The 49,454-nt window shown below is 62.0% G+C and carries 37 protein-coding genes and 1 tRNA gene; 15 read left to right on the forward strand and 23 right to left on the reverse strand.

The genetic code is table 11. The annotated features are described in order from the left end of the window. Positions 1–424: 424 nt before the first annotated feature. The 5 genes from SFU85_06725 to SFU85_06745 all read right to left on the reverse strand — a co-directional run bounded on the left by SFU85_06725 (position 425) and on the right by SFU85_06745 (position 2,572). A complete protein-coding gene (locus SFU85_06725) occupies positions 425–550 on the reverse strand; it encodes a GIY-YIG nuclease family protein (protein ID MDX6766468.1) in 126 nt (41 codons plus the stop codon). Between the two features lie 123 nt (positions 551–673). Continuing rightward, positions 674–913, reverse strand: a complete 240-nt coding sequence (locus tag SFU85_06730) for a GIY-YIG nuclease family protein (GenBank protein MDX6766469.1) — start codon at positions 911–913, stop codon at positions 674–676. Positions 914–1,035: 122 nt separating this feature from the next. Next, positions 1,036–1,111: transfer RNA gene (locus SFU85_06735), tRNA-Gly, on the reverse strand. A gap of 61 nt (positions 1,112–1,172) precedes the next feature. After that, complete coding sequence (locus SFU85_06740) at positions 1,173–1,574, reverse strand: VOC family protein (GenBank protein ID MDX6766470.1); 402 nt, start codon at positions 1,572–1,574, stop codon at positions 1,173–1,175. Positions 1,575–1,621: 47 nt separating this feature from the next. Further along, complete coding sequence (locus tag SFU85_06745) at positions 1,622–2,572, reverse strand: hypothetical protein (GenBank protein MDX6766471.1); 951 nt, start codon at positions 2,570–2,572, stop codon at positions 1,622–1,624. Between the two features lie 368 nt (positions 2,573–2,940). Between SFU85_06745 and SFU85_06750 the strand changes: the two genes are divergently transcribed. Next, positions 2,941–3,654: a methyltransferase domain-containing protein gene (locus tag SFU85_06750; GenBank protein MDX6766472.1), complete on the forward strand. Its 714-nt coding sequence runs from the start codon at positions 2,941–2,943 to the stop codon at positions 3,652–3,654. A gap of 149 nt (positions 3,655–3,803) precedes the next feature. Here the strand turns inward: SFU85_06750 and kdpC are convergent, their stop codons facing one another. Genes kdpC through kdpA form a run of 3 tightly spaced genes read right to left on the reverse strand, consistent with a single transcriptional unit; the run spans position 3,804 to position 8,285 of the window. Next, a complete protein-coding gene (kdpC, locus tag SFU85_06755; protein ID MDX6766473.1) occupies positions 3,804–4,388 on the reverse strand; it encodes a K(+)-transporting ATPase subunit C in 585 nt (194 codons plus the stop codon). Between the two features lie 29 nt (positions 4,389–4,417). Further along, on the reverse strand, positions 4,418–6,463 hold the full coding sequence (gene kdpB / locus SFU85_06760; protein ID MDX6766474.1) for a potassium-transporting ATPase subunit KdpB: 2,046 nt from the start codon (positions 6,461–6,463) through the stop codon (positions 4,418–4,420). A 46-nt stretch (positions 6,464–6,509) separates the two neighbouring features. Next, a complete protein-coding gene (gene kdpA / locus SFU85_06765) occupies positions 6,510–8,285 on the reverse strand; it encodes a potassium-transporting ATPase subunit KdpA (protein ID MDX6766475.1) in 1,776 nt (591 codons plus the stop codon). Between the two features lie 317 nt (positions 8,286–8,602). On the opposite strand from kdpA, the gene SFU85_06770 reads away from it, so the two are divergent. Beyond that, complete coding sequence (locus tag SFU85_06770) at positions 8,603–11,293, forward strand: sensor histidine kinase KdpD (protein ID MDX6766476.1); 2,691 nt, start codon at positions 8,603–8,605, stop codon at positions 11,291–11,293. Beyond that, the gene (locus SFU85_06775) at positions 11,271–11,945 is read left to right on the forward strand and encodes a response regulator (protein ID MDX6766477.1); all 675 of its coding nucleotides are present in this window, start codon (positions 11,271–11,273) and stop codon (positions 11,943–11,945) included. Before SFU85_06770 ends, SFU85_06775 begins: the two co-directional genes overlap by 23 nt. Here SFU85_06775 and SFU85_06780 read toward each other — a convergent pair. The 4 genes from SFU85_06780 to SFU85_06795 form a co-directional block, all read right to left on the reverse strand. Further along, on the reverse strand, positions 11,942–13,849 hold the full coding sequence (locus SFU85_06780) for a cytochrome c biogenesis protein ResB (protein MDX6766478.1): 1,908 nt from the start codon (positions 13,847–13,849) through the stop codon (positions 11,942–11,944). The genes SFU85_06775 and SFU85_06780 overlap by 4 nt on opposite strands. Positions 13,850–13,938: 89 nt before the next feature. Continuing rightward, positions 13,939–15,519: a heme-binding protein gene (locus tag SFU85_06785; protein ID MDX6766479.1), complete on the reverse strand. Its 1,581-nt coding sequence runs from the start codon at positions 15,517–15,519 to the stop codon at positions 13,939–13,941. Next, the gene (locus SFU85_06790) at positions 15,516–19,424 is read right to left on the reverse strand and encodes a hypothetical protein (protein ID MDX6766480.1); all 3,909 of its coding nucleotides are present in this window, start codon (positions 19,422–19,424) and stop codon (positions 15,516–15,518) included. Before SFU85_06790 ends, SFU85_06785 begins: the two co-directional genes overlap by 4 nt. A gap of 1 nt (position 19,425) precedes the next feature. Then, positions 19,426–21,522 (reverse strand): hypothetical protein, encoded by a 2,097-nt coding sequence (locus tag SFU85_06795; GenBank protein ID MDX6766481.1) that lies wholly within the window; start codon positions 21,520–21,522, stop codon positions 19,426–19,428. A 407-nt stretch (positions 21,523–21,929) separates the two neighbouring features. Here SFU85_06795 and SFU85_06800 point away from each other — a divergent pair, with 407 nt between their 5' ends. Genes SFU85_06800 through SFU85_06815 form a run of 4 tightly spaced genes read left to right on the forward strand, consistent with a single transcriptional unit; the run spans position 21,930 to position 27,669 of the window. After that, positions 21,930–22,616 carry a TetR/AcrR family transcriptional regulator gene (locus SFU85_06800; protein MDX6766482.1) on the forward strand — a complete coding sequence of 229 codons (687 nt, stop codon included), beginning with the start codon at positions 21,930–21,932 and terminating at the stop codon, positions 22,614–22,616. A gap of 5 nt (positions 22,617–22,621) precedes the next feature. Next, positions 22,622–24,034, forward strand: coding sequence for a TolC family protein (locus SFU85_06805; GenBank protein ID MDX6766483.1), 1,413 nt, complete (start codon positions 22,622–22,624; stop codon positions 24,032–24,034). 5 nt (positions 24,035–24,039) lie between these two features. Beyond that, positions 24,040–27,138 carry an efflux RND transporter permease subunit gene (locus SFU85_06810; protein MDX6766484.1) on the forward strand — a complete coding sequence of 1,033 codons (3,099 nt, stop codon included), beginning with the start codon at positions 24,040–24,042 and terminating at the stop codon, positions 27,136–27,138. A gap of 54 nt (positions 27,139–27,192) precedes the next feature. Next, complete coding sequence (locus SFU85_06815; protein ID MDX6766485.1) at positions 27,193–27,669, forward strand: hypothetical protein; 477 nt, start codon at positions 27,193–27,195, stop codon at positions 27,667–27,669. 152 nt (positions 27,670–27,821) lie between these two features. Here SFU85_06815 and SFU85_06820 read toward each other — a convergent pair whose 3' ends face one another. Together SFU85_06820 and SFU85_06825 are read right to left on the reverse strand one after the other, a co-directional pair. Next, on the reverse strand, positions 27,822–29,009 hold the full coding sequence (locus SFU85_06820; GenBank protein MDX6766486.1) for an outer membrane protein transport protein: 1,188 nt from the start codon (positions 29,007–29,009) through the stop codon (positions 27,822–27,824). After that, complete coding sequence (locus tag SFU85_06825) at positions 29,006–29,779, reverse strand: glucose 1-dehydrogenase (GenBank protein ID MDX6766487.1); 774 nt, start codon at positions 29,777–29,779, stop codon at positions 29,006–29,008. The genes SFU85_06820 and SFU85_06825 overlap by 4 nt, the downstream gene beginning before the upstream one ends. A 103-nt stretch (positions 29,780–29,882) precedes the next feature. Here SFU85_06825 and SFU85_06830 point away from each other — a divergent pair, with 103 nt between their 5' ends. Then, complete coding sequence (locus SFU85_06830) at positions 29,883–30,356, forward strand: Crp/Fnr family transcriptional regulator (protein MDX6766488.1); 474 nt, start codon at positions 29,883–29,885, stop codon at positions 30,354–30,356. Between the two features lie 7 nt (positions 30,357–30,363). Here SFU85_06830 and SFU85_06835 read toward each other — a convergent pair whose 3' ends face one another. Further along, positions 30,364–31,677 carry a hypothetical protein gene (locus SFU85_06835; protein ID MDX6766489.1) on the reverse strand — a complete coding sequence of 438 codons (1,314 nt, stop codon included), beginning with the start codon at positions 31,675–31,677 and terminating at the stop codon, positions 30,364–30,366. A gap of 47 nt (positions 31,678–31,724) precedes the next feature. After that, the gene (locus SFU85_06840) at positions 31,725–32,786 is read right to left on the reverse strand and encodes a DUF4114 domain-containing protein (protein ID MDX6766490.1); all 1,062 of its coding nucleotides are present in this window, start codon (positions 32,784–32,786) and stop codon (positions 31,725–31,727) included. A gap of 174 nt (positions 32,787–32,960) precedes the next feature. Here SFU85_06840 and creB point away from each other — a divergent pair, with 174 nt between their 5' ends. The 4 genes from creB to SFU85_06860 all read left to right on the forward strand — a co-directional run bounded on the left by creB (position 32,961) and on the right by SFU85_06860 (position 38,814). Next, positions 32,961–33,680, forward strand: coding sequence for a two-component system response regulator CreB (gene creB, locus SFU85_06845; protein ID MDX6766491.1), 720 nt, complete (start codon positions 32,961–32,963; stop codon positions 33,678–33,680). Continuing rightward, a complete protein-coding gene (creC, locus tag SFU85_06850; protein MDX6766492.1) occupies positions 33,677–35,107 on the forward strand; it encodes a two-component system sensor histidine kinase CreC in 1,431 nt (476 codons plus the stop codon). Before creB ends, creC begins: the two co-directional genes overlap by 4 nt. A gap of 276 nt (positions 35,108–35,383) precedes the next feature. Continuing rightward, complete coding sequence (locus tag SFU85_06855; protein ID MDX6766493.1) at positions 35,384–37,402, forward strand: VIT domain-containing protein; 2,019 nt, start codon at positions 35,384–35,386, stop codon at positions 37,400–37,402. Continuing rightward, positions 37,399–38,814: an archaeosortase/exosortase family protein gene (locus SFU85_06860; GenBank protein ID MDX6766494.1), complete on the forward strand. Its 1,416-nt coding sequence runs from the start codon at positions 37,399–37,401 to the stop codon at positions 38,812–38,814. The genes SFU85_06855 and SFU85_06860 overlap by 4 nt, the downstream gene beginning before the upstream one ends. Positions 38,815–39,083: 269 nt before the next feature. Here SFU85_06860 and SFU85_06865 read toward each other — a convergent pair whose 3' ends face one another. Together SFU85_06865 and SFU85_06870 are read right to left on the reverse strand one after the other, a co-directional pair. Continuing rightward, positions 39,084–41,297 carry a carboxy terminal-processing peptidase gene (locus SFU85_06865; GenBank protein MDX6766495.1) on the reverse strand — a complete coding sequence of 738 codons (2,214 nt, stop codon included), beginning with the start codon at positions 41,295–41,297 and terminating at the stop codon, positions 39,084–39,086. 73 nt (positions 41,298–41,370) lie between these two features. Next, positions 41,371–41,796: a YlbF family regulator gene (locus SFU85_06870; GenBank protein MDX6766496.1), complete on the reverse strand. Its 426-nt coding sequence runs from the start codon at positions 41,794–41,796 to the stop codon at positions 41,371–41,373. Positions 41,797–41,931: 135 nt separating this feature from the next. On the opposite strand from SFU85_06870, the gene SFU85_06875 reads away from it, so the two are divergent. Together SFU85_06875 and SFU85_06880 are read left to right on the forward strand one after the other, a co-directional pair. Next, on the forward strand, positions 41,932–42,864 hold the full coding sequence (locus SFU85_06875) for an ABC transporter ATP-binding protein (protein ID MDX6766497.1): 933 nt from the start codon (positions 41,932–41,934) through the stop codon (positions 42,862–42,864). Further along, positions 42,857–43,633: an ABC transporter permease gene (locus tag SFU85_06880; protein ID MDX6766498.1), complete on the forward strand. Its 777-nt coding sequence runs from the start codon at positions 42,857–42,859 to the stop codon at positions 43,631–43,633. The genes SFU85_06875 and SFU85_06880 overlap by 8 nt, the downstream gene beginning before the upstream one ends. Positions 43,634–43,688: 55 nt before the next feature. Here the strand turns inward: SFU85_06880 and SFU85_06885 are convergent, their stop codons facing one another. From SFU85_06885 to SFU85_06905, 5 genes are read right to left on the reverse strand one after another with little or no spacing between them, the layout of a single operon-like run. Beyond that, positions 43,689–44,393, reverse strand: a complete 705-nt coding sequence (locus SFU85_06885) for an ABC transporter ATP-binding protein (protein ID MDX6766499.1) — start codon at positions 44,391–44,393, stop codon at positions 43,689–43,691. After that, positions 44,393–45,166 (reverse strand): ABC transporter ATP-binding protein, encoded by a 774-nt coding sequence (locus SFU85_06890; protein ID MDX6766500.1) that lies wholly within the window; start codon positions 45,164–45,166, stop codon positions 44,393–44,395. Before SFU85_06890 ends, SFU85_06885 begins: the two co-directional genes overlap by 1 nt. Then, a complete protein-coding gene (locus SFU85_06895; GenBank protein MDX6766501.1) occupies positions 45,163–46,368 on the reverse strand; it encodes a branched-chain amino acid ABC transporter permease in 1,206 nt (401 codons plus the stop codon). The genes SFU85_06890 and SFU85_06895 overlap by 4 nt, the downstream gene beginning before the upstream one ends. A 3-nt stretch (positions 46,369–46,371) precedes the next feature. Further along, positions 46,372–47,283 carry a branched-chain amino acid ABC transporter permease gene (locus SFU85_06900; protein MDX6766502.1) on the reverse strand — a complete coding sequence of 304 codons (912 nt, stop codon included), beginning with the start codon at positions 47,281–47,283 and terminating at the stop codon, positions 46,372–46,374. A gap of 3 nt (positions 47,284–47,286) precedes the next feature. Further along, the gene (locus SFU85_06905) at positions 47,287–48,405 is read right to left on the reverse strand and encodes a branched-chain amino acid ABC transporter substrate-binding protein (GenBank protein MDX6766503.1); all 1,119 of its coding nucleotides are present in this window, start codon (positions 48,403–48,405) and stop codon (positions 47,287–47,289) included. A gap of 301 nt (positions 48,406–48,706) precedes the next feature. Between SFU85_06905 and SFU85_06910 the strand changes: the two genes are divergently transcribed. Continuing rightward, a partial coding sequence (locus SFU85_06910) for a hypothetical protein (protein ID MDX6766504.1) occupies positions 48,707–49,454 on the forward strand: 748 nt, incomplete at its 3' end.

Raw genomic sequence — 49,454 nt, forward strand, 5'->3', positions numbered from 1 at the left:
CGCCGCACTCGCCCCCTTGGAACGACGCTTGATAATCTTGGCCCGCAAATCAGCACTGTAGGATTTCATCCCAATCTTCTACGGGATACCACCAACACTGTACAGCTTTTACGAAGCTAATTAAATGCAAAATGCTCTAGATGAATAAATACCGTTCACCGCAAAGGGCGCGAAGCACACGAAGCGGAAACACATGACCCGAACTACTTTCAGGTATTTCTTGAAGGCCCTGGCGTTGGCTTTGGAGGGGGGTAGTCCGCATATCAAGCTAGGAGCCAAGGGCGGTAGGGTGGGGTAGCACCAAATTAAAATGACTGAGCGACAGAATAAACGGGAGGGCGAGGCTCCTGCCGAGCCGGTTTGATATCTCTATTCCAGGGCGGCTCGGCAGTAGCCTCGCCCTCCCGCTGATCTTGTCACTCAGTCAATAGGGTTGGGTGAAGCGTTGTTTGCCTTCGTTGTGGTCCTTCAGACGCAGTCGCAGATCGGAAGTCGCGCCCACGTAATGGTTCGGAGTCTTCTCCGACTTCAGGATAGAGACGTAGTGCATGGGGCCCCTCCTGCGCTGAAGCTTCGGAGGAACACCTTCGCACCGGGGGTGATTAACCAGCCACAGGTTCAGCTTCGTTTTTGCGTGGACCGTGTCCACCGTAGCTCCGTCTGGAGCGAAGCTTCAAATCAAATGCCGGTTTCTGAAAGCATGGCCGGAACCGCTTTTCAAATATTTCTCAAAGGTCATGGCTTTTGCTTTCGATGGGAAACCCGCATACCAGGCCAGCGTCCAGGGACGGTGGGGTTGGGTGAAGCGTTGTTTGCCTTCGTTGTGGTCCTTCAGACGCAGTCGCAGATCGGAAGTCGCGCCCACGTAATGGTTCGGCGTCTTCTCCGACTTCAGGATATAGACGTAGTGCATGGGGCCCCTCCTACGCTGAAGCTTCGGAGGACCACCTTCGCACTGGGGGTATTTAACCAGCCACAGGTTCAGCTTCGTTTTTGCGTGGACCGTGTCCACCGTAGCTCCGTCTGGAGCGAAGGTGGAGCGGGCGAAGGGATTCGAACCCTCGACATCAACCTTGGCAAGGTTGCACTCTACCAACTGAGTTACGCCCGCAATGTAGACTGAAGAATGTATCGGACCGGGACCATGGGCTCAAGTGGAAAATTCAGGCCGGTCAGAGCACCTGGTTTTCAAACAATTCGACGATCTCGCCATCCGGCCCCTTGAAAAAAGCGATCTTCACCAGCACGGGCCCGATGTTGGAGGCAATGGTCACTTCCTTCGGCTCCATCGTGATCTCGGCCCCGACCGCGCGGACTTTCTCCAACATGGCCGAACAATTGTCGGTTCTCAGGGCGAAATGGAGGATTGTCCCCTCCACCTGCGGGAAGGCGGCGTCGCGGGCGAAGACTTCAATGTAATTGCCGTCGCCGGCATCGATCATGGCGGCCCGGCCCGCTCCTTCGCCCCAGGTGATCCGGACCTTGAGGCCAAGGACCTTGGTGTAGAATTTCACACTGGCATCGAAGTCGGCCGAACGCAGTGCGGTGTGGTGGAATCCCTGGATGGTGGCCATGGCGCAGTATGATCCAGGCCCGGCGGGGTTCAACAGGGAAAGCAGACTCAGCCGTAGATGGGCACGAGGTAGCTGTGTTGGAAATCGACGCCGGGCTGGCGGATCTTGACCTCCAATTCCCAGTAAAGGGGCTCGGTTGCCGTGATGGTGGTGGGCGGAGCATCCCTGGGCAGGGTGAAGGAAAGGTCGACCGCCCCTCCATTGGCCAGAGGGGTGTCGCCCCCGAAGGTCCGGGTTTCTTCCCAAAGGCAATCGTAGACCCGTGAGGTTTCGGTCTCGCTCCCACTTTTGACCGTCTCGGATTTCTCGCGGATGCATCGCAGGGTGAAGGTGCCGGATTGCCAGCCGCGCAGGCCGCGACCCGGCTCCCAGCGGAGGAATACGGCCTCACGGCGCAGGGGAAAGGTGCCCCAGGTCAGGCGGGCCGGGCCGTATTTGATTGCCCAGACCAAGGTGTAAAGGGCTCCGTAGAGAACGGCGATGAGGATCAGGTCAAAGATCCCGACGATGATGCGGACCATGAGGTGGCCTTCATTGGAGAAATAAGCCCACCAGTTGAACGGGGCCAGGAATGCGCCCAAGACCAGGAGGGATAAAAAGCTCTGCAGGACACGCAGGAAGCGGTTCTGAACGGAACCGGCAGGATTCCAAAAGTGGTCCCAGAGGGCCGGCTGGTTGGGATGGAGTCGCCGGTTGCGCATCAAGGCACGCAGGCGGAACGGCCGGTGCAGGCCCATGCCAATGACGGCCAGGCCGGCGACAAAGAACACAAACCCGATACAGCCCACCATCCAGCGTGGGCCGTGGAAGGAGGATTCTTCCGATGGAATCCAACCCGCAGCGAGGGCGCTGACCGCGCCACCTACCCCGGCAAAAATCAGGCCGAACACGACAAGGGCCGTGGTCGGCACGGGGTTGGGTTGGACGAATCCAAAGGGGGAGCTGCGGGGAGGCAGCCGCTTGGGGGAAGGCATGGAAGATGCGGTTTCGCCGTTCACGGGGAAACCCTATCGAGTGCACAATCATCTGCCAAGCCAGTGGTTGCACACCGTGGCATTCCGGAATCGCGCATTGACATCCGTAGCAGGCAGAATTAAATTCAAACTTCAATGTTCGGGATCGCCAAAGCCGTAGTATCCGTAGCCGTCGTCGCCGTTATCGGCGCTGCCGTGGCGGATGCTCGTGCCTGATCCTGACAAAAAAACACGAACATCCACCCACGGCAGCAGCCGTGGGTTTTTTATTGCCCGCGGCTCTCCACCACTCAAGGAACCGCATGAACACCCCCAGTCAAAATCAACATCCCACCCGATGTCGCCCAACTGAATCGTACACACCGGGACACAACTCCCTCAGCGCCGCCTTCATGGCGGCACGAACACTCGGCAGTCACGGGTCATTCGTGCTGCCCTGGCTCCAACCCGGTCAGGAAGTTCTGGATCTGGGTTGTGGTCCGGGAACGATCACCCTCGGTCTGGCCCAGGCGCTCCTGCCCGGTCGGGTGACCGGGATCGATTCCTCCCCCGCAGCCATCGAAACCGCCCAGCGCCTGGCCGGTGGGATGGAGCTGGTCAATGTCACCTTCCGCACGGGGAACGCCTACGAACTGCCGTTTGAAGATGCCTCGTTTGATCTGGTCTTCTCCCACGCGCTCCTGGAACACCTCTCCCGTCCGGATGAAGTGCTGGCGGAAATCCACCGGGTCCTCCGTCCCGGTGGCATCGCGGCCCTGTGCTCGCCCAACTGGAACCAGTTCCTCCTCGCACCGGAATCCCCCGCATTGGGATTCGCCCTGGAGGCCTACCGTTCCCTTCAGGAAGGAAATGGCGGCTGCACCGAGGCGGGCGCCCGGCTCGGCCCCTGGGCTGCGGATGCCGGATTCGAAGTGCTGGACAGCAACACACGCTACGAAGTCTACGACGACCCCCGCAGGATCGGGGATTATCTGGCCCGGCAACTCGAAGAAGCGGGAGCGCTGCGTCAGGCGGAATCCTGGCGGCGCTGGAGCCGGAGCGAACGGGCCACTTTTGCCCAGGCCTGGGGACACGTCATCGCCCGCAAGGCCGGAGGGGAGGAATGAAGTCGGGCAAAAGTCTTACGCCATTCTCGCCCGCCGCGTTGATGGTCCAACATCCATTTCTTGATGGTGACGTCCGGTTCCATGGCGTCATGACTAGCCCACAAGCCGCCCCAACGTCTGTTTACCTGTTATAGAATCGGATAATTGGGTTAGAGCCCATCCAATGACCGGTTCAGGAGGAGAACGTTGATAGTGGACTCGCCTAGGATGCCCAGGGTGGGGCCTTCGGTGTGTTTCTCCACCAAGGTGCGGACGGCTTCGACACCCAGGCCACGGGCGCGGGCGACGCGGTTGATCTGGAGCTCGGCGTTGCGGGGGCTGATGTGGGGGTCCAGACCGCTGGCTGAAGCGGTCACGGCATCGGCGGGGACGGGGGCATCCGCAGCCAGGCCGTTCACGGTCCGATACGCCGCCACGCGCTCTTTGATGGCGTCGTGCAGTTTCTGCGAAGTCGGCCCGAGGTTGGAGCCACTGGAAGAGGCGGCATCGTAGCCCACCGCTCCGGCGGCCGAGGGTCGCGAATGGAAGTAGCACTCCCCGCTGAACGGTTGGCCGAGCAAGCGTGATCCGTGAACGTTGCCCTCTTTATCGGTGATGAGGCTGCCGTTGGCCTGATCGGGGAACACGCCTTGGGCGATCAATGTGACAATCAGGGGATAGGCCCCGCAACAAACGAGGGCCAGGACCAGGGTGGCGCCGAGGGCGGCGCGGAATTCACTGAAAAGTTTTTTCATGGGATTTATTTCAAAACTATGGGGTCGGATTAAATGAGGGCGTTCAAGATAAGGTCGATGACTTTGATTCCGGCGAAGGGGGCGAGGAGGCCTCCGACTCCGTAGATGAGCAGGTTGCGTTGCAACACTTGCAGGGCGTGGGAGGGTTTGTATTCCACCCCGCGCAACGCCAGGGGGATGAGGGCGACAATGATGAGGGCGTTGAAGATGACCGCACTGAGGATGGCGCTCTGCGGGCTGCCCAAGTGCATGACGTTGAGCGGGGCAATGGCGGGGAAGGTCACCATGAGCATGGCCGGTATGATGGCGAAGTATTTGGCCACGTCGTTGGCAATGCTGAAGGTGGTGAGGGCTCCGCGGGTCATGAGCAGTTGTTTCCCGATTTCCACGATCTCGATGAGCTTGGTCGGGTTGGAATCGAGGTCCACCATGTTGCCGGCTTCGCGGGCGGCCTGGGTGCCGGTGTTCATGGCCACGCCGACATCGGCCTGGGCCAGGGCGGGGGCGTCGTTGGTGCCGTCGCCGGTCATGGCGACCAGATGACCCTTGGCCTGTTCCTCGCGGATGCGTTTGAGTTTGTCCTCGGGGGTGGCCTGGGCCATGAAGTCGTCCACTCCGGCCTCGGCGGCGATCGCGGCAGCGGTGAGTGGGTTGTCCCCGGTGATCATGATGGTGCGAATGCCCATGAGGCGGAGGTGGGCGAAACGTTCCTTGATGCCGCCCTTGACCACATCTTTCAAATGGATGACGCCAAGAACTTCGACGTTTTCCACCACGACCAGGGGGGTGCCCCCTGCGCGTGAAATGGTGTCGACGGCGTGCTGGACCCCTTCGGGGTAGTGTCCGTTCTCGGATTCAACCCACGCACGGATGCTTTCCGCGGCCCCCTTGCGGATGCGGCGGGCGGGTTTCCTCTCGCCGGCGGGGAAATCAACCCCACTCATACGGGTCTGGGCGGTGAAGGGGACGAACATGGCATGGGGCTCGGCCACATCGCGTCCGCGCAGGTTGAACTTCTCCTTGGCCAGGACAATGACGGAACGACCCTCGGGGGTTTCATCGGCGAGTGAAGCGAGCTGGGCGGCATCGGCGAGGCGGTCGGCGGAAATACCGGGAGCAGGCACGAAGTCCGTGGCCATGCGGTTGCCCAGGGTGATGGTGCCGGTCTTGTCAAGCAGGAGGACGTCCACATCCCCCGCCGCTTCCACGGCACGGCCGCTGGTGGCAAGAACGTTGCGGCGGATGAGGCGGTCGATCCCGCTGATGCCGATGGCGCTGAGCAATCCCCCGATGGTGGTGGGTATGAGACAGACAAGCAGGGCGATGAGCACGGGCAGGGGGAAGACGGCGGCTGTATAGGTGCCGAAAGGACGCAGGGTCACGACGACAGCAAGAAAAATCAGCGTAAGTGCACTCAAGAGGATGGTGAGGGCGATTTCGTTGGGGGTCTTCTGCCGCGCGGCCCCTTCGACCATGGCGATCATGCGGTCGAGGAAGCTGTGGCCCTTCTCCGCGGTGATGCGGACGACGATGCGGTCGCTGAGGACGCGCGTTCCTCCGGTCACGGCGGAACGGTCGCCGCCGCTTTCGCGGATGACGGGGGCGGATTCGCCGGTGATGGCGGCTTCGTCCACGCTGGCGATTCCTTCGATGACTTCGCCATCGGCGGGGATGATGTCGCCAGGGAGGCAGACCACGCGGTCGCCGGGGTGGAGATCGGCGGCGGAGACGGATTCGTAGATATCGCCCTGGCCTGGGAGTGAGGTGAGGCGCTTGGCCTGGACGTCGGTGCGGAGCTTGCGCAGGGCATCGGCCTGGGCTTTGCCGCGGCCTTCGGCCACGGCTTCGGCGAAGTTGGCAAAGAGGACGGTGAACCAGAGCCAGAGGGCGAGGTGCGCTGTGAAGGCGTGTTCGCTCGGGGAGGTAAAAATCGCCGCTGTGGTCAGCACTGCACCGACGAGGGTGACAAACATGACGGGGTTCTTGATCATCAAGCACGGATCGAGCTTGCGGAAGGCATCGGCGACGGCAGGCAGGAGGATGCTGCTGTTGATGAGGGGGGAGGAAGGAGTCATGAAATCTGATGGGTTGAAGGGAGGAGAGGTTGAAAGGATGAGTGAGTTAGAAGAGTTGACCGGCATTCATGAGGAAATGTTCGACCACGGGGCCGAGGGCGAGGGCGGGAAGGAAGTTGAGGGCGCCGACGAGCAGGACGGTGCCGATCAAGAGGATCGTGAAGGTGGTCCCGGAAACCGGGAAGGTGCCGGAACTGGGGGGAGCGGATTTTTTGCGCCCGAGGGAACCGGCCAGGGCCATGATGGGCACGATCATGAGGAAGCGCCCGAAGAGCATGGCCACTCCCAGGGTGGTGTTATACCATGGAGTGTTGGCGGTCAGGCCGGCGAAGGCGCTGCCGTTGTTGCCCACAGCCGAACTGAAGGCGTAGAGGATTTCCGAGAGACCATGGGGTCCCTGGTTGTTCAATCCCGCCAATCCCCACTCGCTCACCACAGCCCATGCGCTGAAGCCGAGAATGGTAACGGAGAGGATGAGCAATGAGAGCATGGCCATCTTGACTTCGTGGGCCTGAATTTTTTTCCCGAGGTATTCCGGGGTGCGACCGACCATCAGGCCGGCAATGAAGACGGCGAGGACCACGAAGACCAACATGCCGTAGAGACCCGCGCCGACGCCGCCGATGACGACTTCGCCGAGTTCGATGTTGAACAGGGGCACGAGGCCACCAAGGGGGGTGAAGGAGTCGTGCATGGCATTGACCGCACCGCAGGAAGCCGCGGTGGTGATGGTGGCAAAGAGGGCGGAGTTGAACGTGCCGAAGCGGACTTCCTTGCCCTCCATGTTGCCATCGGCGACGGCAACCCCGAGACTCTGGTGGATGGGGTTGCCCTTGGCCTCGGCCCAGGCACAGACGAGCACGCCGGCAAGGAAGAGCGTGATCATGGCCGACCATACGGCCCAGCCGTGGCCCTGGTTTCCGGTCATACGGCCGAGGTAATAGGTCAGGCCACTGCCGATGGCAAAGATCGAGAGCATCTGGATGAAGTTGGAGAACGGGTTGGGGTTTTCGAAGGGTTGGGCGGCGTTGGCGTTGGTGAACCCTCCCCCGTTGGTGCCCAACATTTTGATGGCGACCTGCGAAGCCATCGGTCCCTGGGCGATGGTTTGCGTGTCCACCGTTTGCGTTTCCGTGGTCTTTCCGCCCGCCCCGTCGTCCTTCTCAACCTGATGCACTACAGGCTCCAAAAGTTTGGCGGAGGTGGTGGGCTTGAAATTCTGAATCATGCCCTGGGAGACCAGAAAGACGGCAAAGACCACGCAGATGGGGAGCAGGAGGTAGTAAGTGGTGCGGACCAGATCGACCCAGAAGTTGCCCAGGGTGGTGGTGGACTGGCGGGAGATCCCGCGCACCAGGGCGGCGGCAATGCCAATGCCCGTTGCGGCGGAGGTGAAGTTGTGCAGGGTCAGTCCCACCATCTGGGAGAAAGTGGACATCGTCCCCTCGCCGCCATAACTCTGCCAGTTGGTGTTGGTGGTGAAACTGACGGCGGTGTTGAAGGCCAGGTGCGGGCTGAGGGGCCCGAGTCCCTGGGGGTTGAGCGGCAGAATGTGCTGCAGGCGCAGGATGGCGTAGGTGAAGAGGAGGCTGACGAGGCTGAAAAGCAAAACGGCCAGGGTGTAGTTCTTCCACTCCTGCTCGCGCTGCGGATCGACGCCGAGTACACGGTAGGTCAGGCGTTCGAGGGGACGGACCACCGGATCGAGCCAGGTCCGGCCGTTGGCATCGAGCACTTGGACCAGGTAGAGGCCGAGGGGCTTGGTGAGTAGGGCGAGCAGCCCCAAGTACAACGCGAGTTGGACCCAGTCGGTGGCGTGCATGGTGCTTGAGTGATTTAGAATTTTTCGGGCCAGATCATGGCCACGAAGAGGTAGATGAAGAGGGCGAGGCCAATCAGGCCGGTGATGAGGGTTTCCATGGGATGCGTTCTCAGAGTTTTTCGCAGAAGCGGGCATAGAGCGCGGCGGCGATGAAGAATGCGGCGCTGACCGAGAGGTATAGGATGTCGTCCATGACACCAACATGCCCGAATCGTGGCGGCGGTGGTAGTTAAGGAGCGATGTCAAAGCGCTAAGATTCCGCTAAGAAGTTGTTTTGGTGGTGCTCGATGGCACGATGAAGAGGTAGATTAACCCCAGTGAACGACGACCTTCGTCCCGATCCTGACGCCCTTCTGGCCCGGTTGGATTTGAAAACTCCAAAGACCAAAAAAGGACGGTTGAAGATCTTCCTAGGCATGTGTCCTGGGGTGGGCAAGACCTATGCCATGCTCGAGGCTGCCAGGGCGGCCAAGCGCGGAGGATTGGACGTCGTGGCGGGCGTGGTCGAAACCCACGGTCGGATCGAGACGGTCGCCCTCTTGGAGGGGTTGGAGGTCATGCCCCGTCAGTCATTCGATTACAAGGGGGCCATCCTTCAGGAAATGGATCTGGACGGCCTCCTGCGCCGTCGCCCAGAGGTGGCGCTGGTCGATGAACTGGCCCACAGCAATGCCCCCGGCAGTCGACATCCCAAGCGCTACCTGGATGTCCGGGAACTGCTCGATGCCGGGATCGATGTATGGACTACGGTCAACATCCAGCACATCGAAAGCCGGACCGATGTGGTCCGGCAGATCACCGGGGTGGCCGTGCGGGAGACGGTGCCCGATTCCCTGGTGGATGATGCGGACGAAATCGAACTGGTCGACCTGGCCCCCGAAGCCCTGCGTCGCCGCCTGGCCGAGGGAAAAGTCTATCTGGGCGAACGCGCCCATGCGGCGGCAGAACATTTTTTCAAATCGGAACAGCTCACCGCCCTGCGGGAAATGGCCCTGCGCTACACCGCAGAGAAAGTGGACCAGGAGTTGCGAGAACTTCTGGCCACGCGCCGGATCAAAGGGCCGTGGAAGAGCCATGAACGCCTGCTGGTGGCCGTGGGGGCCAGTCCCTACGCGGAAAGCCTGATCCGCTGGACGCGGCGTCAGGCGGGGATGCTCGATTGTCCGTGGACCGCGCTCTGCATCGACACCGGTGAAGAGTTGGATGCGGCGACCCAGTCCCGTCTGGGGCGCAATCTGGCCCTGGCCCGCCAATTGGGGGCGGACGTCGTCACCCAACCGGGGACCGAGGTGGCGGGCGCGGTGCTGGAGTATGCCCGGGAGCACCACATCACCCAGATCGTCCTGGGCAAAACCGAAGCCCCGCCCTGGTGGCGTCACTGGCAGCCCTCGTTTTCCGACCGGATCATCCGGGAGAGCGGGAAGATCGATGTGTTGGTGGTTCGTCCGGAGAAGGACTGGCGGGTGGAGGAAAGCCTACCGGTGCCCCGCCTGCCCACCCCCTGGACACTGCGGCCCTGGCTGGAGGCGGCGGGTTGGACCGCAGCCCTGACCGGGGCAGGCTGGATCATCCAGGCGCAAACCGGTTATTGGACGGTTTCCCTGATCTACCTGCTGGGCATTGTGCTCGCCGCCCTCCGCCTGCCGCGCGGACCGGTGCTGGCTCTGGCGGTGACGTGCGCACTGGTCTGGGACTACCTCTTCATCCCCCCATTCCACACCTTCTCCATCCGGGAGACACACGATGTCTTCATGTTCCTGATGTTCCTGGTGGTGGCACTGGTCATCGGCCACCTCACCAGCCGCTTGCGTGAAAGGGAGAAAGTCGAGCGGGTGCGGGAACGCCGGACGGCCGCGCTGCTGGCTTTCACCCAGACCCTGGCCCTGGAACCGGAGACCGGTCAGGCCCTGCGGCAGGCCTGCGTGATGCTGTCCCGTTTGTTCCAGTGTGATGTTGGGATTTTGAGGCGGAAGGACCCGGCTTCGCTGGTCGAAACCCCTGCGGAAGGATCCACGTTTTATCCCGGCGAGAAGGAATTCGCCGTGGCCCGGTGGGTTTACCAGCACCGCCAGCCGGCCGGCCGGGGCACCGACACGCTGGCCACGGCCGAGGCCCTGCATCTGCCCTTGTTCACGCCGGTCCTTTCCTGTGGCGTACTCCTGGTCAAGCCCCGCCAGGACCGGGCCTGGGAACCGGCTGAACGGGCCATGTTGGAAAACTTCGCCGCCCAGCTGGGATTGTTCCTCCAGCGCGACCACATCGCTGAAGCGGTGCAGCGGGCGGAAGTGGCCCATCGTTCCAGTGCGCTGCAGAAGAACCTGCTCGACAGTGTTTCGCATGAATTGAAAACCCCGCTGGCCACGCTCCAGGCCGCGGCCGAGGCCCTCTCCCGGGTGGCCACCACCGGGGCCGCCTCCGGACTGGCGGATGAAATCACCGCCGCCACCTCCCGGCTGCACCGCATCGTCAACCACTTGCTGGAGATGACGCGGCTGGATTCGGGAAAAGTGGAACCCCGGCTGGAGTGGTGCGACCCGGCGGAAATCGTGGGGGAGGCGGTGAAGCAACTGCGGGAGACGCACCCGGGGCGGCCGGTCCAGATCGAGGTGGAAGGTTTGCCGTGGGTGCTGACCGATCCGGAACTGGTGGGCAAAATCCTCTTCAATCTTTTACACAACGCCGCCCTCTACACCCCGGCGGAAATGCCGGTCAAGGTGCGGGCGGCTTGGAACCAGGGACACCTGCGCTTCCGTGTGCGCGACCACGGGCCGGGCCTGGGCGATACGGACCCCACACGCCTGTTTGAAAAGTTTTACCGCCCGCCCGGGTCCCCGGCGGGAGGGAGCGGGCTCGGACTGGCCCTGGCGCGGGGATTCGCCCGCACCCTGGGCGGCGACCTGAGCGCGGCCAACGCCCCCGACGGCGGGGCGGTCTTCCGCCTCGATCTTCCGTCCGAGTCGCGCGAAGATACACCGACCGCCACCCATGCCGACCGCCCTGATCATTGACGACGAGCCCGCCATCCGGCGCCTGCTGCGGCTGGCGCTGGAGGGTGAGGGCTACCGGGTGCTGGAGGCGGATGAAGGCCGGGTGGGTTTGTTGGAGGCCGCGCGGGCGAGGCCCGAGGTGATCGTCCTGGATCTCGGTTTGCCGGACAAGGACGGACTGGAGGTCCTGAAAAATCTGCGCGAATGGAGCCAGATCCCGGTGTTGATCCTCTCGGTGCGCGACGACGAGCAGGACAAGGTGCGGGCGCTGGATCTGGGGGCGGACGACTTTGTCAACAAACCGTTCGGCACGTCCGAATTGCTGGCGCGGCTGCGGGCGGTGCAGCGCCGGGCGGCGGAACAGGAAAACGAAAGTCCGGTCTTCCGGAGCGGCGGGCTGGAGGTGGATTTGGCCGCACGCCGGGTGCGGGTGCAGGGCGTGGAAACCAGACTCACGGCCACAGAATACCATTTGTTGCGCCTGCTGATACGCCACGCCGGAAAGATTGTGACACAGAAACAATTGCTGCGCGAGGTTTGGGGACCGCAGGCCGAGGAACAGACGCAATACCTCCGTGTGCACCTGACCCACCTGCGGAAAAAAATTGATCCCAAGGGCACGGGGTTGGTGGAAACCGAACCCCGGGTGGGTTATCGGTTGAAAGCCAGTTAGGAATCTGAATGATTGCGGAGGGGAGGACGCAAATCAGGTCTGACCGGACGCAGGTAGAATAAACAGAAGATCCCGGTGCAGAGGATGAGGCTGCCCAGCCACTTGAAAATCCAGCCCGGGTCGCGGAGGATCTGGATGGAGGATTGCTCCAGATTCTCGGGGTTCCAACTGGCCTGGGACATCTTCCAGGTCAGGCCGGTCCAGCCGCGCCACCAGTCGTCGGGATAATTCATGGGTACGTTCATCGAGCACTTTCCGGTGACCTCGGACCCCTCGGGGGTGATGACGCGCAGCAGGCTGCGGAACTCGGAGGGGTTGCCGGTCCCGCCGTAACGTTCGAGCTGGAAGTCGTCGAGCTTGAGGCCGAAGGGCAGGGGCTCGGTGCGCCAGCCATAAGATAGTTTGAGCAGACCGTCTTTGGAAGGGGACTGGATGACCCAGCCCTGGGGGACCCATTCCTCGATGCGTTCGCCGCCCCGGGTCAGGCGGACCAGGACCCCGGGAACCGGAGCATCCTGGCCGGGCAGGGTCATGGCGTTCGCCTCACGGGGGCGGAAGACGGTGTCACCGCTGGCCTTGGGCAGGACTTCTTCCACGGTGAAGGCCCAATCCGCCCATCCAGTGGTGAGGGGCGCACCGGGCGCGAGGATGCCCCGGGATTCCCCATGCTTGCGGGAGACGAGGACGTAACGGAGGCCTTTCCCATCGAAACCGGTGTAGAGGTCGAGCCGGTTGGCCGGCCCCTCCCCATCCCCCGCCGCCGCGGAACTTGTGATCGAGTGAGGATCGGTCGCAGCCACCGCAACCGGCACGGTGCGTCCGCGCAATTCCACCAGGATGGCGGGATTGTTGGGTTCATTGGAGAGGGTGACGGGTTTGTTGTCACGAAGTTGGAAGTCGGGCCAGTAGGAAATGGCGCGCAATTCCAGGCCGGTTCCCTTGAGCGGCCAGCTTTTGGGGATTTCCGAGGCTGGCGCGGTCAGGCTCCAGGAGTCCCCGCCACGGCTGAGTTCGATGATGAGCCGGCCCATTTCTTCGCGCAGCCTGACTTTCATCCCGGTAGAACCACCTTGTATGGTTTTGGCGACCTGCTGGTCGGGCATCTTGGCGAAGGCGAAGATGTTTTCCACTACATCCACGGCGACCGCCACGGGGGCGCTTTTCTTGGCCGCCACGGATGAGGAGGAGGAAGGAGGATCGCCGGCAAGGAGGCGGATGCGGGCCAAGCCGAGGTCGAGAACTGAGGAATCAGCCTCCCCGAGCCAGAGCCAGGGCTCAAGTGTCTGGTTCATCATCGCCGTCTTGAGTCGGATGCGAACGGCAGGTGCGCCTTCGGCGGACGGACGGGCGGTGAAGACGGGCTGGAGGGTTTCCGTGGCCCCGACCGCTTCGAGCTTCCAGCCGGCGTGGTCACCCAGCCGGAGCGGACGCTCCGGTGTGGGCAAGCGGTGGATGATGCCGACGGGGAAGCGGACCACAGGCTGGTCGCCGGCGGAGAAGCGGACTTGCTTTTCGTTGATGAGCAAGGACGAAGCGGGGTCGCGGCCCTCGAAGAGGGTGATGCTGCCCTCGATGCCGAAGATTTTCCCGATGAAGGCCCCGAAGAGCAGGATGATGATGCCGAGGTGGGTGAGGAGGAAGCCGGTGTGGGCTTTCTTCCAGGGGAGGCGCGAAAAGGCCACGGTGGCGAGGTTCAGAACGAGGAGCAGAAGCCAGAGGTTGAACCACCAGGCTTCATAGATGTAGGCCCGGGCGACTTCGGCCGTCAGGCGGGACTCGTAAATGGTGCCGACGATGGAAGCAACGATGAGCACGGCCAGCAGCAGGAGGGCCAACTGGAGAGAAGCAAAAAAGCGGAAGACCGGATTCCTGCGGATGGCGGGTGAGAGGGAACCAAAGGGCATGGTGAAAGATAGAAAGCTAAAGGCAAAAAGCGAAAAGCAAAGGGCGGGAATTCCGGCACGGGGCCGGAACGGTCCATGGCTCAACAGGTTCAGCGGGTGGGTTGTCTGGGGAATTTGGCGAAGGGGAGGCGGGCGCCGCGGTAGGCAAAGGCATCGGCGCGAATGGCAGGCGGTGCGGTGAAGCGTCCGAGTCCGTCGGCACGGAGGGCGGCGGTTCCGGCACAGGCGACGAGATCGTCCTGGTCGATGGCGTCGCCGGAGATGCCGATGGCACCAACGAGTTCGGTGCCCTTGTAGAGGGGCTGGCCGCCGGGGAAGATGGTGATGCCATTGGCGAAAAAGCGGTTGGGCGCCGAGGCGGAGGGGTTGAGCAAGTCGGCCGGGACAATCGAAGTATCGGAATAGAAGGGCTGGAGTCCGAAAAAGGGACCGGAGTTGGTGTCGTTGATGCCGGGCGGATAATAAAACTGGGACAAAAAGCCGACACTGCGGGAGGAGAGGGCTTTGGTGTTGCTGGAGAAGCCGACGCAGGTCCGGCCCTTGGCGACAGCGAAGTCCCACGAACGGGTGACCGCATCGGGCATTTTGAAAATACCGAGGATGGGGGGCGGCACGAGTGGGAGGACGTTGGGATTGCCCCGGCCGACGACGGCGATCCACATGGAAGTGGGGCCGCCGAGCGGCCGGCGGACCGCGGTGCGGGTTGAAAGCGCCGCGCGCACGGCGGCCTCGATGATGTTGTTGACATCGGCGGCAGTGAGGCGGAGGGCGGAGGCGTTGGCGACATCCGTGACCACGGGTGCGCGGAATTCCCCGGCCACTCCGGCCACGGTGCCCGGGGGGTAGATATTGACATTGGGGTAACCCGCCGGGAGGGGTGACCCGAGAAGCGGGAAACCCGCCACCGCCGCGCCCACCGGGGCGATGACGGCCGGGAGCCGGGTCGAGGTCCGGACGTAGGGCACGCTGATGCCATCGAGGAAAATCCGATCGGAGCGTATGCGCGCGGGAGGTTCGAAACCTTTTTGTCCCGCCAAGGCCACATCCTCATCGGTGTCGGGCTCCACAGCGGCGGAAGGACTGATGGTGTCGTCCCCATCTCCGGCCACACCCACGCCCCCGACCAGGACGCCGTTCTTGTAGAGCGGCACGCCGCCACAAAAGCCACTGAGCGAAGTGAAGCGGATGGCGCCGCCGAGTGTGCCGATGGGCGGCGCGACAGCGGGGTTGACGGCGTAGACGGGGAACGGTTGCTGGCGGAAACGGTTCACGTCCGAGTAGGGAAGATTGGAAAAATTGACCCCGGTGAGGGGCCCGTTGTTGCGGTTGCGCAGGCCCGGGGGGAAATTCGGCTGGACGAGGTAGTTGGCGGAGCGGGAAGTCAGGGCATTCTGGTTGCTGTTGAGGAAGCAAGCCGTGCCCCCCCGGGATATGGCGTCCCCGATGCGCTGGGCGCTCGGAGCGGCCCCAGTGGCCCAGACGACGAGGACATTGCCCTCACGGTCGACCACGGCGATGGTGCTGTCGGGGGAGACGATGGCGGCGCGGCTGGAGGCCTGGTTGACGATTTGCTGCACGTCGACGGCGCTGAGGATCTGGGCCATGGCCGGACTGGGCATCGAGCCACCGATGCAGGCGATAACGGCAATGAGGAGGAGGCGTGTATTCATGGTCGGATCATGGCGGTGGGAACGCCGGGTGTCGGGTTTTCGGGCCGGACAGGGGGCACTTCGGGGGTGAAGGTGAAAGGAGCCGGGGCGGGCAGATCGCGGCCGTTGCGGAAACGGAGGCGGCCGTCTTTCCAGACGGTATCGTCAACATAGTAGAGGTCGCCATCCGGACGGGCGCGTTTTTCCAACCGGGCCAGGGCGTCGGAGCCGTGGCGGAAGAAGGCGGCCATTTCATCGAGGTGGAAGGGACGGGAGCCACGGCGGCCGAAGACAACGGTCTGGTTGCCGGTCTCGTCGACCACGCGGTCGCGGTCGAGGCCGCGCCCGACCACGAGGGCCTCGCCTTTGGTTTTGAAATTGGCGATGAGCTTGGGGTTGGGTTTGGGGCTGAATCCCATGTGGCCGGGGACGGTGTCGGGGGAAATCATCTGGAGGACACGGAACCCATTCCGTCCGTCGGCCAGGAGGGCGAACATGGAGGCGTTGACCGAGCCGATCTTGACGTCGTGCAGGTCGTTGATTTTTCCATCGGCGGTGAAGAAGGAATCGATTCGGGGTTTCTCGGGATTGAGGATGTCGACGATGGCCAATCCCTGCGAACCGGCCGCGACGTAGGCGTAGGTGCGGGCGAGGTAGAACTTGTGGGCTTCCTGGAAGGGGACGACGGCACCGGGGACAGCCTTGGGATGGACGGGATCCGTGATGTCGACGGTCTTCAAACCTTCTTCATCGGCGATGAAGGCGTAGCGGAACTGGATCTGGACATAATGGGGTTTCTTGAGGAACGGTGCTCCGAGCTCGCCGACCAAGCGGGGGTGGGCGGGGTCGTTGATGTCGACGACCATGAGGCCGCGGTCGCAGGTGACGTAGAGGTAGTGTCCGGCGACGAAAGAATGGGTGGCGCCGTGGAGTTTGCCCTCCGGATTGAAGACGACGTCTTTCTTGAGGAAGTTGTTGCGCGGGTTGCCATCGACAAGGGTGGCCACGTTGACCATGACCAGGCCTTCCTCGCGGTCGGTGATGTAGGCGTAGGCGTAGAGCATGTGGATGGGCTGCTCTTCATTGGCGGGGTTGCGGACGCGGGCGGGGTCGAGCGCGAGGGTGCTGGGAAGGGTGACGGATGTGGCGTCGTGGGTTTTGACGTAGGTGCGCCAGCCGACGGGGGAGAAGGGGGCGGTGACGATGCGTTCGGCAAATCCTTTGTTCTGGATGGTGGAGACATCCACGACCTCGAAGCCGCCATGGCCCTGGGCGGTGTAGAGGAATTCACCGCGGAGGGCGAGATCGACGACCTCCGGGTGTTCACCGGTGAATTTGTTGATCCATTGCTTGTAGGCGTCGTAGCCGTGGTGGTGGTGGGCTTCGCGGAGGTGGAGGTTGTCCTCTTCGAGGTGGCGTTTGTAGAAGTCGGGGTAGGCCAGCCGGTGGAGACTGCTGCCGATGGCGGCCTGGGGTTCGGACTGCTCGGTCCAGGCGATGGCGTAGAGGCCCTCGCCGCCGACGCCGACGAAGGCGTAACGTCCGAAGAAATTGACGGTGCCGGTGCCGAAGCCGAGCAACTGGGTCATCCAGGCGTTGTTGTCGTTGGCGGAGGAGAGGTGGCAATCGGCACAATTCTTGGTCGTGCCAACGCCGCTGGTGGTGTGGGCGAAGTGGGGGTTGAAGGCCTGTCCGCTGTAGCCCTCCTGAGAGATGGTCTGCTGTTGGTGGTAAATCCATTCGCGCTGGGCGTTCTGGGAACTGACGATGACGGCGCTGGAGGAGCGGATGACTGCAAGCTGGTTCTTTTTGATGGTGCCGTCGAGGCCGAGCATGAAGACATCGTCACGGATGACCTGGGGGTTGTAGGACGTGTAGAAACGGGAGACGGTGCCTTCGAATTTGTTGGTCGGTTGGTAGTTGTTGTTTTTCAGCGGCAGGTGGCAACCGAAGCAACTGGTGGCCCAGGAGGTGTGGCAGACCTGGCAGCCGATGGCGTCGTTGTCGTGGGCCAGCTCGGCCTTGCGGGTGGCGTTGCCCGCCGGGAGGTTGCCCCAGGTCCAGCCGTCACGCTTGAGGGTCTTGGCGTAGCGGGAGGCGGCGTTGTATTGGTGCGAGCGCGGGTCGAGGGTGTCGAGGGTCTGGGGGATTTCCCAGCGGAGATCGGGGCTCATGTTGGACTGCTGGAAGAGGCGGTTGCCCTCCCAGGTGAAACGCGGGCCGAAGGGGGTGCTGCTCTTGTTGAGGTCGATGTGGCCGCCATTGCCCGAGGTGACCAGGGTGGGGCGGGAGGCGGCGGTGCCGTGGCAATCGATGCACTCGATGCTGGTGGCGTTGCGGGGCTCGCCATAAATCAGGCCATTTCCATGGACATCACTGAGGAAGTGGCAATCGGCGCACTGCATGCCTTTCTCAAGGTGGATATCCTTCAGGTGGACAGCCTTGCTGAATTTTTTCGGGTCATCATGGGAGATGGGATTGTCTCGCAGGTCGAGGAGCGTGCCCTGGCGGTCCTTCTTGAAGACGGCACGGAAGACCCAGCCGTGTCCGTGGTAGTCGGCGAATTGGGTTTGTTTCAGCTTGGGGTTGAGCTCGGATACTTTTTCAAGGAAGGCGAGATCTCCCCAGAGGCCCCGGACGGCGGCCTCTTCGGGGTTTTTACGCATTGAGCGGGTGATCTCGGCGGGCGTGGGGTGCTTTTGTTCCTTGGGATACATGAAGTTCCCGTCGGATTCCTGGTCCCACCAGATGTAGCCGAGGTAGGGGTTGACGAAGAGGTTGCCCTGGTGCATGTGGCAGCTCATGCACTGGCTGGAGGGAATGGAGCGGGTGAACTGGTGCTTGATCGGGTGACCCCGTTCATTCTTGGGGATGGTGGGGTCGGCGCTGAAGGAGAGTCCCTGGTGGCCGTATTTGGCGTAGTGGCCGGAATTGTGGGGTGAACGGTCGTTGGCGTAAACGACATGACAGGCGGTGCAACCGCTGGAGCGGTAGTCGCCGGGATGGTCGTTCGAGCCGAGGAAGGCGAGGAGCGGGTCATTCAGGCGGGTTTTTTGCAGGCCGAGGAAGACCGGGTCGGTACGGTTGTTGGTGCCGAGGCCGCGCTCGGAGAGGCGGCGGATCGGGCGTCCCGGGGGTTCGAAGGGATTGGGGTTGCCGAGTTCGGGAATTTTTTCGCCGCCTTTCTCGAAGATGCGGAGGATGTTGCCGGGCTGGCTGAAGGCATAGCGTGGAATCGGGTCGAGGCGGGGGAGGATGCCGTGTTTTTGCGTCATCTCGGGGGTCACTTCGACCGGACTCTTGAGGGCGAGGGCGGTGCCGTTGGCGCTATAGGCCTGGCCGAAGACGTAGTTTTTTTCATGGTAGCTGCCGTTGTTGTAGAGGGCGGCCCCCCAGAGCATGGCGCCATGGTTCATCATGCTGTGGCCGACCTGGTCGATGATCTGCTGGTGACAGTCGCCGCAGGCTTTGCTGGCCACCCGCAGGTCGCCGGGGTTGACGAATTGGATGAACTCGGGGGACTCGTGATTGAGGAGGACGCTGGAATCGACGGGATTGGCGGAGGACTTCCAATATTCCGGGTTGAGGGGGTGGACGTGGGCCTGCTCCTTGGATAGGCCGCGGGCGGGGTTGCCGCCGTGGCAATCGGTGCAGCCGAGTACGACGGCCGGGGAGGCGTGCATGTCCTCGGAGCCCTGGTGGCACTGGAGGCAGCCCGTGCTTTTGGCCGCGGCCTCGGCGGCGGTCTGGTCGATGCGGTTGCGCGCGGGCAACTTGACCGCCTTGGGCACGGGTTCGGCGGCGGCGGTGACCGGGCCATGGCCGTGGTTGTCCCCGGCAAGGAGACGGGCGGGGTCAGACAGGACCAGGCCCGCAATCCCGATGGAGGCGGCAAGGAAGAAAAGTGGCAAGGGGCGGTAGTTCATATCACCAGGTCAGGGACAGGGAAACGAAGGCACTGTATAGGAATTGGACCTCGTCTTCGGGATAATCTTTGAAGCCCACCACCTTGCTGCGGGCCTGGTCGTAAATGTCGTTGTATCCTTCGTCGGGAATGAGGGTGGCAAAGCCCGCGGTGATGACGATGTTGTCGTTGAGCAGTGGGCGCGAGATGATGCCGATGCTGAGGTCTCCGCCGACGGAGGAATCGACGTCGTTGGTGAACAGAACCTGCTTGATCACCCCGGTGTCGGCGAAACGGATGTAATTGGCGTTGAGAAAAAGACGGGTTTCCGGGGTGAGTTCGATGTCGGTGCCGAGCCCCCAGATGAGGACGCCCGGGTTGACGAAATTGGACTGGCCCTCGAACTTGCTGGTGCGGAGATTGGGGATGAGGCTGTTGCGCTGCTTGAGGTTGACTCCGGTGCCAGCGAGGTTGAAGCCCTGCCGGACCCAATAGCTGAAGGGGCCCCCGAAGAGATTGGGATTGTCGATCACGGAGTCGAAACCGCCGCCCACACCGTCCTCCGGGTTTCCATCCCCGGAAGCGTAGAAGAACGCGGCTTTGTAGCGGATCCAGTCGCGGTCGTAGGACAACTCGAGGTGGCACTGCTGGGCATCGATGCGCGTTTGCCGGCCCTCGATGTTGTTGATTTCTTCCCCGCCAAAGGCTTGATAAAACGAATGGGAAATGTTGACGCGGCCGATCTTGCCCTCGCCGGAAAAACCGACGTAGTAGGCATGGATGTCATGCACGGTGGCCGTGCCGATGGGGGCGGGACGGGCGACGAAGCCGTTGCGGTCGTAATGTTCCTTGCCCTTGTCGAAGTTGGCCACCGTGTTCAGGCTGACGGTGTATCCGGGAACGATGAAATCCTGGCGGAAGACGTTGGCGACAAAAACTTGTTGGTCTCGATCATCAAAGGTGTTGAGTTCGCTGTTGGTGTCTTTTTCCCGGAGGTCGAAATAGGCCAGGTTGTACTGCCAGAGGTTGTTTTCCGCATTGCCAAAGAAGCGGAGTCCCAAGTTGGTGTCACGGAAGAGCAGGCCGCGGAAATCACTGTTGAAGGTCTGGTAGCCCAGGCGTGAGGAGATGAAATCGTAGTTGTCGGAAACATCCGCCAGGTGAACTTCGAAAAAGCCCTCCTGAAGGGCCCACTTGTCGCGGAGGCGGGAGGTGTAATCGTTGCCGCTGTTGCCCCCTTCCGTGTCCAGATTGTTGTCGAGGAAATCGGCAATGTCATTGGGGTTGGTGCCGGGCCCGAGGGGGAAGGCGGGGTTCGTGTTGGAGCCACCGGCGTCGCCACGGGGGTCGGGTTGGAGGGCGTTGGTTTCGCGCGCTTCGGTGTAATTGACATTGTAGACAGGCTGCAGGCGCAATTGCCAGGCCACCGGCTTGAAGACCTCGGTTTCACCCTGGAAAAAGTCGAGGGTGAAGATGAAGTTCTGTTGGACGGTGTAGATGTCTCCCTCCCCGAAAAACTCCGAGCTCCGGGGGTTGGCGGAGCTGATTCCACTGGGGACGGGCAGCCGCCGGGTTTCGAATTCCGTGAAACTGGCCACGGCCAGTCTGAGGAAGATATCCTCGCCCAGGACGGGCACATCGCCCTTCAGGACACTCTGCCGGTAAGGGTGCCAAAGTTCCGGCAGGGGATCCTGGAAGGCGGTTTCGGCGGTTTCACGGTTTTTGTAGCGATCACGGGTCTGATAGGGAATATTCCAGCGGCTGGGGACGACCTCGGTGTGGGCGGGCAGGCCTTCTTCGAGGAAGGAATCTCGGTTGCCGAATTTGGGCAGTTTGCGGCGCCCAAGCCGGACATCGTCGCGTGGCAGGACCAGTTCCTCCGGGAGGGGTTCCAGTCCATAGACCGGCGGGGGGGCCAAAACCGGGGTCATCCACTCCAACGGGCCGGTGGCTGTATCGTCGGCACCCGGGTCCGGGTTGAACACCCCCTGGACATCGGCCACACCTTCAGGAACAACCGGGCCTTGCGGGGGGCGAAGGTCTTGCGGCGCCACCGCGGTTTCCTCCGCGACGGACTCAACTGGATCTTCAGCAGCGGGCAGTGCGAGGTCGTCCGGCAACGCGTGCCCAGGGTCGGGAGCGGGTGGTGTTGATGCAGATAAGTCGGGAGGCGAGGATGAAGGGCTCTCAGGCGGGGGAGCCGGGTCGTGCTGGGCGGGCGAAACGGCAGGTGTCGAGGTCGGTCGCTTACATGAAAGGCACAATAGAGACGCCGCCAGACCTGCAATCAAAAGCAGGGACCGGTAAATGCCTGAAATCGGAATCGACATGGTTCTGGTTCGAAGGACAAGAGCAGGCACGAACTTCCCCGATCAGGCCATTTCCGCGTTTCCCGTCCATCACTTTTGAGTTTTCCCGATTCTTATATAGGAACAAGGAAAAAGCTTTCTGCCGGCGCGCAGGCAGCCATCAGGGGTTGCCGGATCGGCCAAAGAAAAACCGGATTTCGGTTTGACAAAACAAATGTTTGAAACGACTGTTTCGCATGGTCCAACCTGAACTGCATGCGCATGACCCCGGTCACGCCGAAGCGATTCGTGAACGCATCATGGATGCGGGGGAAAAGGCCTTTGCCGAATGGGGTTTTGCCGCGGCCTCGCTGCGCCAGATCACCAGCGAAGCCGGAGTCAATCTGGCTGCGGTCAATTATTACTTTGGTTCCAAGGACGTTCTTTACACCTCGATCCTGTCAAGGGTGGTCCAACCCCTCAACCAAGCCCGCATCGCCCTGCTGGAGAAAGCCCTCCTGCGGGCGGCCGGAAAGCCCTTGGCGCTGGAAACCATCCTGGATGCCTTCTGTCGCCCCTGCTTCGAGTTTTCGCGCCAAAAGGAGAAACAGCACCTGCTGGTCCTCCTGGGCAAATCTCTTTACGAAAGCGACGCCTTCATGATCCGGCTGATGGAGCATGAATGGAAACCGGTGGTGGTTCATTTTGAGCGCGAGCTCAAGCGCACGCTGCCCGAGTTGCCATCGGCCGAACTTACCTGGCGATTCCATTTCGCCATCGGGGCCATGATCCACACCATCAGCCAGGCCCGTGCGCTCGAATACCTCTCCAATGGGGAATGCAACATGACGGACGGCGAAGAAGTCCTGCGACGCTTGGTGGCCTTTGGGGCCGCAGGCATGCGCCACTCCCCCGACAAACACTAACAAGTATGAACCGTCCCTTTGTGAACACCCTCCATAGCCTGGCCCTGCTCCCGGCCTTTTTGCTGTTACTTCCGCTCCCACCGGCCAGCGCGGCCTCTGCTGAAGCAGACGCGGCCAAAGCGGCAGCGAGAAAGCTGGACTCCTCCAAACCCACCCCGGTTCCCCTCCCGGTCGAGACTCTGGATCTCGGACTCTGTTACCAACTCGCCCTCTTGCGCATGGAAAGCATCGGCCTGAGTGAAGCGGATGTGCGGGTGGCCCAGGCCCGTTTCTGGCAGGCCGTCGGCGCCGCCCTGCCCACGCTGAAGGTTTTGGGCGAACAGTCCGTATACAACGACCGCAGCGCTTCCTTCGGCGTCAACAATTCCGGCGGCGGGATTGGCGGACCGGCGCCCAAAATCGACAACTACCCCCAGACCGCCCGGGTCAATCTCAAGGTGCCTCTTTTTTCCGGGATGCGTGATTTCCAAGTGGCCCGCGCCGCGCGGGCCGACATCGAAGGCAACCGCCAGACCATCCGGCGGGTCCGACAAAACCTCTACCTCGATGTCGCCGAGGCTTTCTACCAAGTCCTGCAATACGAGGACGACCTGCGTGTGCTCGGGGATATCGAACAGACCCTGCTCGAACGGGTGGCCGACCAGGAACGACGGGTCAAGCTGGGGAAATCACGGCAAAGCGAACTCATCCAAGCGCGCAACGACCTGGCCCAGGCCCGGGTCAGCCTTGAGCGCACACGTGGGCTGCACGGGGCCTCGCGCGAACTCCTGCTTTTCTACACCGGACTTCCTGAGGAACAGTTGAAAATCAAGGACACCGCCCCGCCTCCGCCGGGCAGCCTGACCCTGGCGCATTACCTGGAAAAATCCGGCCAGCGGCCCGATGTTCTTGCCGCTGTCGAGGCCGAGCGTTCCGCCCGGGCCCAGCTCTCCGCCGCCAAGGGGGAACATTGGCCCACCCTCAGCTTCGAGGGAAACTACTACCTCTACGACTCGGACAAAATCCAGGACGGGGAGTGGAACGGCTTCCTCACCCTGGAAATCCCGATCTTCGACGGGGGCAGCATCGAGGCCCGGGTCGATGAAAACAAAGCGCTCTTCGCCAAGAAGCAACTCGACGTCTCGAAGCTGGAACGGGAAACGGTCCGCGACATCCGCACGGCCTGGAATAATTTCAACTCCTCCCTGGCCGAACTGGCCCGCACCGACGAAGCGGCCCGCACCGCGGAGATGAACTACACCGCCCAGAAGGCCGACTACGAACTCGGGGTGGTCAAGAGCCTCGATGTCCTCGATGCCCTCCGTTCCTGGCAGGACACCCGTCGCGATCTCATCGCCGCCCACCTCGCGAGCAAGCTCAACCTGGTCAAACTCCATGTCGCCGCCGGGGACATCGATCAAGGACCCCTTAAGAAGTAAGAAGTATGAACCTAGCCGAAATCTCCGTCAAACGCCCCGTCTTCGCGTGGATGCTCATGTCCGCGCTCATCATCTTCGGGGCCATCTGCTTCGGCCGCCTCGGGGTCAGTCTGCTTCCCGACGTCGAGGTGCCCAACGTCCTTGTCCAGGTCACCTGGCCCGGGGCCGCGCCCGAGGTCATGGAAACGGAAATCGTCGACCAGATGGAACAGGCCCTGGTCAACGTCTCGGGGATCAAGAACCTCAATTCGACCATCTATCAAGGAAGTGCCAACATCAGCCTGGAGTTCTACCCCGGTCGCAACGCCGACGCCGCCCTGCTCGAGGTCCAGACCAACATCACCCGCGTCCGCCTCCCCAAGGAAGTCGACGACCCGCTCATTTTCAAGGTCAACCCCTCCGACCAGGAAATCATGTGGCTGGGCATCAGCAGCGACACCTGGTCGCTCCTGGACCTGACCGTTTATGCCGAGCGCTACCTGCGCGACAAGTTCCAGGTGCTTCCCGGAGTCGGGCAGCTCATCCTTTCGGGTTTTGCCGAACGCAACCTCCGCGTCTGGGTCGACCACGACAAGCTGGCCGAATACGACCTGACCATCCTCGATGTCCAGAACGCCCTGCGCACCCAGCATATCGAGCAGGCCGCCGGTCTTCTGGAAAACAACCAGCAAGAAATCAACGTCCGCCTGATGGGCGAGGGCCTGACCGCCAAGGATGTCGGACAAATCCTGATCAAACAGCGCGGCGGCCAGCCGATCCACAACGCCCTCATACGCATCGCCGATGTGGCCGTGGTCCAGGACGGTCTCAACGATGTCCGCTCCATCTCGAAAATCGCCGGGGTGCGCGGCGGCGGCATCGGTTTCCGCAAACAGCGCGGGGCCAACTCCATCGAAGTGGCCGACAACATCAAGAAAACCCTCGAGGAAATCCGCCCCTCCCTGCCCAAGGACGTCAAGATCAGCGTCAACTACGACGAATCCAAATTCACCAAAGAATCAGTCGAGGAAACCGAATTCACCCTCATCCTCTCCGCCATCCTCACCGCCCTCATTTGCTGGCTCTTCCTTGGCTCCCTTTCTTCGACCTTCAACGTCGTCATGTCGATCCCGACCTCGATCCTCGGGTCTTTCATCATCCTCTATTTTCTCGGCTTCACCCTCAACCTCTTCACCCTGCTCGCCCTTTCCCTCGCCATCGGCGTGGTCGTGGACGATGCCATCATGGTGCTGGAGAACATCGTCCGGCATTTCGAAATGGGGAAGAGTCGCATGCAAGCCTCCATCGACGGCACCAAGGAAATCACGGGCCCGGCCCTCGCCTCCACCCTGGCCGTGTTGGCGGTGTTCCTTCCCATTGCCCTCATCCAGGGCTCGGCCGTGGGCCAGTTCCTCTTCCAGTTCGGCATCACCATCGCCGCCGCCGTTGCCCTTTCCCTCGTCGAAGCCATCACCCTGACCCCGATGCGCTGCTCGCAATTCCTCTCTGTCAAGCGCACCAACCCCGTCACCCGCGGGGTCGACGGCCTCCTTAAGTTCCTCACGGACCGCTACCGCTCCGCACTGCCCTTCTGCCTGCAACACCGTTTGCCTGTTCTGGGCGCTTTCCTGCTGGCATTCGCCGGCTCACTCTACATCGCGGGCAAAGTGCCGGGGGAATTCTCACCCTCCCAGGACCAAGGCACGCTCTTCGTCAAATACGAAACCCCCGTGGGCTCCTCCCTGGCCTACTCGGAAAACCGCATCGCGGAAGCCGAGAAGCTGGTCCTGGCCCTTCCCGAGACCCGCACCTACTTCCTGGCCGTGGGCAGCTTCATGGATGGCAACATCAACAACGGCATCATGTTCGTCGATATGAAACCGAAAGCCGAACGCACCCGCAGCCAGCTTGAAGTCATGGACGCCCTCCGCCCCGAATTGGACAAGATCAGCGACCTGAAGTCCTTCCTGGTGGACCTTTCCAAGGGAGGTCCCGAGGGCGGCCTGGGTTTCCCCATCACCTTCTCCCTCCAGGGCCCTAACCTTGATGTGTTGAAAAAGGAGTCGGCCCGGCTCATCGGTTGGATGAAAGACGAAAAGCTGGCCACCGACCTCAACACCGACTTCAAGGAAGGCCAGCCCGAGTTGAGGGTTTACATCGAGCGCGAGGCCGCCTCGGCGCGGGGCGTCACGGTGCAGGAAATCTCAGACACCATTGCCGCCGCCATCGGCGGGGTGCGCGAGGGCAAGTTCACCAACGACGACCGCCGCTACGACGTGCGGATCCGGCTTCTGCCCGAAGAGCGTGAACGGGTGGAAGACTTGAAAAAGCTGACCGTACGCAACATCTACGGCGAGATCATCCCGGTCAAAGATGTCGTTCGTTGGGAGCAGGTGTCCAGTCTCCAGACCATCGCCCGCCGCAACCGTGAGCGGTCGATCACCGTGACCGGCAATCCGGCCCCCGGGGTGGCGGAAAACACGGCCATGGGCCGGATCAAGGAGCACGCCCAACAGACCCTGCCCCAGGGCTACCGCCTCATCCCCTCACAGTCGGCGGAAACGAATGAGAAATTCGGACGCGACATGATGTTTGCCCTCGGCCTGGGCATCCTGGTGGCCTACATGGTGCTGGCGGCCCAGTTCAACAGCTTCGCCCAGCCTTTCCTCATCCTCCTGGCCATGCCCTTCGCCATCAGTGGCGCGGCCCTCGGTCTCTTCGCCTTCGGCCAGACTTGGAACCTTTACAGCGGGATCGGCATGATCCTCCTTCTGGGGATTGTGAAGAAAAACTCCATTCTTCTGGTGGAGTTCACGGACAAGGTGCGTGAAACCGATGGGGTGGGTGCGGATGCGGCCTTGCTCAAGGCCTGCCCGATCCGGCTGCGTCCGGTGCTCATGACCTCGATCGCCACCATCGCCGCCGCCGTCCCGCCCGCGCTGGCCCTGGGACCGGGGGCGGAAAGCCGCATCCCGATGGCCCTGACCATCCTCTGTGGTTCGGCGGTGTCCATGCTCTCGACCCTGTTCATCGTGCCTTGTGCATACAGCGTGCTCGAGAGCGCCAAGGACCTTTTTCGCCGCCACATTCTGCATAAGCCCGCAGGCCCCGGGCTTGTCCAGTAAACCCTCCAGCAGGGAATTCAAAGTGCCTCTAGTGCCCGGGGGATCACCACCGCGATGAACCGGGACCGCTTGATTGCGATCCTCCTTTTTCTGGCGGTGGCCTTGGTCGGATGGAATTTTTGGGGCGGCTGGCAGGCGCCCATGCCTCCAGCCGACCAAGAGACGTTTCTGGGAAGCTGGACGGATCCACATGGCCCGTCAGAAAACCAGATCCGGTTCTCCACCCGCCGGACCAACATCCCCGGGGGAGCATATGGTATTGAAGGATTGATCGAGGTCCGCGGCCTCTTGGGCGTGGAAAACACCACCGGTGTCTGGAACTACGCCAAGCTGCGGCCGGATCTCCAACTCAATCTGGTCTACAACAACCAAACCAGCGTCGTGCGCCTGCGCCAAGGCGGAAACGACCGTTTGGAACTGACCCTTCTATACACCGTCAAGCAAGGACCGGATTTCAAACCTGTTTTCATCCCCGAGGAAAGACCCAAGCCGGTGTGGCTCGAACGCACTGCCCCCAATCACGGGGAGTGAGCGGCAACTTGCTAGCGGGAGGGCGAAACTCCCGTTGAGCCACCCTTGGCAGTAAGACCTCAAACCGGCTCAGCAGGAGCCTCGTCCTCCCGCGGATCCTGTCCCTTAGTCATGAGGACTGGATATAGCTCACGGGATGTGAACCGTGCGGATTAGAACTGATAGCCGAGGGAAAGGTTGATGGCGGGGATGATGTAGCGGAATTTCCCGTCGGCGGATTCCCCGGAGGTGGAAACCGGGCTGCCGGACACATCACGCCAGGGCCCCATGGTGAGCTGGGCGGCGGCGGCATAGGTCCACGGACCACGACGATAGGTCGCCCCCACGCTGCCGGTGTGAACCTCCGTGTCGGGCACGCCGGGAGTGAAGGTTCGGTCGGGCACGGTTTGCTCGGTGTAGAAGTAACCGGCACTGATGGACCAACCGTTGAGAAAATCGTAGGTCGCTCCGAGTTTGTACATGAAGCCGGGTTCCCAATCGAAGGGAATGGAAATGTCCCCGGATGAACGCCGGATGGTGACCGTATCGAGGGAATCCCAATCAGTGTATTCGAGGTTGAACTCGATGTTCCAATGGGGATCGGGACGGTAGGAAAGGCCCCAGGTGAACCATAGGGGAAATTCAAGCCGGGCGTCGGCTTCCTCTTCCCGGGCGAGTCCCGGAGTGTTGGTTGAGCCCTGATAGTTGATAGAGGACGCACTGTGGTAGCTGAAGCCGGTGGAAAACTGCGGGTGGAACTTCCAAAGAATGCCGGCGTTGAAACCGACATCGACGTTGTTGCCGTCGAAGGTGAATTCCTGTCCGGGAGCGGGAAGGGAATTTTTCAGGACGACGGAGCTGTAGTTGAAGGCCGGACCGGCTCCGAGGGAAAGGCCGGGGACGAGGTCGACGGCCACCACCGGATTGACCCGGATGTAGGTCAACTGGGTCGTGGTGGCCCGGGTGGAAAACCCGGAATCCTCCGGCCAGATCGTTCCCAGTCCGAAGGGGGAATAAATGCCCAATCCGAAGGAGAACCGGCTCTTGTCCGGCGTGTAAGTACCGAACATCTGGGGGACCATGGCGGGTTTGTCCTTTGTGCTGGAGAAGGCCCCGTTGGGAGACCGGTATTGGGACTCGACCATGGTCAGGTAGGAACCCAACCGCACCTGCCCTCCCGGCAACTGCCGGATACCGGCCGGGTTGTAGTAAACCGCCGAGGGATTGTTGGCGGTGGCGACAAAGGCATTGCCGCGTGCGACGGCCTCGGCGTCCTGGTTGGCGATGCGCGAACCCAGCCCGTAGGCCGCAGCCGGCAGGGCGGCCATGAGGGCGGCGGCCCATACGCGGGAAGCCTTCATCGTGCCACCACCCCTCCATCGACCGGGAGGGCGACCCCGGTGACAAATGAAGCCGCGTCGGAACACAGCCAGACCGCGGCCGCGGCGATTTCTTCCGGGCGGGCGACGCGCCCGATGGGTTCCTGTTGGACAAAGAGTTCCTCGGTGATCAAGCCGGGGTTGTCCCGGATCATACGATCCATGAGGGGGGTCTGGACCGCACCGGGGCAGAGGGCGTTGACCCGGATGCCGGCCTGGGCGTATTCCAGTGCGGCGGCCTTGGTCAGGCCGACGATGCCGTGCTTGCTGGCGGCATAGGCTGGATAGCCGGGGAGGGCGACCAGACCGAGCACGGAGGAAATGTTGACGATCGAGCCCGCGCCCTGTTTGAGCATCTGGTTGATCTGCTCGCGCATGCAGAGCCAGGTGCCCTTCAGATTGACCGAAAGGACGCGGTCCCAGTTTTCCTCGGAACAGGCGGCGGTGGGGGCGAGCTGGCCCTCGATCCCGGCGTTGTTGATCGCGCAGTCGATGCGGCCGTATTTTTCCACCACACTGCGGAAGAAATCCTTCACCTGGACCGGTTGGGAGATATCGAGTTGGGCGTAGAAACCCTGGCCGCTCATCTCGGCCACTGTCTGTTGCAGGCCCTCAAGATTGAGATCGGCCACCACCGTGACCGTGGCCCCCTGGCGGCTGAGGGCGAGCGCACAGGCCTTGCCGATCCCGGAGCTTCCCCCGGTCACCACCACTACCTTACCATCCAAACCCGAGCCGCTTTGGATTGCCATCACCTGCCTATGCCCAAACCGCTGTGAGGTGTCACGCGGGAAGTTTCCCAACCCTCCTTTTTTTGTTGGGCACAACTGGCGGCACGGCACTATGCTGGCGGCCATGATCGACGGCCAACAGGAAATCACTTACGCCCGGAATGACATCATCTTCCACGAATCGGAGCGACCGGACGGGGTTTACATTGTCAAAGACGGCTTGGTGCAAATCTTCCAAAGCGTGCAGACCCCGGAGGGTGTGGTGGATGTTGAATTGGGGCGCATCGGGGCGCGGGGCATGTTCGGAGAAATGGGGCTGATCGACCACCGCCCGCGCAGCGCGTCCGCCAAGGCCCTCGGCCCGACCACCCTCCTCTTCATCCCCAAGGAACAATTCCGCAAGCACCTCGAACAACTGCCCCCCTGGGTCACCCTATTGATCAAGACCTTTGTCCACCGCCTCCGTGAGACCAACGACCGTTTGGTGGAAGTTCTGGAAGCCCGTGGTGAAAGCCCGGCCATCCACCTCCACCCCCATGACTTGGTCATGACCGAGGGCGAAGGTGCGGGGCAGTCCCCACCGCAGCCGGGGGTCTGAAGGTTGTTCAGCGCCGGGCGGCTGGGGCCAGGTGCGGGGCCGCTTTATTCAGCTGGGTCAGCCATTCCGCTTCCGCCTTCCGGTCCCCGCGTTTCCGGGCCAGCGAAACCAAGCCCATCAATCCCTGGACTTCCATGCCCGGATCTGCGGCCAGCTCCCGGCAGAGTTCCTCCGCCCTGGCGTCCCATCCCATGGCGGCCGCGTAGTTGGCCAGAAGGGTCTTGTTCGTGGGCTCCTTGTTTGCCTCCACCAGGGCCAGCCGCCAGTAACGCAGGCCCAATCCTTCGTCGCCCTGTTTCTCGGCCGCCCTGGACCGGTAGGCATAATGGAGGCAGGTGGGCAGAAAAGGTGGCGCCTCCGTGAGAAAGGCGGCCATTTCCGCCCATTGTCCCCGGGCACCGAGAATATCCAGATAGAGGTGGTAGGCCCCGCGGTTCTTGCGCGCTTCTTCCGGACTGATCCACCCGGTGGCGGCAACGGCCCGGCCCCCGGCCACCAACCAGCGGGCGGCCTGGATCCGTTCTTCGACAGAAAGCGAGGAACCGAGCTCGCGCCATCCTGCCGCCTCATCCTTTTTACCGGCAGAAATATGTAAGACCTGGGCCAGCAAACGGGCTTCCCAGCCCGCCAGTGGGTGGCTGCGCAGCCGGACGGACAGGGCTTCGGATGCTTCGTTTTTCCGTCCCGTTGCCCGGGCCATCAGGATGAGCGCTGCCAGGCCATCCTGGCCGGGATCTTCCCCCTTTTTATCCAGCCAGGCCAGGGCTTCGGCACGCTGGGTTTCATTCCCCCGCAACATCAACTCCCTGGCATAAAGGTCGAAAACCGGATTGCTCTGGTTCGTGCGGAGGATGTCGGAAGCCAGATCCGCCGCGGCCGGCCCTTTGTCCCAGGCCACCAAGACCCGACATTGGTATCGCCGGAAAGCCGCCGTTTCCTGGGGGGCCGCCTTGCGGAAACCCTCCAGCGCCCGGTAGGCTTGGACCCGGTCGCCCCGTTGCAGGGAGGCCAGGAGCAAGCCTTCCCAATCCTGGGCCGAGCCCGGATTCATCTGCACCAGGCGCAGCCAAAGCTCGGCGGCGTTGGAGTTGCGGTCGAGCAGGGCGTAGCGGGCCCGGGCCCGCAGGACCGCCGGCTCAAAGGGTGCCAGCCGGGTCGCCGCTGCCAGGGCCTCGGACGCTTTCCGGGGGTCGTTCCGGGCGATGGCAGCTTCGGCTTGTGAGGTGAATTCCCGCGCCCGCCAGGCCTTGGCCTGACGCCACAGGCGCGGTCCTTCGAGAACAGGCACAACCAACAGGGCAAGGGTTGCGGCCGCGGCCATGAGGACGCGCGTCCATGGCCAGTTCGGAGTTTTCAAAGGCTGCACGATCAAGCCGTCTGATGGGGGCGGCGACGGCGACGCCAGCCCTCCCCGGCGGCCAGCAACAACAGGACCGCCCCCGTGATCCACGTCGAAGGTTCAGGCACCACGATCCCCGTGGACAGAGTGTTATCGATGTAGAAGTGCAAATCATTGAAATCATCGTCTGATCCCCCCCCCGTGCGGCGGGTGATGTCCTCGAAGGTGATGACGGATCCCGGGGAATTCGGGTCGGGAGCGAAGTTCGGATTGCTGGTGTTGCTTCCCACCGCATTTCCATTGTTGTTGCGTGTCGTGCCAAAAAAAGTGAATGCCTGGTCCAGACCCGTCCCTGCCCCTGCCGTGTCATTGCCCGGGTTTCCCTCGCTGACCGCAAAGAGCGGCCAGGCACTGGCCCCGGTTCCATCAAGGGCAAACGAGGTGAACGTGTTGTCTGCGGCGTCGTTCAGAAAGGCTTCTAATGAATTGTTGGGGATAATGAAAAAGGAATAAAACCGGCCGCCCTCCAAAGTCACCACATTGGTGTCGTTCGTGATGTCGTAGGTGTCGCCGTTTCCCCGGTCATGGTTGCGGGTTTGGTCATTATTTGGAGTGGGAGTGGTATACGCATCATCCGTGTCCCGGGTCACTTGCTTGGCCCCGCTCGGCACGGTAAAGATCGCCGCTTGGTCGACGAAGACCACTTGGGCCGTGGAGAGCGCCTCGATGGCCCAGGCTTGTTTTTCGGCCACCGTGTCATAGGGCAAGGCCGCGAGAGTGCTGGTGACTTCGAAATAGCCGAATGAAAAAGTGTAGGCTCCATCATCATACAGAAACGTCATGTTGATCGACTGGGGGCCGGTACCATTGATCTGGTACAAGCCGTAATTCACCTCGTTGAATGTCCCGCCCAGCGCGTTGTTCCCGTAAACATCGGTCAGCGTATTGCCGATGTCGTCATAAGCGGGGTTGGTCGAGTTGCTCCCGTAGAAGACCGTGTCTGCTGGCAGGTTCATCACCGATCCCCATAAAAGGGCAGCGGCGGCACAAACCAGTGACTTGCGAATGGGCCAGGTACAGAACAATTTCATCTGATTCTGTAAAACTTTATTACAGTTTTGGGCTTTTGTCGATGTAAATCACTCTGGTCTGGGCCCCCGGCTTCCCGGCTGATTTCCCAGCAAAGCCCTTACGCCCAAGGTTTTGCCTTGGTCGTGCTTCTTCACAGCTTTTGACAGGGGCCACGCGACAGGTTACAACCGCCCATGCCCCGACACATCCTCGTGGTCGAAGACGAACCGCTGATCGCGGACAATATCCACTACGCCTTGGAAACCGAGGGTATGGTGGCCATTCCTTGTGCCACGCTTGGCGAAGCGGAAATGCACCTGCGGGAACAATCTTTTGATCTCATCGTCCTCGACGTCAACCTACCCGACGGCAACGGCTTTGATTTTTGCCGCGGCCTCCGAACCCGCCAGTCCACCCCGGTCATCTTCCTCACCGCACGGGCGGCAGAAATCGATCGCGTGGTGGGCCTGGAAATCGGCGGCGATGACTACCTGGTCAAACCCTTCAGTCCCCGGGAACTCACGGCCCGCATCAAGGCCGTTTTGCGCCGGGGTGGATCCGCTTCCCCATCTACATCCCAGTTGCCTCCTCCCCAGCAGAACACTCCAACTGCCAGCAATGGAAATTTCTCTATCGATGAAGATCGCAAAGAGATTCTTTTATCCGGGGTTGCCTTGGGTTTATCGCGCTATGAGTTCCGTCTGCTCAAGGTTCTGGTCGAGCGTCCCGGGCGGATCTTCAGCCGCGACGAATTGATGGACCGCGCCTGGGACGAGCCCGATTCCAGCACCGACCGCACCGTCGATGCCCACATCAAAAAAATCCGCTCCAAGATCCGCGCCGCCGTCCCAGGCGCCGACCCCATCGAGACCCACCGCGGTTACGGCTATTCCCTCCGGCCCACCCCCCAATGAAAATCCGCACCGTGGTCTTTCTGGCCTACGCGCTGGTCTTCGGCCTGGCCTTTGCCTTCCTCCTCCGCTGGGTCATCGATGGGTTGCGTCCCCGCTACTTGGAAGCGGTGGAAGAATGCCTGGTCGACACTTCCGTGCTGGCCGCCGAATGGCTGGCCGGCGAGGCCCGGCCCGACGGCACCCTGCCGACGGAGGTGTTGGCCGGCACGTTCGCCCGGCTCAAAAACCGGCGATTTGAGGCCTGCATCTACGATCTGGTCAAAACCCGCGTCGATCTCGATTTCACCGTCACCGACCGGAACGGGATTGTTCTCTTCGATTCCGGTGACTCGTCCCGCATCGGCCAGGACTTTGGCAACCGCTGGCGGGACATCCGCCTGACATTGAAGGGAACCTACGGTGCCCGCACGACCCGGCTGGTCGAGAATGATCCCACCACCTCCGTGCTCCATGTCGCCGCGCCCATCCGGCTCAAGGGCGAATTGATCGGGGTCGTCTCTGCCTACAAACCCTCCGACAATGCCGACCAGTTCATTGCCGGGGCCGCCTGGAAGATCACCCAGGCCGGCTTCCTCGCCACCGCCGTGGTCGTCCTGACTTCGCTCCTGCTTTCTTTCTGGATCAGCGCCCCTATCGAAAAACTCACCGCCTACGCCCGCGCCGTGCGCGATGGTGCCAAGCCCCCCAGGCCGCGCCTGGGATCGGCCCGGGAAATCCGCGCCCTCGGACAGGCCTTCGAGGAAATGCGCGACACCCTCGAGGGAAAAAACTACATCGAGAACTACATCCAGTCCCTGACCCACGAACTCAAAAGCCCCATCACCTCGATCCGCGGCGCGGCGGAACTCATGGGCGAGGACATGGAACCGGGGCGCCGGCAAAAATTCGCCGAAAACATCCGCTCCGAGGCGGCCCGCATGGCCCAGATCGTCGACCGTCTGCTCGAATTGGCCTCTGTCGAATCGCGCAAGAGCCTGGGCCCAACCCACCCCTTGGACTTGGTGGAAATTCTGCGCGACGTCTTGGCTTCCGTACCCGGTCTCCAAGGCCTTGTCATCGACGCCCCTCTTCCCGACACCCTCGCCTTGCGGGGTGAACGTTTTCTGCTCCGGCAGGCGTTGGAAAACCTGCTCATCAATGCCATCGAGTTTTCCCCGTCCGGCGGGCGCATCCGCGTGGACGCCCAACGTGATTCCAAGCATGTGGTCGTGCGAATCGAGGACGAAGGCCCGGGCATTCCGGACTATGCCCAGGAGAAGATCTTTGAACGTTTCTTCTCCCTGCCGCGTCCCGGGACACAGAAGAAAAGTTCCGGCCTGGGTCTGCCCTTTGTCAAGTTGGTGGCCGAGTTGCACGGCGGCACTGTCACTGTGGCCAACCGTCCCGGCGGAGGCGGCACCCGCGCGGAGTTGACCCTCCCAACCTGAGCCACACGCTGCCCTTGGCAGCATCGTTCCGGTTCGGAGCCAGATCGCAGCCTTGAAATGGCGTTGGATGGTCCGGTCCTTGGTCGCCAGCACCCGGTCGAGGAGATTGTAGACATCTTCACGCAGCTTGGAGGGGGCTGGCGGCATCCTTCAGCCTCCGGCGTTTCTTCATCAATTCATGATCTATTCATCCCCGGTTCATCATCGATTCACCGGCGTGTTGCAGGGTCTTGGGCGTCAACCAAACCCCAACCCCGACACAAGCAAAGGAACCCGATGAAAACACCCCGCCTCCTCCAAGCCATCCTATCCCTCCTGCTGCTGGCCTGGGCCGCCCTGCCGGCCCACGCCACCAACCACGACCCCGATGACCACACCCTCTCCCCCTACTTCTTCGTACACTCGAGCGGGAAAGGCACGGAGCAACTCCCGCTCAAGTCCACCCAGGTCGATGCCCGCGTCACCGGCGTCATCGCCGACGTCGTCGTCACCCAGGCCTACGAAAACACCGGCACCGTCCCCATCGAGGCCGAGTATGTCTTCCCCGGCTCGACCCGGGCCGCGGTTTATGCCCTGGAGATGCGCATCGGCGACCGCCGCATCACCGCGGAGATCAAGGAAAAGGAGGAAGCACGCGCCGTCTATGAAACCGCCAAGAAGGAGGGCAAAAGCGCCTCGTTGCTCGAACAGGAACGCCCCAACGTCTTCAAGATGAAGGTGGCCCACATCCTTCCCGGCGACCACATCGAGGTCGAACTCCGCTACACCGAGCTGCTCGTTCCGGAAAACCTGGTCTACCAATTCGTCTACCCCACGGTGGTCGGTCCCCGCTATGCGGGCAACACCGGCGAGCGCGACCCCAAGGAACACCAGTGGGTGGCCAGTCCCTACTTCAAACAGGGCCAGCCCAGCCCGGCCGCCTTCACCTTCAACCTGGAAATCAATGGCGGCATGCCCCTGCAGGATGTGCGTTCCACCACCCACAAGATGAAAACGGCCTTCAACGGCCCGGAACTGGTCGACCTCCAGCTCGATCCGGCCGAGGCCCACCCCGCCGACCGTGACATCATCGTGGAATACCGCCTGGCCGGCAACAAGGTCCAGACCGGCCTCATCCTCCACCAGGGAGAGAAGGAAAACTTTTTCCTCGCCATGGTCCAGCCTCCGGTGCGTCCGCAGGACATGGAAATCCCCGCCCGTGACTTGGTCTTCATCATCGATGTGTCAGGCTCGATGGGAGGCTTCCCCCTCGACACGACCCGGGAGCTGATGAAGAACCTGCTCGGCAAACTGCGTCCGATCGACACCTTCAACATCCTCTTCTTCTCCGGCGGTTCGTTCGTGCTTTCCGAACAATCGCTGGCGGCCACCCCGGATAACCTGGAAAAGGCCCGGCAGGCCATGGAACAGATGAATGCCGGTGGCGGTACCGAATTGCTACCCGCCTTGCAGCAGGGGCTGGCCCTGCCCCGGGCGGAGAACATCTCCCGCAGCTTCCTCGTCATCACCGATGGCTATGTCATGGTGGAGCCCGAGGCCTTCGACCTCATCCGCAAAAATCTCAACCGGGCCAACCTCTACGCTTTCGGCATCGGGTCCTCGGTCAACCGCCACCTCATCGAAGGCATGGCCCGCGTCGGCCAGGGCGAACCCTTCATCGTCACCGAGCCCGGCGAGGCAGCGGCCACAGCCCGTCGATTTGCCGAGTATGTCTCCCGTCCGCTCCTGACTGACATCCAGGTCGCCTTGATGGATTTCCACGCCTACGACATCGAACCGCTCCGGCAACCCGACCTGCTGGCCGAACGTCCTCTGGTCGTTTTTGGCAAATGGCGCGGCAATCCGTCCGGCGTCATCCGGGTATCCGGCAAGACCGGCCGTGGCTTGTTCCAACAAGACCTTTCCGTGGCCGAAGCCGCCTCCACGCTCGACCACCCCGCCCTGGCCCAACTGTGGGCGCGCAGCCGAATCGCCCAGCTGGGAGATTACAACAACCTGCAGAAGACCGATGATCGCGTGAAGGAAATCACCCGCCTCGGCTTGGAATACCACCTGTTGACCGCCTACACCTCGTTTGTGGCCGTGGACAAGATCGTCCGCAATCCATCGGCCGGCCTGCAAAACGTCAAGCAACCCCTCCCTCTGCCCAAGGGCGTTTCCAATGCCGCGGTGGGCGAAGTGGGAACCACGCCGGAGCCGGGAGAGTGGATCTTGCTGGGGCTGGCTTCCGCCCTGCTGGCACTTTGGTCCTGGAACCGCCGTCGCCTAAACGCACACTCGGAGACCGTAGCGTGAAGGAGGCAGGCCCCCGTCCTCCATTTGGAAACGCGGTTCTTCTGTCCCTCCCTTGGGGACCGCTTCCGGCCCCCGCCTTCCAACTCCCCCGTTGGGGGGTGTTGGCCGGCTTGGTTCTGGTTTTCTGGCCCTTGTTCGCTTGGTGGACAGGCCGCAGTGCGGGGGCCGCGGAAGGGGGGTGGCCCCTGGCCGCCCTGATCGGGATCGTCTTCCTAACTCGATGGAAGACTTTTCTCCAACCGGTGGATGAGCGCACACTGGTCCGGCTGTGCGCCGGCCTGGCAGTGATGCTCCCGTTTCTGGCCGAGGGCAGCCTGCCTCCCCTGGCGAGAGGGCTGGCGGCGGCGGGTTTTGCCGCCGTGCTCTGGCACGGAACCGGGGCACCTCCCGCCCTCTGCCTGATGCCCTTTCTCCTCCTGCCGGTGGCCGACACGGCCGACTTCTATCTCGGTTATCCCTTGCGCGCTTTCGTGGCCGAAGGTTCAGCCTTGCTGCTGCGGACGCTGGGGGTTTATGTCTCGGTTTCTGGAACCGGATTGGTGCATGCGGGACGTGAGGTATGGGTCGATGCCCCATGCAGTGGACTCCGGATGCTTTGGTTCGGAGGCTGGATGACCCTGGTGGCCGCGACCCTGGCCCGGCTGCATTCCCTGGCTCTCGTCTGGTTGGGTCTCGCTGCCCTGGTTCTTTTGATCGCGCTCAACGTTCTCCGGGCCACACTGCTTTTTTTCCCGGAAAGCGGCCTGTGTTCGCTGCCTGCCTGGAGCCACGGGGCCATCGGGGCCGCTTGTTTTCTCGCTGCAGGCGGACTGATTCTTCTCCTGGCCCAGAGACTGCAATCGTTTCGCATCCCGCCGGCTGGAGAAACACCCCCGAACGCCATCAAACCCGCGCGCCGGGTGGTGCTCTTCTTCCCGGTGCTGTGCCTTTTCGGCTTGGGACTGACTTTTCTGCCGCATCCCGGTCCAAAGCCCGATGCGATCACCTCCACAGGATTTCCGGGCTGGCCTTCCAGCCTCGAAGGCCGGGCTCTTGAATCCGTGCCCCTTTCCGCCAAAGAAGCCGCTTTCCTGCGCGATTTTCCCGGGCACACCGCGGCGTTCCAAGATGAAGACGGACGTTGGATCGTGCGTTGGGTCACCGCTCCGACCCGCCGCCTTCACCCCGCGCGGCACTGCTTCGCCGGTTCCGGCCACCAGATCCAACCGGAGGGGATCGTTCGCGACGGATGGGAAACGCTCTGGGGAAGCTTTCAAGCCAGCAAAGAGGGTCAAACATGGACCGTGCGGGAGCGGATCGGTGATGCCGCGGGTAATAATTGGACCGATGTGTCGTCGTGGTATTGGGCCGCCGTCCTCGGTCGCACCCAGGGTCCTTGGTGGGTCTACACACGGATCACCCAGGATAGCTGAGGCTGAGTCATCCGAATGATGAGTGAGGGGCTGTTATACTCGAGGGCCTTACTATTAATTACCAAGGGCGGCTCAGCGGGAGCTTCGTCCTCCCGCAAGAACCCACGCGGATAACCCCCGTGGTCCGTGCAGCTCTAGAGCATTTTTGTTTAATCTGCTCATCGTTTTCGTACTCTTTCCCATTCTCGTTCTCTCAGATATGGAGAGAACGAGCACGAGATCGAGTAAGAGAAACAAAAAAAAACGCTGACGCTCGGGAGAAATGCTAGCTATGAGCCGCTCTGCTGGGCGGCGACTTTCACCGCGCTGCCGTTCATGCCGATGAAATCCTGCAGTATACGGAGGGTTTCCTGGAGGTGGAGATCGCCGGCATAAAGTTCGTTGCCGGTGATCGGCTTGTCTTTGGGTGTGACGGCGTCTTCGTCCTCATCCGTGGCCACGGCATTGGGGTTGATCGGTTCGGTGCCGGCCGAGACCTTGATGCCCTCGTCTTTGTCGAATCCGTAACGGGTCACTTTGGGGCAGTTTTGGGCCAATTCCTTGATCTTGGCCTTGCGCTGTTCTTGGCGGGTTTTGTCCTCCAAGCGCTCCTTCTGGCGCTCTTTCTCATTGAGTGACACCGAAGGATTCTCGATGCGGGTGCGGAGTCGGGCGATTTCTTTGTTTAATTCGGCAAATTCAGGATTCTGGGCCAGGCGGTCTTTCGAACGTTTGATCAATTGGGGCAGGTCCCCGGCGATATCCGTGGAAACCTTGAATTTCTCGCCTTCGATTTCGTCCCAGGGAAGCGCATGCGGGAGTTTTTCCTCGCCGAGGTCGAGGTAGTCATTGAGCGAGGGCAGGTTGATGTCGGGCACGACGCCGCGCACCTGGGTGGAGTGGCCGTTGGGGAGGTAGAACTTCTGGATGGTGAGCTTGATCGCCCCGGCCTCAGGGGGTTTGCCGGTGATGCCGGCCAGATAACGTCCGATTTCCTGCACCGTCTGGACCGTGCCCTTGCCGTGGGTGCTCTGGTCGCCGATGATCAGGGCCCGCCCGTAATTCTGCAGTGCCCCCGCCGTGATCTCCGAGGCCGAGGCGCTCATCTTGTTGGTCAGCACAAAGAGAGGGCCGGTGTAAAAGGCCCCCTTGTCGAAATCGGAAAGCACGTGTTTTTTGCCGCGGGAGTCCTTGACCTGGACGACCGGGCCCTGGTCGATGAAGAGGCCGGTCAGGTCGACGGCCTCACTCAGCAGGCCGCCCCCATTGTTGCGCAGATCCAGGACCAGGCCGTCGACCTTGGATTCCTGCAGCTTGCCGATGAGCCGCTTGACGTCGGCGGTGGTGTTGGCCGCGGTCGATCCGTCGCTGCGCTCGATGTCCCCGTAAAAGGAGGGCAGTTGGATGACCCCCAGCTTCATGGCCGGAGTGTCCTTGATCGGGGGAATCTCGATCAGCTCGGCCTTGGCACGTTGGTTGGTGATCTTGATCTCGTCGCGCTTGAGGGCGACCTCCGACCTCATGGAGGGATCGGTCGCGTCGGCGGGTATGACCTTCAAGCGCACCTCGCTTCCTTTGGGGCCGCGGATGAGTTTGACCGCATTGCGCAGACGCATGTCGACGATGTCGACATATTCGCCCGGACCCTGGGCCACGGCGGTGATGCGGTCGTTGACTTTCAATCGCTTGTCCAGGTCGGCCGGACCCCCGGGCATGATTTCACGGATGGTGCAGTAGCCCTCGGGTGAAACCGTCAGCACGGCGCCGATGCCGAAGAGGGAGTTTTTCATCCCGATGACAAAATCTTCCAACGTATCGGGGCTGAGGTATTGGCTGTGGGGATCGTAAACCCGGGCCAGTGCGGTGAGGTAGGTCTCCACCACTTCTTCCGAGTCCATTTCCTCGATGTTTTTCTTCAGCCGGTCGTAGCGTTTTTGGATGCGGGCCAGCGGCGATTCGGTGGTTTTTTTGCCTTCATAGGCCAGTTTTTCCGATAGGACATCGTTTTTCAGCCGGCGTTCCCAGAGCACGTCGGCCTCGGCCGCATCCTTGGGCCAATTGCTCTTGCTGCGGTCCGGGTTGTAAGCTTCCGCGCTGTTGAAATCGAAGGGCTGTTTGAGACGCACGGCCACCTGGGCCATGCGCTCGTTGAAGCGTTTTTCGAAGATCTGGAAAATCTCCAGCGAAGCGGTGATCTCCCCGCGCTTGAGGTCGCCCCCGAGGGTTGGTCCAAATTTTTGGCGGATTTCCTCTGCGTCCGACTGGAGGAAAAAAAGCCGGTTGTAATCGAGGTCCTTCATGAAGGTGTCGATCCACTCCAAAGAAACCTGGTCGTCAATCGGGCGGCGGGCGAAGTGTTCTTCCTGGAGGAAACGGGCGATGTAGAAAGCCACCTGCCGGTATTTCGGGTCGATCGGACCCAGCTCGGCGCAAAGGGGGCGGACCTGGCCAACCAACAGGAGAAGCAGGAGCACCCAACGGAAGCATTTCATGGGAAACGACACGCGTAACAACTTACCTGCTAAACGGGGAAAAGTCACATCAGTTTCTGGGCGCCTGATTGTGCGGGTCCCGCCTTCACCCCTTGCACCCGCAACCCGAGCCACATCCACCCTGGTTGTCGCAGGCCAGTTCTTCTTCGGTGGGCAGACGCCCCAGTTCGAAGGTCTTGCTGATCAGCTTGTTGACCTCGTCCTGGATGCCGTTCATCGATTGCTGGGCCTCCAAGAAGGCCAAAGCCACCGGGTTCTGGACCAGGAGGGTGCGTTGGCGCTCAAAATCGGCAAAATCCTCGTCGCTGATTTCCTGTCCGGCGTGCTGGCGGGACTGGAGCAGGCGGCCCTTTTCGGTCACATGCCGGTATTGGGTTTGGGCTCCTTCGTCGACCAGGAAGCGTTCGACATCCTTGCGCAGTTCGAGGAAGGCCGGTTGGTTGACGATCAATTCGCAGAGTTCGCGGGTTTTGTCGCGGATGGCGGCTTCGTCGATGGCGGGCTGGATCATCCCGAGAGAATCCGCCAAGCGGGGGAAGTTTCAAGTTCCAATTCCGGGCAACGCCCGCAACCACGCCCTGCCGTCGGTCCATCTGCTGCCAGAACTTGCCCACCCCCGTCCCTCCTGTAATTTGTGGAACTTTTCATGGCTTCCCCCCCATCCTCACCCCTGATCATCCGCGCCCGCGCCGTGGCCAAACGCTTCGGCGATTTCGAGGCCCTGCAGTCCTTGGACCTTGATGTGCACGCCGGCGAATGCGTCGGGCTGCTGGGCCCGAACGGCGCGGGCAAATCGACCTTCATCGGCTGCCTCTATGGGGTGGTGGCCCGCAACTGCGGGGAACTGGAGGTTTTCGGACACGACCCGGCGAAAAGCCCGCGGCTGATCAAGGAACGTCTCGGGGTCGTGCCCCAGGAGAACGCCCTCGACGAGGGCCTGACGGTGCTGGAAAACATGCAGATCTACGCCCGCTTCGGGGGGCTTTCGAGGAAAGCGGCTCTGCCGCGCATCCAGGAACTCCTGGCCCACATGGCCCTTGAGCACAAGCAAGACGCCACCATCAAAACCCTCTCCGGCGGGATGAAACGACGCCTGACTTTTGTCAGAGCCCTGCTGTCCGACCCGGAATTGCTAATTCTTGATGAGCCCACCACCGGACTTGATCCGACGGTGCGACATCTCCTCTGGGACAAAGTCCTTTCCTTCCGCCAGGCCGGAAAGACCGTCCTCCTCACCACCCATTACATGCATGAGGCGGAATTGCTCTGCGACCGCATAGTCATTTTGAACAAGGGTTCCGTGGTTGGCAAAGGCGCCCCGCGCGAACTGATCGAGAAGGAGGCCCCGGGTTTTGTCGGCATCTTTGGAGAGGAATCGGAAAGCCGGCTCCGTCCCCATCTGGACAAGGCCTGGGACATCTTCCACCAGGGCCACCAATGCTGCATCCGCGCGCCGGGACTGGAGGATCTGGTCCGGCTGCAACAGACCGCCGGCATCCTGGCCCTGCAACTGCGCCCCTCCAATCTGGAGGATGTCTATCTGAAACTCACCGGCAGGGAGCTCGACGCCAATGAATGATCTCCGCATCTCCCTCCGGCTGGGCTGGCATGTGGTTGTCCGCAACTGGATGGTCTATCGGAAAGATTTCCTGGCCAACATCTCGCCCACGCTGGCCGACCCCGCGCTCATGATGGCCGCCCTCGGCTTGGGTCTCTCCCCCTACATCGGCCAGATCAACGGCCTGAGCTACGCGCAATACCTCGCCCCGGGCATGATCGCCACCACCGCCCTCTTCACCGCGTTCTTCGAATGCAGCTACGGCTTTTACGTGCGACTGAGCTTCGAATCGGTTTTCAAAGCCATGCTCACCACCCCCATCGGGGTGCGCGAGGTCGTCATCGGCGAATTCCTCTGGCTCTTCCTGCGCGCGGCGCTGATGGCGCTGGGCGTCGGTCTCGTCCTGGCTTTGATGGGACTGCTACCGAATCCCTGGGCCTTGTTGCTTTTCCCTTTCCTCGGCGGATTCCTTTCCCTGCCCTGCGGGGCCATCGGCCTGATCGCGGCCTCCCAGGTGCGCAACATCAACCAGTTCCAGACGGTCTACTCCTTCCTCATCGCCCCGATTTACTTCCTCTCCAGCGTTTTCTTCCCGCTAACCAACCAACCCGTGCTGGGCGTCATCGTCCAGTTCTCGCCCTTCTACCACGGGGTCCGGCTGCTGCAGATTTCGGCTTGGGGAACGTGGAACGCGGGGGAAATCCTTTTCCATCTGGGCGCCCTCCTGCTTTTCACCCTGGTCCTGGGCGCCTGGGCCTTCCGGCGGATCGAACGCAAACTGACGGCGTGAACCGCTCGTGTGCTAAGGTTCATCCACCGCCCGAGGCGGACAGGAAGCAACGGTTCTAACTCTCGCCGAGATAGGCCCGCCGCACTTCATCGCTGGCCAGGAGTTCCGAACCGGTGCCGCTGAGCTGGATCTCGCCGGTCACCAGGACGTAGCCCCGGTGGGCGATGCGAAGGGCCTGGCGGGCGTTTTGCTCCACCAACAAGACAGGTGTTCCCTCGCGGTTGATTTCCTGGATGATTTGGAAAATCTTTTCCACGATCAGGGGGGCCAGACCCAGGGAGGGTTCATCCAACATGAGCAGCTTCGGCTCCGACATCAGGGCCCGTCCCATGGCCAGCATCTGTTGTTCGCCACCACTCAGGGTCCCGCCCAGTTGTTCGCGACGCTCGGCCAGGATGGGGAAAAAATGGAAAATACGCTCCAGTTTGTCCGGGTTCCGCGCGGCGGGATGGATCAGTCCGCCGATGAGCAGGTTTTCCATGACGGTCATGCGCGGAAATATCCGGCGACCCTCGGGCGAAAGACCGATGCCACGCCGGAGAATGTCGTCTGGCGTGAGCGGTGGGAGTTCTTCCCCAAGCCAGCGGATCGATCCTGCGCTCCGGCGGACCACTCCGGCGACGGTCAGAAGGGTGGTGCTTTTGCCGGCGCCATTGGCTCCGAGCAGGGTGACAATTTCCCCCGCTCCCACCGCCAAGGACACCCCCTTGAGGACCTCGGTCGGCCCGTAACCGGCATGGACCCTGGTCAGTTCCAGCATCATATCAGATTTCCCCCCCCCAGATAAGCCCGGATCACATCGGGATTTGCACGGATCGAGGCCGGTTCTCCCTCGGCCAGCATCACGCCATGATCCAATACCAGGACACGGTCTGAAATTTCCATGACCACTTTCATGTGGTGTTCGATAAGCAGGATGGCCAGGTCGCGGCGGCGCAGGGTGGATATCAACTCGATGATCCCATTGACCTCGGAAGGATTCATGCCGGCACAGGGTTCATCCAGGAGCAGGACCCGGGGCCGGGTGGCCAGGGCACGGGCTATTTCCAGGCGCCGTTGCATCCCATAGGCCAGATCACGGGCGGGTGTTTCTCCCTGTCCTTCCATTCCCACCAACGCGAGCCATTCATGGGCTTCTTCGAGGTGGGCGGCCCGGCATCGCCGGAAGCGAGGGGTGCGCAGGAGAATGTCCCAGGGGGCGAGGGTGGTGTGGTGGAACTGGCCGACCAGGATGTTTTCCAAGGCGGACATCTCGGGGAAAAGGCGGATGTTCTGGAAGGTGCGGGCGATGCCGAGATGGCAGGCTTTGTGCGGGGCCAGGCCGGTGATGTTGCGGCCGTCGAACTCGACCCGTCCCCGGTCCGGGCGGTAGATGCCGGTAAGGCAATTGAAGAGCGTGGTCTTGCCGGCGCCGTTCGGGCCGATGACGCTGAGGAGGGAGCCGGGCCGGGCCTGGAGGTCGATGGCGTCGATGGCCTTGAGTCCACCGAACGATTTGCCCAAGCCTTGGGTGGTGAGGAGGGGTGCGCTCATGCCTCCCCCTTGATTTCGTGGGCCCGGCGGGAACTGCCAAGGAGACCCTGGGGCCTAAGCAGCATCATGGCCACCATGATAATGCCGAAGAGCAGGAGACGGTATTCCGAGAGGGCCGGAAGCTGGTCGCGCAAGAGGGTCGGCACCAGGTAGAGAATGGCCGCGCCCAGAAGCGAACCCGGGATGCTCCCCAGCCCGCCCAGGATGACCATGGCCAGGACCATGACCGACTGGTCGAACGAACAGGCGGCCGGGTCAACGAAGCCGATGAAGGCGGCGTAGAGCACTCCGGCCAAAGCGGCGAAGGCGGCACTGAGGGCAAAGGCCAACAGCTTCATCCGCACCACGGGGATGCCCATGCAAGCGGCGGCGGTCTCGTCCTCGCGGATGGCCACCCAGGCTCGGCCGATGGCGGAGTGGTAGATCCGACGGACCATCCAAGCCGACAAGGCGACGACCAACAAAACGAGCAGGTAACCCACGAGGGGGCCGGAAGCCGGGCCGACGGGTTGGATTTTTGAGGCGGCATCGATGCTGATCCCTTTGTCGCCGCCGGTGATTTCCAGATTGCGCATCAATTCACGGAAGCTCTCGGCGAAACCCAGCGTCACGATGGCCAGGTAATCGCCGCGCAGGCGCAGGCAGGGAAGCCCGACAAACCATCCGATCGCGCCTCCCAGGAAAAAAACCACCGGTGCGGCCATCCACCAAGACAGACCGGGCAGAAGGATCTGGCCGACCGCGAAGGCATAGGCCCCGAAGGCATAAAATCCCGCGTAGCCCAGCACAAGCAGGCCGGCCATACCCACGGTGATGTTCAACCCCAGGGCCTGGATCATGAACAGCCCGGCAAAAACCCCCATGGTCAGGTATTTGGGTCCGAGCCAGGGGGCGACAGCAACGAGACCCAACATAAGCATGGGCGTGAAAAGACGGTTATGCCCGCAAGCGCATGTCCATTCCCATCCCTTGGAAAAAACCGCCCTGGCCGGGGTCCAATAACGCAGCAAACAAACCGCCAGTACACTCCCGGCCACCGGGGCCAGGTCGCGGAAAAAGCGCAGGGCGGCGTCCCCCCCCCAAACAGTGGTGACGTTGCCGGAATTGTAATCATAGCGGAGCTTGAGCCAGAGGAAGGGGAAGGTGATGAGGAACAACCCGGCCGCTCCGAGGACTCCGGGATGTTGCCACCAGCGCTTCATCGCTCAGGCCTTTTCCGCCACCCGCTCGCCCAGCAGTCCACGGGGCCGCAGGATCAAGACCACCATGAGGATGAGAAAGGTGGTGCCGTCTTTCCAGTCGCTGCCGATCCGGTAGCTGGTGAGGTCCTCGGTCATGCCGATGATGAAACCTCCGAGCACCGCCCCCGGAATGTTGCCGATGCCGCCGAGAATGGCCGCGGTGAAGGCCTTCAACCCCATGCTGTAGCCGGAGTCGAAGCGGAGCACGCCCTGATACATGGCCACCATGACGCCGGCGGCCGCGGCCAGGCCCGATCCGAGGACGAAGGTGAAGGCGATGACCTTGTTGACCGGCACGCCGACCAGGGCGGCCATGCGCTGGTCCTGGGCGGTGGCCCGCATGGCCAATCCGATGCGGGTGCGGTGGATGAGGAGGAAAAGCCCGCCCATGAGGAGCAGGGAGGAAACCAGAATGACCGCCTGGAGCAGGGATACGGAAGCCTCGGCGCCCAGGGGGAGGGGAATCCGTGTGTCGGCCAGCGGGCCGCTGTCAAAGCGCGGGAAGTCGATCTTGTCCTTGCTGACACTGAGCCAGATGAAATTCTGCAGGACAATGGACAGGCCGATGGCGCTGGTCAAAGGGGCCAGGATGTGGGCCCGGCGCAGACGACGGTAGGCGATGCGCTCGTTGGCATAACCGTAGGCCGCGGCCAGAAGGATGGCCAGCACGGCACCTATCACCAAATTGACACCCAACACCGGGCCCCAGAGCGTGGAGAGTACCCCGATGGCGAACACGGCGGCGAACATCCCGATCATGAAGATGTCGCCGTGGGCGAAGTTGATCATCCCGAGGATGCCATACACCATGGTGTAACCGAGCGCTACCAGGGCGTAGATCGCCCCGCGGGCCAGACCGTTGACAAATAAATCCATGGATCAGGGGGCGGCGGGGACGAATTTCCCGTCTTGGACGGTCCAGATGATGTAGTTGGTCTGGCGCAGGTCGCCCTTTTCATCGAAGGACACGGGACCGAGCGATGTTTCAAAGGTTTTGGACCGCAGGACTTCCGCCACTTTCGCGGCTTCGGTGGTTCCAGCGGCGGCCATGGCCTGGAAGAGCACGTTGGCGGCCTCATAGCCATAGATGGAGTACGGACCCTCGGGACCGAAGCGGGCACGGTATTTTTCCAGGAAACCCTTGGCGGCGGGGATTTGTTGGAAATCGGGACCGAAGGTCAGGTAAACGCCACTGGCTTTGTTTCCGGCCGTGTTGAGGAATTCCTGCATGATCGTGCCATCGCCGCTGAGGAAAGGCATGTCCGAACCGCCGTCGCGCAACTGCACCAGCAGGGGCCCGGCCTGGCCATACATCCCCCCCCAGAAAACCGCCTGTGCCCCGGAAGCGCGCACGGCGGAAAGGGTGGCGCGGAAATCCATTTCCTCCCCGCTGATGCCGGCGAAGAATCCAACCTTTCCTCCCAGGGCTTCAAAGGTTTTCTTCACTTCCTCGGCCAATCCCTGGCCGTAGGCGGTCTTGTTGTGGAGGACGGCGATGGTTCCCGCCTTCAGGGTGTCGCGCGCATAGCGGGCCGCCACCACGCCCTGCTGGTCATCGCGCCCGACGATCCGGAAGAGCGAACGGAATCCGCGTTCGGTGACGGTGGGATTGGTCGAGCCGGGTGTGATCTGCAGGATGCCGTTCTGTTGGTAAATCTCAGAGGCCGGGATGGTGCATCCGCTGTTGAAATGGCCGATGACGGCGGCCACCCCTTCCGAGACCAGCTCCTGCGCCACGGCCACCGCTTGATTGGGTTTGCCCTCGTCGTCGCGGGACACGGCCACGATTTTTTTACCGAGGAGTCCGCCCTTTTCGTTCCATTCATCGATCGCGATCTGCGATCCATAAAACATGGTGGTGCCGATCTGTCCATCGGAGCCCGTCTGGACTCCGGCCAGACCGATCTTGAGGGTGGAATCCGATTTCTGGCATCCGGCTGCTCCGAGAGCAAGAAGCAGACAAAGTATGGGAAAAGGAGCCTTCACGGGTGATTTCATCCCTTGCTTGTAAAGTTTAGGACCGGTCGGGTCAACTTTTTCAAATCAACCGGACGTCGAAAGCCCCCCTGTGAAGCGATTTGGGAGCGGGTGGGCATAGGCCCCGGACATGGGCTTGAAGTGGATCCACGTCCAAGTTGGCATTGCTTTTGCTTATCATTCTTCATGCTCGATACAAACCAGCCCGGATCTGCGGCTTTCCGCTGCGATAACCGTTTGGGCCGGATCGTGCGCAGGGTGACCACATCACGGGTGTGATGGGGGATATCCCGGAAACAAACAACCCAGTTAGGAATCCACTATGTTGAAAATCAAGATCGCGGCATTGGCTTTGGCCATGTCGTTCATGGCCGGGACCGGCATGTTGCCGGCCCAGGAAAGCACACCGGCCGCCCCGGCCGCGGAAGCCGCTCCCGCACCCGAGGCGCCCCCCACCCCGGAACAACTCGCAGCCCGCATCGCCGACCTCGAAACTTATTTCGGGAATGTGGCCCCCTCGGGCGACGGCAAACTGGCCGGAGTGGCCGGTCCCGGACACAACGGCTTCCTCATGGTTTGCGCCGCGTTGGTGCTTTTCATGACTCTGCCCGGCCTGGCCCTTTTCTACGGCGGCCTGGTTCGGACCAAGAACGTCCTCAGCGTGCTGGCCCAGTGTCTCGGCATCGCCGGTCTGGTCACCATCCTTTGGTACGTCTGCGGGTTCACGCTGATTTTCGGCGAACACCCTGCTGAAGGCGCACCTGCTTGGGCTCCTTATTTCGGCAGCCTGAAATACCTTTTCCTCGATGGCGTGGGTGCCGCACCCAACACCAACTACACCGCCTGGCCCTCCTGGTCCACCTTCTCGATGTACCAATTGATGTTCGCCATCATCACGCCGGCCCTCATTATTGGTGCGATCGCGGAACGCATGAAGTTTTCAGCCGTTCTGCTTTTTGTCACCATCTGGATGTTTGCTGTATATTTCCCCCTTGCCCACATGGTCTGGGGAGCGACAGGTCTCATGAACGGTGTCTGGAATGCGGAAGCCACGATTCCCTCCATCGACT

Source organism: Candidatus Methylacidiphilales bacterium (genome assembly GCA_033875315.1).
Classification (GTDB): domain Bacteria; phylum Verrucomicrobiota; class Verrucomicrobiia; order Methylacidiphilales; family CAZTYG01; genus JANRJG01.

Excerpts from the sequence above, each read along its gene's own strand:
- SFU85_06725 (MDX6766468.1), bottom strand. The coding sequence starts at position 550 with ATGCACTACGTCTCTATCCTGAAGTCGGAGAAGACTCCGAACCATTAC.
- SFU85_06730 (MDX6766469.1), bottom strand. The coding sequence starts at position 913 with ATGCACTACGTCTATATCCTGAAGTCGGAGAAGACGCCGAACCATTAC.
- SFU85_06740 (MDX6766470.1), bottom strand. The coding sequence starts at position 1,574 with ATGGCCACCATCCAGGGATTCCACCACACCGCACTGCGTTCGGCCGAC.
- SFU85_06750 (MDX6766472.1), top strand. The coding sequence starts at position 2,941 with ATGGCGGCACGAACACTCGGCAGTCACGGGTCATTCGTGCTGCCCTGG.
- kdpC (MDX6766473.1), bottom strand. The coding sequence starts at position 4,388 with ATGAAAAAACTTTTCAGTGAATTCCGCGCCGCCCTCGGCGCCACCCTG.
- kdpB (MDX6766474.1), bottom strand. The coding sequence starts at position 6,463 with ATGACTCCTTCCTCCCCCCTCATCAACAGCAGCATCCTCCTGCCTGCC.
- kdpA (MDX6766475.1), bottom strand. The coding sequence starts at position 8,285 with ATGCACGCCACCGACTGGGTCCAACTCGCGTTGTACTTGGGGCTGCTC.
- SFU85_06775 (MDX6766477.1), top strand. The coding sequence starts at position 11,271 with ATGCCGACCGCCCTGATCATTGACGACGAGCCCGCCATCCGGCGCCTG.
- SFU85_06780 (MDX6766478.1), bottom strand. The coding sequence starts at position 13,849 with ATGCCCTTTGGTTCCCTCTCACCCGCCATCCGCAGGAATCCGGTCTTC.
- SFU85_06785 (MDX6766479.1), bottom strand. The coding sequence starts at position 15,519 with ATGAATACACGCCTCCTCCTCATTGCCGTTATCGCCTGCATCGGTGGC.
- SFU85_06790 (MDX6766480.1), bottom strand. The coding sequence starts at position 19,424 with ATGAACTACCGCCCCTTGCCACTTTTCTTCCTTGCCGCCTCCATCGGG.
- SFU85_06805 (MDX6766483.1), top strand. The coding sequence starts at position 22,622 with ATGAACCGTCCCTTTGTGAACACCCTCCATAGCCTGGCCCTGCTCCCG.
- SFU85_06810 (MDX6766484.1), top strand. The coding sequence starts at position 24,040 with ATGAACCTAGCCGAAATCTCCGTCAAACGCCCCGTCTTCGCGTGGATG.
- SFU85_06815 (MDX6766485.1), top strand. The coding sequence starts at position 27,193 with ATGAACCGGGACCGCTTGATTGCGATCCTCCTTTTTCTGGCGGTGGCC.
- SFU85_06820 (MDX6766486.1), bottom strand. The coding sequence starts at position 29,009 with ATGAAGGCTTCCCGCGTATGGGCCGCCGCCCTCATGGCCGCCCTGCCG.
- SFU85_06825 (MDX6766487.1), bottom strand. The coding sequence starts at position 29,779 with ATGGCAATCCAAAGCGGCTCGGGTTTGGATGGTAAGGTAGTGGTGGTG.
- SFU85_06830 (MDX6766488.1), top strand. The coding sequence starts at position 29,883 with ATGATCGACGGCCAACAGGAAATCACTTACGCCCGGAATGACATCATC.
- SFU85_06835 (MDX6766489.1), bottom strand. The coding sequence starts at position 31,677 with ATGGCCGCGGCCGCAACCCTTGCCCTGTTGGTTGTGCCTGTTCTCGAA.
- SFU85_06840 (MDX6766490.1), bottom strand. The coding sequence starts at position 32,786 with ATGAAATTGTTCTGTACCTGGCCCATTCGCAAGTCACTGGTTTGTGCC.
- creB (MDX6766491.1), top strand. The coding sequence starts at position 32,961 with ATGCCCCGACACATCCTCGTGGTCGAAGACGAACCGCTGATCGCGGAC.
- creC (MDX6766492.1), top strand. The coding sequence starts at position 33,677 with ATGAAAATCCGCACCGTGGTCTTTCTGGCCTACGCGCTGGTCTTCGGC.
- SFU85_06855 (MDX6766493.1), top strand. The coding sequence starts at position 35,384 with ATGAAAACACCCCGCCTCCTCCAAGCCATCCTATCCCTCCTGCTGCTG.
- SFU85_06870 (MDX6766496.1), bottom strand. The coding sequence starts at position 41,796 with ATGATCCAGCCCGCCATCGACGAAGCCGCCATCCGCGACAAAACCCGC.
- SFU85_06875 (MDX6766497.1), top strand. The coding sequence starts at position 41,932 with ATGGCTTCCCCCCCATCCTCACCCCTGATCATCCGCGCCCGCGCCGTG.
- SFU85_06880 (MDX6766498.1), top strand. The coding sequence starts at position 42,857 with ATGAATGATCTCCGCATCTCCCTCCGGCTGGGCTGGCATGTGGTTGTC.
- SFU85_06885 (MDX6766499.1), bottom strand. The coding sequence starts at position 44,393 with ATGCTGGAACTGACCAGGGTCCATGCCGGTTACGGGCCGACCGAGGTC.
- SFU85_06890 (MDX6766500.1), bottom strand. The coding sequence starts at position 45,166 with ATGAGCGCACCCCTCCTCACCACCCAAGGCTTGGGCAAATCGTTCGGT.
- SFU85_06895 (MDX6766501.1), bottom strand. The coding sequence starts at position 46,368 with ATGAAGCGCTGGTGGCAACATCCCGGAGTCCTCGGAGCGGCCGGGTTG.
- SFU85_06900 (MDX6766502.1), bottom strand. The coding sequence starts at position 47,283 with ATGGATTTATTTGTCAACGGTCTGGCCCGCGGGGCGATCTACGCCCTG.
- SFU85_06905 (MDX6766503.1), bottom strand. The coding sequence starts at position 48,405 with ATGAAATCACCCGTGAAGGCTCCTTTTCCCATACTTTGTCTGCTTCTT.